Raw genomic sequence first — 56,391 nt, forward strand, 5'->3', positions numbered from 1 at the left:
CAGGCCGGGGGCCTTGGGCGGGCCCGGGGCGAGCAGCCGGGCGGCGTCCGCGTCGAACTCCCCCACCCGTACCCGGTAGTCGAGGTTGCGTACGAGGTCGGCGGCGTGTTCCACGAGGGGCCGGGAGGATTCCTGCAGGTAGGGGTTCCAGTCCCTGGCGTGTGCGCCGTAGCAGTCGGGGCCGCGGTCGCGGGGCAGGTCCGAGCGGGAGCAGGCGAGGACGGAGAGGTCCAGCTCGCGGGCGGGCCCCGGCGGGCCGAACGCGCTCGGCACGGAGAGGTAGTCCTGGTGCGGGTCCCCGTCCTCGATCTCGGTCTCCTCGGCGACGGAGACGATCCGTTTGGCGAGGAGGTAGACGGCCCGTTCGTACTGCTCCCGCAGATATCTGAGCTTGATCAGGCCGTAGAAGCCCTCGTCGGCGTAGTCGCTGCCGAAGCTGGCGTGGTTGAACTGGAGCCTTTCGGCCGGCTGCGGAAGCTGTTTGAGCGGTACGGGTACCCACAGCGCGGGCACGATCTCGCTGACGGACTGGCTGTTGCTGCGCGACTGGTGGTGCACGGCGCGCTTGGAGAAGGCGAACCATTCGCGGCCGCACTGCTCGCTGAGGAAATAGCGCGGCGAGTACAGCGGGACGAACACCCGGCAGTAGGCGAGCGCTTCGGAGAGCCGCTCCTGCCAGCCTTCGCCGGGCTGCATCTCCTGGTCCATGAACCCGGCCGGAACTCCGGCGGGCAGCGAGGTCATCTGCAGTACGTGATCGCAGAGATCCCGGTAGAAACGCTCCACCCAGAGATTCGGGTCCCGGTCCTTGGGGTGGTTCTTGGGCGTATGGGCGTAGCTGAGAAAGAAGTAAGGTTTTGGCGCGGCCTTGCCCGACCCGTTGCTGCCAGACACGAACGACTCCCCCCGTCCATGCAGATGGGAGGTCAGTGTAGGAAACGCCAATTCATTGACGGAATAGCGTGAACGGACTGAATGAACGGGCCAGTTGGCCGGATCAGCTGTATCGGGCGGCGAGTGTGTCGTGCATACGGGCGACGAACCGGGCTCCGAGCACGGTCAGTTCGGGTGCGTCCGTCAGACGCCGTACGGCCGCGGTCGTGCGGGCGTACCAGGTGGCGAACTCGGACTCGGCGACCAGTCCGGCGCCCGCCCGTCGCCGGGCGTGCCAGAAGTCGGTGACGGCGAGGGCGGCGTAGGCGGGGGCGAGGGGGCCGTAGGTGGCGGGGTCGGCGGCCCGGGGGGTGTAGAGGGCGTAGCGGTCGAGCAGGGCGCCGAGGGTGAGGTGGCGGAAGGAGCGCAGAAGGAGCAGGGCGAGCAGATCGGGCGAGGCGGGCAGGGCCGCACCGACGGCGCCGGTGACCTGGCGGGAGGTGGTGGCAATCAGCCCGCCGTCGGGTCCGTCAAGCCCGTCCGGGGCCCGCAGGGGCACCACGGAGCGAACGCTCTCCGCCAACGCCGTTGCGTCGGAGGGCAGTTGGGTGGTGAGGAGGGTCCAGGCGGCGGTGAGGTCCTCGGCCCAGATCTTGATGGCGCGCGCGGTGGTACGGGGGGCTGCGGGCCAGCCGTCGTGGTCGCGCAGCGGGTCGGTGTCCTCCAGCGCCGGTGCCCAGCCGGGCAGTTCGACGACGCGTACCGGGTGCCAGTACGGGGAGCAGCCGTCGACGCCTTCGCTCCAGGCGATACGGAGGGTGTGCCGTCCGGCCCGTACGGTGAATTCCTCGTCGTCAGCGGTGACGTGGGCGTGCGGGGCGTCGGTGGCGGCGTCGGGGAGGATCACGACGCCGAGCCCGGGCAGGCGCAGTCGCCGGTCGCGCAGGGGGACGGTGACGGTGTCGCCGCGCCGGGCGCGCAGGGCGGCGGCCGCGGCGAGTTCGGCCAGTCCGCGGGTGGGGCTGGTGCCGTGCTGGAGGGTCCGGGTGGCCCAGGGGCGGGTCCAGGGGTGGGCGAGGACGGAGTCGAGCGCCTCGGGCGCGTCGGTGTCGAGGGAGGTGAGCAGCTCCCAGGCGGCGGCGGAGGTGCGGTCGTCCGGGGTGGCGGTGTGCCGTACGGCGCCGAGGAGGTCCCAGTTGGCGACGATCTGGGCGTCGCGCAGGGCGGCGACGGTGGCGGCGTCCGCGTGGCCGGCGGCGAGTGCGTCGAAGCCGTCGAGGTCGTCGGCCGTGGCCGGCCAGGCGCGCGGGGCGGGGGCGGCGGCTTCCTCGCGGTCCCTGACGGCGGTGATCAGGGCCAGCAGATCGGGGCAGTAGACGGAGGGGTGGTCGAAGCTGCCGCCGCGGGGGCCGGTGCGGTAGCGGTGGGCGTACAGGCCACCGCCGCAGGAGGTGACGACGGGGCAGCCGCGGCACTGCGCGCAGAGTTCGTCGGCGCTCTGCCGGCGGGCGGCCATGCCGGGGTGGGCGAGGACGTCGTCGAGGGTGTGACTGAAGACGTCCATGCCGGTGGCGGGTGCGCCGTCGTAGGCGGTCTTGAGGCTGTCGGCCTGCTCGAAGGTGCCGTCGGTCTCGATCACGACGAGGTCGGCGGGGGTGAGGCCGAGCGACTCGATGAGGCTGCTCTCACCGCGCAGGGTCCGCCGGATCGATTCGAACATGCGGACAGGGACGGGGCGGCCGGCGGCGTCCCAGCGGTCGAAGACGGCCATGAGCCAGTCGGCGTACGGGGCCGGGGCGGCGCCGGGCCGGGGCGGGGGCTCGTCCCAGGTGGCGTGCGGGAGCAGGAAGTCGATGCGGGGCGGGTCGAGGGCGACGAGGGCGTCGTACACGGCGACGGGGTCGTTCTCGATGTCGATGGTGCACAGGAGCCCGGCGAACAGATGACGATAAGCGGGCCGGTTGAGGAGTTCGACGGCCTTGAGGACCTGGGCATGGCTGCTGCGGCCGTCGCGGAAGCGGCGGTGGCGGTCGTTCGCCTCGCGGTCGCCGTCGAGGGAGACCCCGACCTTGATGCCGTAGGTGTCGAAGAGGTCGAGGAAGCGTTCGTTCAGCAGCACACCGTTGGTGTGGATGCGCAGATCGAGGGTGGTGACGCCGTCGGTGGCGCGGCGGAACTCCTCGGCGGCCATGCGGAGTCCGGCGGGTCCCGCGAGGAGGGGTTCGCCGCCGTGCAGCACGACGTGGACGGCGGTCAGGCCGTGGGCGCGGGCGTGTTCGGCGATCCGGTCGGCGCTGCGGGCCAGGATCGCCCGGGTGATGGCCTTGGGCCGCCCCCGCCAGCTCGTGTCCGCGTGTTCGTAGACGTAGCAGTGGTCGCAGGCGAGATCGCAGCGACTGTGCACCTTGACGACGAACTGGGAGAGAGAGGGCGGGGGGCGGTCCATGGGGTGACGGTGTCCCGGTGACTCAGAGCGATGACTGGAAGGCTGCGTCCACCTGGGGGGCCGGGGCGCCGGTGGCCGGCACAAGATGGCTCAGGGAAGCGGCGGACCGCTCCCCTCCACCCCGGACCGCGGTCCGGTTCGTCAGCTGCGTCCGGGGAGCGGACGTACGGCGGGAGACGGTCCCTGGCCTGCTGGCCGCGGAGACGAGAGTGGTAGCCATGGAGTGCCTTTCGAGTATGAGTGATATATGGCAGGCGCGGGCCTGCCATCACTGTGCTCCCCGCCCACTCCCATAGTGCAGCACTTCGGGCGAATTGGGCGGTTTGCGCACGCGCGGCCGACTCGCGCCCGAGGTAGGGAGCACCCTCGAAGCGGGTCCGCCGCACGCCGTAACTTCCCCCGGTGCCTCCAACGCCGGTGGGGGAAGGTGGTACCGGCCGGCGCCGGCGTGCCACTCGTTCGGGCGTAGAACCCACCATCGTTCAGGCTACTACGCCGGAGCGCAGTCGCACCGGCAGCTCCCGCACGCTGTTACCCACGAAACTCGCGTGCCGCGGAGGCTCCACCTCCTCGGCGGCCAGGTCGAGTTCGGGGAAGCGGGCGTGAAGCCGCGCCAGGGGCCGGGGCACCGGGTCCTGCGGCCAACAGGTACGCGTGGAGGGGGAGTTGTTCAGCTCACCCGGCGCGCCTACGCTCGGCGCCGATCTCGCGGCCGGTCTCGCCGCGGTGTGGCGGATCCGGGAGCTGCGGGCGATCACTGCCGAGACCACGCTCGCCTTCTTCGGTCTGGGTGGGCTCACCACCCTGGCGGTGCTGCTGAGCGCCGAGCGAGGGCGGCCGGGCGACGGCGGGCTCCTGATGACCGCGTTCGCCGTCGGGGCGCTGGTCGGTTCGGTCGCCGTCGCCCGCTGGTGGCCGGACGCCCCGGCCCCACGGCTGGCCGGGGTCGGCCTGCTGGGCACCGGCTGCGCGCTGGGCACGGCGGCGCTCGTACCCGTACCGGCCCTGACGGGGGCGCTGTTCGCGCTGGCGGGGCTGTGCGACGGGCCGCTGCTCGGCGCGACCCTGCGCATCCGGGCGGATCACGCGCCGGCGCGGCTACGGCCTCAGGTGTTCACGCTCGGGGCCGGACTGAAGATCTCGGCCGCGGCGTGCGGGGCGGCGGCGGTGGGGCTGGCGGCCGCGGCGGTGCAGCTCGCCGCGGCGGCACTGCACCGCCTGCTGCGGACGCCGCGCGGCTCAGAGGCGTTCGAGCGGGTTGACGTCAGGGCTGGTTGAGACCTCGACGGTCCCTGCGTGAAAGGCCGCCGGGTCTCTCCCCCCGTCGGGTGCCGACAGTGCGATCACGGCCACCGCCAGGGCTGCCGTCACCCCACCGAATCCCATGACCGCCGACACCGACAGGCTGTCCACGACCATCCCGCCGGCCAGCGCCCCGAGCGAAATCGTCGCCTGGAACGACGCGGTGAACAGGACCGATGCCGCCTCCGGGGTGGCCGGGGCCGCACGGGCGAAAAAGGTCTGCGAGCACACCGGTACGGCGCCGTAGGCGAGCCCCCACACGAGGAGCAACAGGGCGGCCGCAGCCGGCCGGTGACCCGTTACCGGGAGCAGGAGAACCGCTGCGGCGACGAGCGCCGAGGCCGCCGCGAACGCCGCACGCGGTCGCCGGGCAACGAAGGCACCACCCAGGAAGTTGCCCACGACGCCTGCGACGCCGAAGAGCAGGAGCAGGCCGGTGATCAGGGCGGGGCTCGCTCCGGTGACCTGCTCCAGCAGGGGGGTCACATAGGTGTACGTACCGAAGTGGGCCGCCACGACGAGGAACGTCAACAGGAGGGCGACACGGGAGCCCGGGGCACGGACCACCCTGCGCAGGAGCGCCAGCCGAGTCGGCTCTCCGGCGGGAAGTGGGGGAAGCACCAGGGTCATGGCAACCAGCACACCGACCGTCAGAACTCCCATGACGGTGAAAGCCGTACGCCACCCCGCGACCCCGCCCACGAACGTGCCCGCCGGAACACCCAGCACGGAACCGAGCGGAACGGCCGCGAAGATCACCGCGGTGGCCCTGGCCACCGAAGCCGCCGGGACCAGTCGTCCGGCGAGCCCCGCACCGAGTGACCAGAAGCCGCCGATGCATAAGCCGACGAGCACACGGGAAACGAGCACAGCCCAGTAGCCAGGCGCGAGGGCGGCGGCGAAGGACGCCACGGCCAGCACCGCCGTGAACGCGCACAGCATCGTGCGCCTGTCGATCCTGGCGGTGGCGGCGGTGACCAGAGGTGCGCAGACCGCTGCCAGCAGGCCGGGCGTGGTCATCATCAGGCCCGCCATGCCGTTCGAGACGGAGAAGTCGGAGCCGATCGAGGTGAGCAGGCCGATGGGCAGGATTTCGATCGTGACGATGCAGAAGATTCCGGCGGTCAGCGAAAGGACGGCCGGCCAGCCGCCACGCCGGGGAGCCCGGGCCGGCGCGAACCGGCTCGTGGTGGACATGGAGGATCTCATGGTGGACATGGAGGATGCTGAGGACATGGCGCGAAGGGCTCCGTCTCCGGATCGGCGACTGGTCTCCAGCCAGTTCAGCAGCCGGGCAGGCGCGAGTCCGGCAGGTATCCGACACGAACGTGGCCGGTCAGACGGCGTGCGGTGGTTGCCGGAGGGAGCGGTTGCCGACTGCGATACCGACCGCCAGGGCCCAGTAGACGACCAGGGCGGCGGTGAGAGCGGTGTTGCCCCAGCCGACGGCGCTGTAGAAGTCGGCGGCATCCGTCCCGAAGAACAGAGACGGTACAAAGGCGAGGTTGACCGCCGCGACGGCATACGCGAGGCGTCCGGTCCACGAGGGCAGCACACCGCTGCGAAGGATGGCGTATCCGGCCGCCGTGAGCATGACTGCCGTAAGGAGTCTGGCGACCGACCCGTGCAAGAGCATGTTGGCGTGGGCGAGCGTGCCGTCGACAGTCGGGTCGAGCGTACCGCCGGGGTGCTCGAGGACGGTCCCGGCCTCGATCGATGCCGCGACCAGGGTGACGGTGACATAGGCAAGTCCGGAGCCGAACACCAGGCTTGCCACCCACTCGAATGTGGCGCCCGCGCTCCGGATCATGTGTCGCAGCCCCGTCAGAAAGACGAGGAGCGCGCCGCACGTCAGGATGTTCAGCAGGATTCTGCTGAGCACGTTCGCCGCCGGGGGCGGCCCTGAGTACACGAAGTAGAGGGGGACACCGACAGCGGCGAGGAGACCGGCGGCTATTCCGCAGACAGCCGTGAGCCGTCGTACGCGGAGGTCATCCATGGTGAGTTTCCTTCCGTCGTGCGCAGTGGACATGTTCGGTGACTCTCGCCTCCACGCCGTCGAGCAGGCGCTGGATGCCGTGGTGGACGATCGGGGTGACGTCGGCGTCCTCCGCTTCGTCGAGCCCTTCCTCCCCTGCCAGCGAGCACAGGACGGGGAACTGTTCGGGATTCAGGCGCTGCGCCAGGACCTGGCTGTACGCGGCGGCGGCAGCAGGGTCGAGTTCGGTGGCCACTCGCGCGAGGTCGCGTACCGCGCTGGAGACGAAGGCGGCGATCGGAATCAGCTCTGCGCGGGGGAGGCCGGCGCGGTGGAGGGGGCGCAGAAGGGCCTCGAGCCAGGCCAGTTCATTGGGCCCGACCGGAGCGCTCGGGGTGGGCACGCGCAGCATCCAGGGGTGGCCCAGATACAACTGCCACAGCGCCTCCACCCACCTTTCGGCCTCGGTGCGCCACGCGGTGTCCGCGGCGGAGGGTGCAGGCGGTCGGCCGGTGGCGGCATCAACCATGGCTGCGACGAGGTGATCCTTGCTCCGGATGTGCCGATAGAGCGCCATCGCCGTACAGCCCAGTTCCGAAGCGACGCGCTGCATCGAGATCGCGTCCAGCCCTTCCGCGTCGGCGACACGGACCGCGGCGTCGACGATCAGCCTGGTACTGAGCCGCATGCGAGTCCCGTCGGCGGGTTCGGCATCGATGCGCCACAGCAGGTCGGCAACCGTTCTCACGTCCGCTGTGCCACTTGGGTTACCCGTGCGACCTGTGCGAGCCATGCGTCCCTCCACGTATACAGCGTAAGCAAAGTATACGTCATAAACTCGCGGGCGCACCGCGGCCCGAGGTCACCGGCCTACTTGCGGCGCCCCCCGGGCGGCTCAGAGGCGTTCGAGCGGGTTGGCGGCGATACGGTCCGCCACGCCGCCGCGCACCAGCCCGGCGGCGGCGCAGTCGGGCTTGCGGGTGCCCTGGTCGCGGACGAGGTCCAGGAACACGGCGCCGAATCCGGCCCGGGGCAGGGCGCGCATCAGCTCGGTGGTGAACTCAGGGGCGAAGGCGTCGAGTCCGCCGCCCGACACGTCGGCGGTGGTGCCGATCTGGAGAAGGTGGCTCTCCACGTCCTGCTCGGCCGGTACGTCGTCGCGCATGTGCAGCACGATCACCTCGGCCGCCCGGTCGCGGCGCTCCACCGGCCAGCCGAGCCCGGCGGTGAGGAGGCGCGCGGCGTGCCCGCCCGCCTCCTCGAAGGGCAGGGTGTGGCTGTCGAACGGCGCGGTGAGCCCCAGGTCGTGCAGGAGCGCGGAGACGTAGAGCAGTTCCTCGTCGAAGTCGAGGCCGCGGTCCTGGGCGTAGGCGGCGCCGAAGAGGTAGGAGCGCAGGGAGTGGTGGAACAGCGCCTCGTTGGTGTACTCGGCGCACACCAGGCGGGCCGCCTCGACGGCGGCGCCGCCGGGCAGTCGTATGCCGGCGATCTCGGTGCCGCTTGCGGCGCGATGGGCGGCGGTCGTGTTCATGGTCCCTCCCCAGGGCCGCCGGATGCGGTCCTCGGAGTACGGAAGGCGGCCTCGTGATCACCCTAGACCAGCGCGAATGGCAGCCGCCGGGGTGTCCGTCGCGTGGTCGGTGAGCAGGGCTGCCCCGGCGCGCGAGGCGCGAGAGGGCGGCGGGAGTGGTGCGGTGCGCTCCCGGCGGAAAGTCCTAGGCCGGTCGGCTCACTCGGTCCTGCGGGTGACGCCGCTTTCTTCGTACGGTGACTGAATGATCGTCATGTCTGGCGTCCGTCATACCGCCGCGGTCGCGGTGGCGCTGCTGCTCCAGCTCCCCTCCCCCGCCGCCGCTGCCACCGTCGACGAGCCGACTCCGCCGAGCACGGCGCGTTACGACCCGGCACGGCTGTATGGCTCGGGGACACAGGTGAACGTTGTGCCGGACGGGCCGGGTGAGCCGCCGGAGGTGTCGGCGCGGTCCTGGCTGGTGGCGGACGCGCAGAGCGGGGACGTGCTGGCCGCGCACGACGCGCACCGACGGCTGCCGCCCGCGAGCACCCTGAAGGCGCTGTTCGCGGTGACGGCGCTGCCCGGGCTCGACCCGTCGAAGGAGCACCGCGTCAGCGAGGAGGAGCTGGAGGACGTCGGGTCCGGCAGCAGCCTGGTGGGCGTGCAGGCGGGGTACACCTACCGGGTGTCGGACCTGTGGAACGGGGTCTTCCTCAGCTCCGGCAACGACGCCGTGCGCGTCCTGGCCTCGATGAGCGGCGGTTGGAAGGCGACGGCCCGGCGTATGCAGGAGAAGGCGGAGGCGCTGGGCGCCCGTGACACCCGCGTGGTCTCGCCGGACGGGTACGACGCGCCGGGGCAGGTGTCCTCGGCGTACGACCTGGCGCTGTTCGGGCGGGAGGGCCTGCGCAACCCCGACTTCGTGCGGTACGCGGGGACGGCGTACGCGCGGTTCCCGTCGGGGGGCTGGTCGTACGGCATCCGGAACACCAACCGGCTGCTGACCGGCGCCGACGGGGTCCGTCGCTACCCCGGGCTGATCGGGGTCAAGAACGGCTACACAAGCGGGGCGGGCAGCACGTTGATCGCCGCGGCGCGGCGCGAGGGGCGCACGCTGGTGGTGACGGTGATGAATCCGCGCTGGGGCGGCGCCCGCGCGGTGTACGAGGAGGCCCGGGAGCTGCTCGACTGGGGTTTCGAGGTGGCGGGCCGGATCCGGCCGGTCGGCTCCCTCGCCCCGGCCCCGCCACGGTCGGCGAAGACCGTGAAGGTCACGAAGGCGGCGAAGGCCGTGAAGCCCGTGAAGGCCGCGCATGCGACGGCCGCGGCCGCGCCGCCCGCCGCCGCCGGGGTGGGGGCCGGGCGCGCCGAGGCGCCCACGCCCTCACCCGCCACCCTGTCCCCGCTCTCCCAGACGCAGGTCGTCGCCGGGTCGGATTCCTCGCCGGACGCGGGGCCTTCCGTGTCGCTCGTGTCGGCCGCGTGCGCGGGCGGCGCGCTGCTGTGGCTGGCCCGGCGGCGCGGTACGCGGCGCGGGTGGGGCGGCTGAGTCGGCCGCTCTGCCCGGAGGACGGCGGCCCGCAGGACAGGGGTGTGCCCCGAGGCGGGCCTCGGGGCACAGGGGTCAGGAGCTGCCCAGGGAGCGCTTGAGCTCTTCCTTGTTCATGGACGAGCGGCCGTGGATGTTGCGGCGCTGGGCCTCGGCGTACAGCTGGTCGTACGTAGGGCCCTGACTGCCCTTGTGGGAGCGCTGGCCGCCCCGCTTGGAGGAGGACATGTCCTGGGTCGAGCTCTTGCTCGCCGTCTTGGACTCGCCCGAGCGGGCCCGTTCCTTGTTCACCGTCCGCGCGGCGATCTCCTCGGCCCGCTTCTTGCTCTCCCCCCTGTCCAGGGCACTTTCCTTGATGTGCTCGTACTGCCGTTCCCTCTTTGGGCTCGAACCGCGAGGCATGATCCCTCCTGTTGGTGCTCGGGTCTCCCCCCTCGACCGGTCCCCCTCACCGCGCGGGTACCCGGCTCGCTCCCAGGTATGTGGAGGGAGCCGCGAGTAGAATCCAGAACGTGATCGCGTCTGCGTCGGGGCCCGCCGGGGCCGACGCCACGCGGACGGATTCGACGATCGCGGGCCTGAGCGCCGAGATCGGCCGTCTGCGTGGGGAGCTCACCCGGCGGCATCTGCTGGACCTGGCCACCGGGATCCTGGCGGCCCAGTTGGGCGCGTCTCCGGCCGAGGCCGGGCAGCATCTCGAGAGCCTGGCGCGGGTGACCGGGCTGAGCCCCGAGGATCTCGCCGCGGACGTCGTGAACGGTGTCGCCGGCACCTCCGACGCGGCGCCGCCGGTCGGTGGAGGTTCCCAAGGTCCGCTGGACGCGAGGCGGTCGCGGCGGGTGGCGACGGCCGCGGAGGCGCAGTCCACCGTCGACGAGGCGGCGGCGACGCTGCTGGAGGGCGGTCTGACGCCGCTCGGCGTACAGAGCCTGTGGCTGTGGCGGCTCACCGACAACGGATGCCTGCGGCTGGCCGGACGGGCCGGGGTGAGCGCCGCCGAGGCGGCGGTGTGGCAGTGGATTCCCCCGGTGGGGCCGACCCTCTTCCACGCGGTGGTGGCGGACGCCGCGCCGCGCTGGCTGGCGTCGGGTCCGGGCCCGGAGCAGGTGCTGCCGGGGCCGGGACCGCGGGCCGCGCGGGCCCTGCTGCCGCTGCGGGTCAAGGGCGTACCGGTGGGGGTGGCGCTCGCCGTATGGCCGGGGCCGGCCGAGCTGGACGAGGCGGTACGGCGGTCGCTGTCCGGTCTGATCGAGGTGGCGGGCACGGTCCTGGACGCGGACGCGTCCGAGCCGCCCACCGCCCCGGCGCTCATGGACGTGCTGGACGCGCTGGCGCAACCGGCGATGGTGCTGCGCGGGGACCCCGCGGCCACGGCCCTGACGGTGGAGCATCTCAACGAGGCGGCGCTCGGCGCGCTGGGCGGGACGTCCCCGCCGGCCGGGCAGCCCCTCACGCTGGCCCTGCCCTTCGCCCACGCCGAACTGGCCCGGCTGGCGCGCCGGGCCCACGCGGTGCACCGGGTGCAGGACGCGGCCCGGCTGCCGAGGGTGCGGGGGGCCGGGGCGGCCGCGCCGCTGCTCGACGTACGGATCCTGCCGGCCGGGCCGGAGCGCACGGTGGTGCTGTGGCACGTCAGCAGCGACGGCGGGCTGTCCGCGGCGCGGGCCATGGGCCATCTGCAGGGCGTGGCCACCTTCCAAGACAGCCTCTCCGGCGGGGGGACCGTGTGGTCCGCGTCGGCGTACCGCATCTTCGGCATCGATCCGCAGTCGCCTCCGCTGCCGCTGCTCGCGCTGCGGCCGTGGGTCCATCCGGACGACGGCCAGGCCCTGACCGAGCTGCTGGAGTCGCTCACCGAGCGGCAGACCGGTGGCGTTTCGGTGCTGCGGATCGTGCGTGACGACGGCACGACGCGGTACGTCCGGGTCGCCGCGGAGCCGCTGGTCGACAAAGGGGTGGTCACCGGCGTCACGGGCGTCTACCAGGACGTGTCGGAGAACCGCCGTACCGAGGCGGCGCTGACGGCCACGTTCGACCAGCTCACGGCGGTGCAGAAGCAGGCCGCGGTCCGCCATCAGCTGGCGCTGCGGCTGCAGCAGGCGATCGTGCCGGAGACGCCGGACCTGCGGCGGCTGCCCGGGCTGCTGGCGGCGGCCCGGTACCGACCGGCGGTGCAGGAGTACCGGGTGGGCGGCGACTGGTACGACGTCCTGCCCGTCTCCGGCGACCGGGTCCTGATGGCGGTGGGTGACATCGCGGGGCACGGCATCGAGTCGGCCACTGGCATGGTCGCGTTGCGCAACGCGCTGCGCGGCCTCGCGGTCACGGGAAGCACCCCGGGGCGGCTGATGGAGTGGCTCAACGAGGTGACCCTGCACACCAGCGGCCACCCGACGGCGACGGCGGTGTGCGCGCTGTACGACCCGCTCGACCGGAGCCTGACCTGGTCCAGCGCGGGCCATCTGCCGCTGTTGCTGCTACGGGAGGGCCGGGCGCGGCTGCTGGAGACGCCGGGCGACGTCCTGCTGGGGGCCGTGCCGTCGGTGACGTACCGGGAGGTCCGGACGCCACTGCGGCCGGGCGACACGCTGCTGCTGTACACGGACGGTCTGATCGAGCGGCGGCACGACGGCCTGGACGAGGGCCTGGCCCATCTGGTGGAGGTGGCCGAGAAGTTGAGCGGGTGCGCGATGCGTGAGCAGGTGGAGGGCCTGCTCGCGGGCGCGGCCGGCGACACGGACGACGACACGAGCGTGGTCGCGATCCGCGTCCAGGACTGAGCGGCCCGGAGCGGCGGTGGCCGGCCGTTCAGTGGGGGCGGGGTGGGGCGCGGTGGGTGAGCCAGTGGTGGATCAGGCCCAGCAGGTGGTCGGCGTCAACCGGTTTGGCGACGTAGTCGCTGGCTCCGGCGGCGAGGGCCTTGGCGCGGTCGCCCGGCATCGCCTTCGCGGTGACGGTGATGATGGGGAGGTCGGCGAAGCGGGGCATGGCGCGGATCTCGGCGGTGGTGGCGTAGCCGTCCATGCCGGCCATCATCACGTCCATGACGACGAGGTCGACCTCGTCGTGCCGGGCGAGCAGGTCGATGCCGGCGCGGCCGCTGTCGGCGCGCAGGACGCGTAGGCCTTCCCGTTCCAGGACCTGGGTGAGGGCGAAGACGTTGCGGGGGTCGTCGTCGACGACGAGTACGGTCCGTCCCTGCGTCGCGGGGGCGCGGGCGCCGGGTGTGGTCGGGCCGAGCAGGTCGGCGGGGGCGGCGGGGGTGGAGTCCTCGGCTCGTTCGCGCATCGGGAGGTAGAGGGTGAAGCGGCTGCCGTGTCCGACGGTGGACTCGGCGGTGATGACACCGCCGAGGAGCCGGGCCACCTCGCGGCTGATGGAGAGGCCGAGGCCGGTGCCGCCGTACTGCCGGGCGGTGGTGCCGTCGCCCTGCTGGAAGGCGCCGAATACGCTCTCCAGCCGCTCCGGCGGGATGCCGACGCCGGTGTCGGTGACGTGGAAGGCGAGCACCGGCCCGGCATCGCGCAGGGCGGCGGGGAGTTCGTCGTCGGTGGCGCGGTGGACGGCGAGCTCGACCTGTCCCTCCTCGGTGAACTTGAGCGCGTTGGAGAGCAGATTGCGCAGGACCTGGCGGAGCCGGGACTCGTCGGTGGTGAGTTCGCCGGGCAGGTCGGGCGCGGCCACCACCCGGAACTCCAGGTCGCGTTCGCCGGCGACGGGCCGGAACGTCGCCTCCAGGTAGTCCAGGAGCTGGTGCAGCGGGAAGGGTTCGGGCCGGATGTCCATCTTTCCGGCCTCGACCTTCGACAGGTCCAGGATGTCGTTGATCAGCTGGAGCAGGTCGGAGCCGGCGGAGTGGATGACCTCGGCGTAGTCGACCTGTTTGTCGGTCAGGTTGCCGTCGGGGTTCTGGGCGAGGAGCCGGGCGAGGATCAGCAGGCTGTTGAGCGGGGTGCGCAGTTCATGGCTCATGTTGGCCAGGAACTCGGACTTGTACATGGAGGTACGGGAGAGCTGCTGGGCGCGGGCCTCCAGCTCCTGGCGGGCCTGTTCGATCTCCAGGTTCTTGGACTCGATGTCGCGGTTGCGCTCGGCGAGCAGGGCCGCCTTCTCCTTCAGCTCGGCGTTGGAGCGGCGCAGTTCCTGCTGCTGCTCCTGCAACTCCTGGGAGCGGGTGCGCAGTTCGGCGGTGAGGCGCTGGGAGCGGGCGAGGAGTTCGTCGGTGCGGACGTTGGCGATCAGGGAGCTGACGTTGACGCCGACGGTCTCGATGAAGCGGTCGAGGAAGTCGCGGTGGATGTCGGAGAAGGGGTGCAGGGCGGCGAGTTCCACGGCGCCGAGGACCTGGTCCTCGACGACGACGGGCAGCACGATCAGCTGGACCGGTTCGGCGGAGCCGGTGGCGGAGGCGATGGTGGCGTAGCCGGCCGGGACGTTCTGGACGACGATGGTGCGCCGGCTCTGCGCGGCCTGGCCGACGAGGGACTGGCCGAGGCGGAAGCTGCGGGGCGGGGTGGCCGGGTCGTCGGGTGAGCCGTAGGCGGCGGTCATGACGAGGACGGTGCCGTCGTCGTCCTCCTGGGCGAGGAAGAACGCGCCGTACTGGGCCGAGACGAGCGGCGGGACCTCGGTCATGATCAGCTCGGCGAGGGCGGGGAGGTTGCCGGTGCCCTGCATCAGCCCGGACACGCGCGCGAGGTTGGTCTTGAGCCAGTCCTGGGCCTCGTTGGCGCGGATGGTGGCCCGCAGGGACTCCACCATCGCGTTGATGTTGTCCTTGAGGTCGCCGACCTCGCCGGGCGCGTCGACGGTGATGGAGCGGGTGAGGTCGCCCTCGGCGACGGCGCTGGTCACCTCGGCGATCGCCCGGACCTGGCGGGTCAGGTTCCCGGCGAGTTCGTTGACGTTCTCGGTGAGCCGCTTCCACGTACCGGAGACGCCTTCGACCTCGGCCTGTCCCCCGAGCCGTCCTTCGCTGCCGACCTCGCGGGCGACTCTGGTGACCTCGGCGGCGAAGGACGACAACTGATCGACCATGGTGTTGATCGTGGTCTTGAGTTCCAGGATCTCCCCGCGCGCGTCCACGTCGATCTTGCGGGTGAGGTCGCCGCGCGCGACGGAGGTGGTGACCTGGGCGATGTTGCGGACCTGGTTGGTGAGGTTGGTCGCCATCGAGTTGACGTTGTCGGTGAGGTCCTTCCAGGTGCCGGAGACACCGCGTACGGTCGCCTGGCCGCCGAGCTTGCCCTCGGTGCCGACCTCGCGGGCGACGCGGGTGACCTCCTCGGCGAAGGAGGAGAGCCGGTCGACCATGGTGTTGATGGTCTCCTTGAGCTCCTGGATCTCCCCGCGCGCGTCGACCCTGATCTTCTGGGTCAGGTCGCCGCGGGCGACGGCGGTGGCGACCTGGGCGATGGAGCGGACCTGGGAGGTCAGGTTGTCGGCCATGGTGTTGACGCCGGAGGTCAGCTCCAGCCACACGCCCCGGACGCGCGGCTCCCTGGCGTGGCCACCGAGCAGGCCCTGCCCGCCGACCTCGCGGGCGACCCGGGTGACCTCGGAGGTGACCAGGGACAGCTGCTCGACCATGCCGTTGTAGATGGTCGCGATCTCGCCGAGCAGCCCGCCGGCGTCGTCGGGGAGCCGGGCCGAGAGGTCTCCGTCCCGTACGGCGGTCAGACCGGCCAGCAGCTTGCGCAGTCCTTCCTCGCCCAGTTCGGCGGAGGGACCGCGGGCCGGCTGCCCGGGATCGGGCGGACGGGGATGCACGTCCATCGTCGCCTCGCGCTGTCATGACGCACGGTGTCGGTGCCGTGGCGGCGCGCCCGAGGACGTGCTCGTACGGCTCCTCCACTCTGGCACGGCGGGTGCCCGTCGACATCCGGAGCCCCGGCGGGGGTGGGAGCGCCCGCTCAGCGGGGCGCGGGCATCTCGAACCAGACGGCCTTTCCTGTCGTCCGGGGAGCCCATCCCCACCGGGTGGAGAGCCGTTGCAGCAGGTACAGGCCGTGCCCGGAGGGGGTGGCGGCCCGGTGCCGGTGCGGCTGGGGGCGTACGGCGCTGGTGTCGCTGACCTGGATCCACAGCCGGTCGTCGGTGCGGTCGATCCGCAGCTCGTACGGCGAGCCACCGTGCGTACAGGCGTTGGTGACGACCTCCGAGACCAGCAGCAGCACGTCCTCGGCCAGCGCCCGGTCCTCGGGCTCAGGCAGGACGCACCACTCCTCGAGCACCTGGCGGGTCAGGTCCCGGCACGTACCCACCACACCCTGCCCGCCGTCCACCGGGAAGCGCCGGCTGTCGGTTCGCAACCCCTCCAGTTGTCCGCGATTCATACGGTGCCGCTTCCCAGGAACCGAGATTCGAAGCACAAGAAATAGCGTCAAAGCTCATCAAAAGGGCATCCTGGTGACAGGACGCTCGGACGACGGACCCGCCCGCTGCCAGGCGGCGCAGGGCCCCCGACCCGTCGAAGGAGCATGATGTCCACCACCCGCCGCAACGCCGTCCCCGCACGCTCCCCCGCCGCGACCGACGCGCAGGAGGTGCGGCGCATCGCCCTGGACGGTCTGCCGGAGATCTCCCGGCCCCGGGAGGTCGGTACGGACGACGCGCAGACGCTCTCCCTGGCGCTGTTCCGGCGGCTCGCCGAGCTGGAGGAGGGCGGCGCCGAGCACGCGTACGTCCGCAACACGCTGGTCGAGCTCAATCTCAGCCTGGTGAAGTTCGCCGCACGGCGGTTCAAGAGCCGGACCGAGCCGATGGAGGACATCGTCCAGGTCGGCACGATCGGCCTGATCAAGGCGATCAACCGGTTCGACGTGGAGCGCGAGGTGGAGTTCGCGTCGTTCGCGCTGCCGACGATCGTCGGCGAGATGAAGCGCTTCTTCCGTGACACCAGCTGGGCCGTGCAGGTGCCCCGGCGCCTCCAGGAGCTGCGGATCGCCCTGGCCAAGGCGCTGGACGTGCTGGAGCAGGAGCTGGGTCGGCGGCCCACCACCGCCGAGCTCGCCGCGTACCTCCACGTCAGCGAGGAAGAGGTTGCGGAGGGTGAGCAGGCGGCCAACGGCTATGCGGCGCGCTCCCTCGACTCCCCGCTCGACGAGGACGAGCCCGCCACCAACACGGTCGTACGCCGCCTCGGCATGGAGGAGCATGCCTTCGATCTGGTGGAGTCGCTGGAGTCCCTCAAGCCCCTCATCGCCCGACTCGACGAGCGCGAGCGGACGATCCTGCGGCTGCGGTTCGGCGAGGAGCTGACCCAGTCCGAGATCGGGGCCAGGCTCGGGCTCTCCCAGATGCACATCTCACGGCTGCTGGCCGGGATCCTGGAGCGGCTGCGGGCCGGTCTGCTGGAGGATCCGCCGGACGACGGCGCTACCGGCCCGCCGGCCGGTGCCGCGGCGCGCGCGAAGGCAGCGTGATCTCCAGCCATACGACCTTGCCGCGGTCGCGCGCCACCGACCCCCAGTCCTCGGCGAGCCGCTGGAGCACCATCAGGCCGTGACCGCCCGGCAGCGAGGCGTCCCGGGGGGCGCGTGGGAGGGGCGGGTCGGGGTTGGCGTCGGCGACCTCGACGCGAAGCTGCCCTTCCCGGTGGCGCAGGACCAGCTCCTGGGGGCCGCCCGCGTGCAGACAGGCGTTGGTCACCACTTCGGAGACCAGCAGCAGCACGTCCTCGACGCACTCCCGGTCCTCCTCGTCCGCGGGCGGGGTCCACCCCCAGTCCGCGAGCGCCCGCGCGGTGAAGTCACGGCAGCGGGTCACCACTCCCTTGGTGCCGTACAGCGCCAGGCGGCGCGTCTGGCCCGCCTCGGGCTGCCTCTCCGTCATCGCCACCACGGCCTCTCTCACCGCTCAGGGGGCGGCTGAGCCAACGCCTCGTCCAGGTCGGAGTGCACCCGGAAGACCGCGTGCGCGCCGGTGATCTCGAACATCCGCACCACAGGAGGCCGCAGCCCCGCCAGTTCCAGGGAGCCGCCCGCTTCCAGGGCGGCCAGCCGCGCCCGGAGCAGGACGTTCAGCCCGGTGGAGTCGCAGAACTTCAAGGAGGAGCAGTCCACGACAAGCCGGCCGGAGCCCGCGGAGATCTCCTCGTCCAGGGCGGTACGCAGGGGCGCGGCGGTGTCGTGGTCCAGCTCGCCGTCCAGGGCGAGGACGACGGCGCCCTCGGCCTGGCGCACCGCGACGCCGAAGCGTCCCCGCCCCGCCGTGCCTCTGTCCCCCGGCTCCCCGGGTGTGCCCGGGGCGGCTTCTGGTGCGCTCTCCGGTGCCATCGGTCCACCGCCTTCTTCGGATGGTCCTCGCGTAAGGATCCTGCCCCGGATCGGGCTCCCCAGCCCCTCCGTCCTGCCCGACCGAGGCTGCCCGTCCGGCGCGGGGGTCACCGTCCCTTGCGGCCGGTGAGGGGTGTCGGGGGCGTGGGCGGGCCGCCGGTCGTGGCCTGGGGCGCGTTCGGGGCGAGGCGGCCGACGGGGCGGCCCTTGCCGAGGTAGCGCTCGGCGGCGTACACCGCCTCACGCGCGGTGCGTTCTCCCATGAGGACACAGAGGGTGTAGGCCGTGTCCTCGAAGCGCCTGCGTACGGCGAGGTCGTGCGGTTTCGACAGCACCACACGTTCCTGCACCCGGTAGTGGTGCAGGAGCCGCTCGATGGTGGTCTTGTCGGGCAGCAGCATCAATGACCTCCTGACACGGGCCCGGACCTCCCATCCTGCACGCGGGCCTTGGCCCACGCGACCGGCGCGGTGACGCCGTGTGACGGGGAGTCTGGAGCGGGGAGGCGGCCGGGCGGGGGCCGGGGCTACGCCGGGCGGGTGAGCGGGGGCGGGAACACGCCGCGAACGGGGTGCACCGGTGGCCCCCCACGCGCGAGGCGTGGGAGGCCACCGACTTTTGCCTGGTACGGCAGTTGCCGCGAACGGCGACGGCCTGGGCGCTACATGGCCCCGCCGATGTCGCCCTGCTCGCTCTGCTCCTGCAGCTTGCGGGCCTTCTCCTGCAGCCTCTCGCGCTCACGCGGGTCGGTCGCACGCTCGGCCTGCTCGGTCAGCTGCTGAGCCTTCTGGCGCATCTGCTGGGCACGGTTGCGGGACTCGTCTGCAACGCTCATGGTCACTCCTTGTGACTAGGGGGAGCTGGTGCCCCTTCAGGCAACCAGCACCCCCGCGCATGCGCATCTTGAAGGGTTACGCTCCGCTACCGCGCTGCCTTCCAGACGGTCGGTGTGCCGGGCTCACAGCGTCACGACCGTCGTCTCGGTCGCCTTGACGCTGGTCCACACCTCCGTGCCGTCGGCGAGGGCGAGTTCGGCGGCGGCCTGCGGGGTGATCTCGGCGACCAGGTCGGGCACCCGCTCCGAGGTGATCAGGACGCGAAGCCGGCTGCCGCTGGCCGTGATCTCCCGTACGGTGCCGGGCCAGACGTTACGGGGGCTGCCGCCGGGCCGGTCGCGGTGGACGGAGACGGCCTCGGGGGCGATGATCGCGAGGGCGTCGGTGCCGGCGGGCAGCGGGTCGGCGACGACGAGCACTCCCCCGCCCGGGAGGCTGAGGCCGTCGGCGGTGGCGGTACCGGGCCAGGCGTTGCGGCCGAGCATCCGGGCGACCCACGGGGAGCGGGGGTGGCGGGTCACCTCGGCGGGCGGCGCGTCCTGGAGGGCGCGGCCGTCGTCGAGGACGAGGACGCGGTCGGCGAGGGAGACCGCCTCGACCGGGTCGTGGGTGACGATCAGACAGACCCCGCCGAAGCCTTCGAGGTGGGTGCGCAGGGTGTGGCGGACATGGGCGCGGGTGGTCTGGTCGAGGGCGGCGAGGGGTTCGTCGAGCAGCAGCAGCCGGGGCCGGGCGGCGAGCGCTCGGGCGAGGGCGACGCGCTGGGCCTGGCCGCCGGAGAGCTGGCCGGGGCGGCGGTGGGCGAGGTGGCCGACGCCGAGCCTCTCCAGCCACTGCCGCGCGGTCCGCCGGGCCTCGGCGCGGGACACGCCGTGGGCGCGCAGCCCGTACGCGGTGTTGGCGAGGGCGCTCATGTGCGGGAACAGGGCGCCGTCCTGCGGGACCCAGGCGACACCGCGGCGGTGCGGGGGCAGATCGGTGACGTCGGTGCCGCCGAGCCGCAGCGCGGCGTGGGCGCGCGGGGTGAGACCGAGCAGGGCGCGCAGCAGGGTGGTCTTTCCGGCGCCATTGGGGCCGACGACGGCGATGGTGGTGCCTGGTGCGGCGTCGAGCGTGAGCTGGTTGAAGCCGGTGACCTCGGCGTGCAGGGGCCAGGACTCGCGCGGCGCCGGTACGGGGGCGGGGGCCGGGGTCTCGGCGGGGGCCGGTTCGGTGTCGGGCGGCGTGGGCCTGGCGGCGTACGCGCGGGTGGTCGGCGTGGCGGTCCAGCGGCCGCGCAGGGCGATGAGGACCAGCATCGCGATGGCGAGCAGCAGCAGGGAGACGGAGGTCGCCGCCTCGGGCTCCTCCTGGAGCAGCAGATAGACCTGGAGCGGCAAGGTCTGGGTGGTGCCGGGGAGGTTGCCGGCGAAGGTGATGGTGGCGCCGAACTCGCCGAGCGCCCGGGCCCAGGTGAGGGCGGCTCCGGCGACGAGGCCGGGGGCGACCATGGGCAGGGTGACGGTGAAGAAGACCCGTACCGGCGAGGCGCCGAGGGACGCGGCGGTCTCCTCGTAGCCGGGGCGCAGTCCGCCGAGCGCCCCTTCGAGGCTGATGACGAGGAACGGCATGGCGACGAAGGTCGCGGCGACGACGGCGCCGGAGGTGTGGAACGGCAGGGTGAGGCCGAAGGTGTCCTCCAGCCAGGGGCCGAGCAGTCCGCGCCGGCCGAAGGCGAGCAGCAGGGCGACGCCGCCGACGGTGGGCGGCAGGACCATCGGCAGCAGGACCAGGGAGCGTACGAACGCCTTGCCGGGGAAGTCGACGCGGGCCAGCAGCCAGGCCAGCGGCACTCCGAGGATCAGGGAGAGGCCGAGCGCCCAGAGGGAGACGACCAGCGACAGCTTGAGGGCCTCGGTGGTGCCGGGGCTGCTGAGGTGGGCGGCGAGTTCGCTCCAGCGGGTACGGAACAGGATGCCGATCAGCGGCAGCAGCAGGAAGGCGACGGCGAGCGCGGCGGGCACGGCGAGCGTGAGCGGGGTGCGGGGTCCGCGGGCGCGGCGGGCGGGGAGGCGGCTCATCGGAGGGTCCTGGGGTGGGGAGGGGAGGGGCTGCCCGGTCCCCCGGCCGGCGAGTCCCATGACAGCGGGTACGCCGGGGCGTACGGGTGCGGGGTTACGGCTTCTGGAAGCCCGCGTCCTGGAGGATCTTCTGGGCCGCGGGCGTGCTGAGCCAGGCCACGAAGGCGGCCGCGGCGTCGGCGTTCTTGGAGGTCTTCAGGGTGGCCGCCGGGTAGGAGGCGATCTGGTTCTGCGCGTCCGGGATCTCCACCGCGTCGACCTTGTCGGCCGCGCCGGCGGCGTCGGTCTTGTAGACGAGACCGGCGTCGGCCTCGCCGAGCTCGACCTTGCTGAGGACGCCCCGGACGTTCGGCTCCTGGGAAGCCGGCTTGACCGTGACCTTCTGCGCGTCCAGGACCTTCTTGCTGTAGCGCCCGGCGGGGACCTCGGGGGCAGCGAGGACGACCTTGAGCTTCGGGTCGCCGAGGTCCTTCAGCTCGTCGATCTTCTTCGGGTTGCCCTCGACGGTGGCGATGACCAGGCGGTTCTTGGCGATGACGGTCGGCGTGCCGGTCTCGGCCCGCAGGCCGTCCATCGTCTTGGTGTCGGCGGTGACCAGGGCGTCGGCGGGGGCGCCCTGCCTCACCTGGGCGGCGAGCTCCTGGGAGCCGGCGAAGGAGAAGGTGATTCTGGTGCCGGGGTGGGACTTCTCGTAGGCGGCGCCGGCGGTCTTGAAGACGTCGGTGAGCGACGCCGCGGCGAGCACGGTCAGCTTCGTCCCGGGGGCGGTGGACCCCTTGGCGCCCGAGTCCTTCGTGGCGTCGTCGCCGCAGGCGGCGAGGGGGACGAGGAGGGCTGCGGTGAGCACGGCGGCGGCTGCGCGGCGGCGGTTGAGGGTCATGGAGGTGGAGCTCCTGGAGGGCGTGGACGGCGGGCACGAGCCGTCCGAGCGGACGGTGAAGAGCCACGCCGGGGACGGGCGGCGCCGCTGGTGTCACTGGTGTCGCTGGTGTGGCACTGGGGAGCAGGAGATGAACGGGGACGTGGGCGGGGAGGCGGCCGAGGGGTCAGGTGCGGTCGATGTGCACGCTGGTCGACTTCACGCGGGCGGTGGCCTGCATGCCGACCTCGAGACCGAGCTCCTCAACCGCCTCCCGGGTGAGCAGGGAGACCAGGCGGTGGGGGCCGGCCTGGATCTCGATCTGCGCGGCGACGTCGCCGAGTTTGACGGCGGTGACGATGCCGGGGAAGGCGTTACGGGCGGAGGTGTACGGGGCCTCGTCCTCGCCCTGGCCGCTCTGGGCGACCTCGACGGAGAACGCGGCCAGATCCCGGCCGTCGATGAGTCGCCGGCCGGCCTCGTCGCGATGGGTCGCGACCCGCCCGGCGTCCGCCCAGCGGCGGACGGTGTCGGGTGAGACACCGAGGAGACGGGCCGCCTGACCGATCGTGTAGGACTGCATATGCGACACGCTAGGCCGCCTGGCCTCTTATGTGCAATTGATCGCCGCGATTTCTGTAGCAGATGCCAGGCCGCTTAGAGAAAGCGACAAGTTCCACGATCCAGAAACCGAGGCTCGCATCGCGGAATCACTCGCACTCGCCTCGTGAACGGACGGTCTCCGAACTCACGCCCAGCAGCCCCGCCGCCTGCCCAAGGCTGTACGACGGCACATCGGCGCTCCAGGGCAGGGGCGGGGCGTGGGGCAGGCGCGGGGCCGGGTGGTCAGGGCCGTCGGCGGAGGGCTCGGCGGCGGTCCTCCTCTGCGTGGACGAGGTCCGCGAGGCGCTGGGTCTCCGGGCTGAGGACGATGGGCCGTTTCTCGTCCTCGCCGGTGAGGACGCCCTGCTCCCGCAGCTGCCGGTCGTAGACCATCACGGGCGGGTACGGATCGGGGTCGGAGGGGCGCGGGCCCTCCGGGCCTTCGGGCCCGACCCGGACCAGCCGTTCGACCCGTACGATCCTGAACCGGCGTCCCTCGACGGTCAGTTCGTCGGTGCGCCGCTCGTCGAATCGGTCGGCCGCGGCCATGTAGGGGGCGTGCAGGGCGGGATCGGGTCCCAGTTCCCAGGGGATCATCACCCGGAGTTTCATGGCGAGGCCGTCGCGGGCGGCCTGCGGGGTGATGCAGGCGCCGCCGGACTCGGGGCGCCAGCGGCCCCGTACGTGCTCGGCGGTCATGAAGGTGGCGGGCAGCAGCACGCCGCCCGGGTGGGTCCGGGCCGCGCGCACCGAGTCCTCGCGGACGTCGTCGGGGACGGTGCCGGCCTTGCGGACCAGGGAGAGCAGCTCCACCTTGAGGATGCCCTCGGACATGCCGGTGGCCGTCAGCGGGTCGATGACGAACCCTTCGGTCGGGCAGCGCGCGCTGTGCGACCCGCCCGGCGGGGCCGGGTCGGGGTCGGAGGGGCGGGGCGGCTCGGGCCCGTCGGGTCCGGAGCGGACGAAGACCTCGGCCCGCACGACCCGGTGGCGTACGCCGAGGACGGTCAGCTCGTCGAGGGGCTCCCAGTCCATGAGCTCGACCGCCCGCGCGCACGCCTCCTGCGCGGCCCGGTCGCCGTCCTGTTCGGCCTGCTGGAGGAGTCTGCGGAACTGGGACCCCATGGCGTCCCGGCCGTCCTGCGGGGTGTCGCCGGAGACGGAGTCGAGCAGCTCCCACCCGCCGTGCTCGCGCTCCCGCGCGACGCCGAAGACCGCACCGCCGGCGGAGAGGAGATCGGGATACTTCTCGCGTGCCTCCCATGCCTCCACGTCCGCCACCGCGGCGACCGGCTGGTCGAGGGCGGTCATACGGATCGTGCGGTACGCGGGCACGTTGTCACCCAGGTCTGTCATGGGGCCCAGCGTGCCCACGCCGGGCGTCCCGCAGGGGTGAATCGACCCAACAGTCGCAACGGTTGGATCGGGCACGGGCCGGGCGGCCGGACGTGCGGCGGATCAGCGTTCGACCGGCAGGCCGCGCGGTTCCTTGATGCGCTTCATGATGATCTGGGAGTTGACCTCGGTGACTCCGGCGAGGGTGGTGAGGCGTTCGATCCACAGCCGTTCGTACGCGGCGAGGTCGGCGACGGCGATCCGCAGCAGACAGCCGGGGCTGCCGAAGAGGCGGTACGCCTCGATGACGTCGGGGATCGTCTTCAGGGCCTCCTCGAACGCCTCCACGGTCTCCCGGTCGCGGCGCACCTCGATGGAGACGAGCACCTCGAAGCCGCGGCCGACCGCCTCCGGGTCGACGATCGCGCGGTAGCCCTGGATGACGCCGTCCTGCTCCAGCTGGCGCACCCGGCGCATGCAGGGCGAGGGGCTCAGGCCCACGCGGTGGGCGAGCTCCTGGTTGGTGAGCCGCCCGTCGCTCTGGAGCTCGCGCAAGATACTGAGATCGATAGCGTCCATGACGCAATTATCCCCCACGATTCCGGTGGAACCTCGCGGATCTTGGCAAGCACATTGCGCGCCGATCCACCTATCGTTGCGGTTGTCATACAAGCACTGGGAAGGGCATGGCGTGGAGCGGGTAGAGACACCGGAGCAGCAGCGGCGGATCGTCGTGATCAGCACGGGCGGCACCATCGCCAGCCGCTGGCAGGGCACCGGATTCGCCGCCGACGCCAGCGGCCGGGACGTGATGGCCACCGCGGCGCTCCCCGAGGGGATATCCGTCGAGGTCGTCGACCTCTTCAGCGTGAACAGCCCCCGGCTGACCTCCGCCCAGCAGCTCACCCTGCTGCGCACGGTCCACGACGTGCTGGCCGACCCGGGCGTGGCCGGGATCGTCGTCGCCCACGGCACGGACACCCTGGAGGAGTCCGCCTTCCTGCTCGACCTGTACCACCACGACCCGCGCCCGGTGGTCCTCACCGGCGCGCAGCGGCCCATGGGCACGGAGGACGGCGACGGTCCGGGCAATCTCTACGACGCCCTGCTCACCGCCGCCTCGGTACGCGGCCTGGGGGTCCTGGTCGTCTTCGACGGCAAGGTCCATGCGGCCCGCGGCACCGTCAAGGCGCAGACGCTGGCCCTCGACGCGTTCGCCGACCCGTCCGGGCCGCGCCTGGGCAACGTCGGCTTCGGTAAGGTCACCGTCCTGCGCCACCCCGAGCGCCCCGCGCCCCTCGGGCTCCCGGACGCCACGCCTGACACGCTGCCCCGGGTCGACATGGTCATGCACCACGTGGACGCCGACCCGCTGCTGCTGAACGCCGCCGTGCAGGCCGGCGCCCAGGGCATCGTGCTGATCGCCACCGGCGCCGGGAACGCCACCCCCGAGTTCGTCGACGCGGTCGCCGCCGCCGTGGAGCGGGGCGTCCTGGTGGCGCTCACCACGCGGGTGGCGGCCGGGCCGGTCACCGAGATCTACACCCACGGCGGCGCCGTGGACCTGGTCGCGGCGGGCGCCGTGCCGACCGGCACGCTCCGCGCGGGCCAGGCCCGGATCGCCGTCCTCGCGGCGCTGCTCGACGCCGAGGCCGACTCCCGGACCGAGGTGCTGCGCCGACTGCTCGGTCAGCCGGCCGGTGAGCCCGCGGGCGCCGTCCTGGCCGCCCTCTCCGCCTGACCTTCCTTCCAGCCATCTCCTCGTACCACTGAAGGACTCATGACCGCCGTCGCCGCCGTCCGCCGCGAACACGATCTGCTCGGGGACCGTGACGTCCCCGCCGAGGCGTACTGGGGCATCCACTCCCTGCGCGCCACGGAGAACTTCCCCATCACGGGCACCCCGATCTCCGTCTATCCGCAGCTGATCGAGGCGCTCGCCGCGGTCAAGGAGGCCGCGGCGCTGGCCAACGAGGAGCTCGGGCTGCTGCCGGCCGAGAAGGCCGCGGCGATCGTCGCGGCCTGCCGGGAGATCCGCGCGGGCGCCCTGCACGACCAGTTCGTCGTCGACGTCATCCAGGGCGGCGCCGGGACCTCGACCAACATGAACGCCAACGAGGTCGTCGCCAACCGGGCGCTGGAACTCCTCGGCCACGCCAAGGGGCAGTACCAGCATCTGCACCCCAACGAGGACGTCAACCTCAGCCAGTCCACCAACGATGTCTATCCGACCGCCGTGAAGCTGGCGACGATCAGCGCCGTGCACGGGCTGCTGCGCGCGATGGCCGTCCTCCAGGACGCGTTCGCCGGCAAGGCCGTCGAGTTCCGCGACATCCTGAAGATGGGCCGCACCCAGCTCCAGGACGCGGTGCCGATGACCCTGGGCCAGGAATTCTCCGCGTACGCCGTGATGCTGGACGAGGACCGCAGCCGGCTCGCCGAGGCCGTCGAGCTGATCCACGAGATCAATCTGGGCGCCACCGCGATCGGCACCGGTCTCAACGCCCCGCCCGGATACGCCGAGACGGCCCGCCGTCACCTCGCCGCGATCACCGGCCTGCCGCTGGTGACCGCCGCGAACCTGGTCGAGGCCACCCAGGACTGCGGCGCGTTCGTGCACCTGTCCGGGGTGCTCAAGCGGATCGCCGTCAAGCTCTCCAAGAGCTGCAACGACCTGCGGCTGCTCTCCTCCGGCCCGCGCGCGGGCCTGGGCGAGATCAACCTGCCGCCCGTGCAGGCCGGTTCCAGCATCATGCCGGGCAAGGTCAACCCGGTCATCCCCGAGGTCGTCAACCAGGTCGCGTTCACCGTCATCGGCAACGACGTGACCATCACCATGGCCGCCGAGGCCGGACAGCTCCAGCTCAACGCCTTCGAACCGGTCATCCTGCACTCCCTGGCGACCTCCCTCACCTCGCTGCGCGCGGCCTGTGTGACGCTCGCCGAGCGCTGCGTGTCCGGCATCACGGCCAACACCGAGGTGCTGCGCGCCACGGTGGAGAACTCCATCGGCCTGGTCACCGCGCTCAACCCGCACATCGGCTACACGGCCGCCACCTCCATCGCCCAGGAGGCGCTGTCCACGGGCCGCGGGGTGGCCGAACTGGTCCTGGAGAAGGGCCTGTTGCCCCCCGACCGGCTGGCCACGCTGCTCACCCCCGAGCGCCTCGCCGGCGCCCGTCAGGGCTGACCTCGGCGCCGGGCAGGGCGGCCTTCTCGACCCGCAGTAGGGTCGCCTCCATGAGCGAACAGGAGCTGCTGGACAGCGTGCGGGCGTCCTACGACGCGTTGGCCTTGGACCTGCACGAGCAATTCGATGACGAACTCTCGGGCCGGCCGCTGGACCGGGCGCTGATCGCCGCCTTCGCCGAGCAGGCCCGTGCCACGGGCCTGCCGGTCCTCGACGCGGGCTGCGGGACGGGCCGGGTGACGCCCCTGCTGCACGGGCTGGGCGTACCGGTGTCCGGCGTGGACCTCTCCCCGCGGAGTGTGGAGGTGGCGCGCGAGAAGCACCCCGGCATCCGCTTCGACGTGGGCTCGATCCTCGCTCTGGACGTGCCGGACGGTTCGCTCGGCGGTGTCCTCGCCTGGTACTCCACCGTCCATCTGACCGAGGAGCAACTCCCCCAGGCCTTCGCGGAGTTCGCGCGGGTCCTGGCCCCCGGTGGGCAGCTGCTGCTCGCCTTCCAGTGCGACGGGGAGCCGCTGGTGATGACGGAGGCGCTCGGCCATCCGGTCCGCCTCACCTTCCACCGGCGCGACCCGGACCAGGTCGTCGCCCTGCTGGCCGAGGCGGGGCTCGTTCCGCGCGCCCGGACCGTCCGGGAGCGACTGGAGGACGAGCGGACCCGGCAGGCGTTCGTACTGGCCGCCAAGGAGTGACCCTGCCCCCCGGCGGGGCCGGGCCGCGCGTCGTGGGGCGCGCGGTCCGGGGCGGGGCCGGCGGTGCTGAATGACGCGGTGCTGAATAATGCGGGGCATGCGCATCTCAGCCAGGGCCGACTACGCCGTTCGTGCCGCGCTGCAGCTCGCCGCCGCCCAGGACTCGGGGCCGCTCAAGGCCGAGGCGATCGCCGAGTCGCAGGCCATCTCGCACAAGTTCCTCGAAGGCATTCTCACCGACATGCGCCGGGGCAGGCTGGTGCGCAGCCAGCGGGGCGGCAACGGCGGCTACTGGCTGGCGCGGCCCGCGGACGCCATCACCATCGCCGATGTCGTACGGGTCGTGGACGGTCCGCTCGTGTCGGTGCGCGGGGTACGCCCACCTGAGCTGTCGTACACCGGGCCCGCCGAGTCGCTGCTGCCGCTGTGGATCGCGCTGCGGGCGAATGTCCGCCAGATCCTGGAGGGTGTGACGCTGGCCGACGTGGCCGCCGCACGGCTGCCCGCCGAGGTGTCCGCGCTGGCCGACGACCCGGCGGCGTGGACCAACCCCTAACCTCGCGAGAGACCCCAGCGTGTCCATTTTCCGGTCCATCTGGTGAACACCCCCTTGGGGTAAGGGACTCCGGACTGGCACTATCCCTACTAATCCAGTGGGAATACTGGGATTGCCCCGCGCGGGCGCCAGGAGGGGACGGTGAGGGACGGCATGCCGAGGAAACGGGCGGCTGACCGGGAGACGGGGTCCGCATCCGCGGAGGCCGTCCCCCTTGACGGTGCCGGGATCTGGCGCCGTGTCACCCGCGAGGTCGCGGAGGATCTCGCCGCCGACGCGCTCGCCCGTGACCGGGCCGGCAACACTCCGTACGACGAGGTCGCGCGGCTGCGCGAGGCCGGGCTGCCGGGGCTGCTCACCCCGCCGGCCCCCGGCGGCGACGGCAGCGACTGGCGGGCGGCGTGTGCCGTGGTCCGGGAGATCGCGGAGGCGGACAGCTCGATCGGGGAACTCCTCGCCCGCCACCTCGTGCTGGCGTGGAGCGCCCGGCTCTTCGGCACCGCGCGGGACGCCGCCCGCTTCGAGCAGCGGGTCGTGCAGGGGCAGTGGCTGCTCGGCGGCGGCGTGGAGGCGCCCGAGGCCGGTGCCGGGCCCGAGCTCACGCTCGTACCAGCCGAGGAGGGGCATGTCCTGCACGGGCGCCGGGCTTTCGCGGCCGGGGCGACCGTCGCGGACCGGCTGGTCGTCGGCGCCCGCTCGGCCGACACGGGCGACCTGCTGATCGTCCTGGTGGATCCGGCACACCCCGGGGTCCGCGCGGACCCGGCCGGGGAACGCGTCGGGCAGCGGCTCACCGGCGCGGGCAGCGTCTCCTTCGACGAGGTGCCGGTGAGCGCGCGGGACGTGCTCGGCACCGTCCCGCGCGACGAACACGCCCTTTCCCCGTTCAGCGCGCTGGCGCCGCTCGCGCTGCGGCTGGCCCTCGTCCAGGTCGCCCTGGGCATCGCGGAGGGGGCGCTGGCCGAGGCGCGGGACGCCAGCCGCGCCGCGCAGGCCGCGTGGCTGCGGTCGCGGGGCGGCGACTACGGGGAGCGGCGCGGCACGGACCCGTATCTGCTCCTGGCGTACGGGGAGCTGGCCACGGCGGCGCACACCGCGGCGGCCGTGGTGGAGCGGGCCACGGACGCGCTGGCGCGCGGGCTGCTCCGGGGCGCCGGTGTGACCGTCGACGAGCGCGCCGAGACGGCCGTGCTGGTGGCGGCGGCCGAGGCGGTCACCGCGCGGTCCGCCGTCCACATCACGACGCGGGTGCTCGAGCTAAAGGACGGCTCCGGGTCCCTCGCCCCCGCCGCCGGCGAGGGCATCGCCTTCGACCTGTTCTGGCGCAACGCGCGCGTGCTGACCGCGAGGAGTTCACCCGACCACCGGCTGCGCGACATAGGGGACCACTATCTCAACGGCACCCATCCGCGCCTGACCGCACGGGTCTGAGGGCGCGGGATCGGGGGGGCGCGGGCTACTTGGTCTCCTCGGCGGGGCCGACATGTTCGCCGGGGGTGGCCAGTTCCTCCACGGCGTCGACGCCGACGACCGCGCCGGTGGACTTCTTGCCGCGCCGCAGCCGGCCTTCGAGCCATCCCGCGAAGCTCGTGAGGGCGAAGTTGAGCACGACGAAGATGACGGCGACGACGGTGAAGCTGGCGATCGTGTTGGCACCGTAGTTGGCGCTCATCGGGCGGACCGAGGCGAGCAGCTCGGAGAAGCCGAGCATCGCGCCGCCGAGCGCGGTGTCCTTGACGATGACCACGAGCTGGCTGACGAGCGCCGGCAGCATCGCGGTCACCGACTGCGGCAGCAGCACGTACGTCATGGTCTGGCCCTTGCGCATGCCGATCGCCTTGGCCGCGTCGGTCTGCCCCATGGGCAGCGCCAGGATGCCGGCCCGTACCACCTCGGCGAGGACCGAGGCGTTGTAGAGGACGAGGCCGGTGACGACGGCGTACAGCGGCCGGCTGTTCGGGCTGATGTCGGTGAACTCCGAGTAGGCGGCATTGGCGAAGAGCATCAGAATCAGCACGGGGATGGCGCGGAAGAACTCCACGACCGTGCCGGCGGCGCCGCGCACCCACCAGTGGTCGGAGAGCCGGGCGATGCCGAAGAGCGCGCCGAGCGGCAGCGCGATGACCATGGCGAGCGCGGCGGCGATGAGGGTGTTCTCCAGGGCCGGCAGGAGGTACGTGCTCCACGTGCGGGAGTCCGTGAAGAACGGCGCCCACTTGGACCATTCGAGCTGGCCCTTGTCGGCGAGGCTCTGTGCCACCCACCAGATCAGCACGCCGAGGGCGGCGAGGAAGATCACGGTGTAGAGGAGGTTGCGCCGCTTGGCGCGCGGCCCCGGCACGTCGTACAGCACATTGGTCATCGCTTCACCGCCACCTTCTTGGCCACCCAGCCGAGGAAGAGGCCGGTGGGGAGGGTGAGGCAGATGAAGCCGACGGCGAAGATGGCCGAGATGAGGATGAGCTGGGCCTCGTTCTCGATCATCTCGCGCATCAGCAGCGCCGCCTCGGCGACTCCGATCGCGGCGGCTACGGTGGTGTTCTTGGTGAGCGCGATCAGGACGTTGGCGAGCGGGCCCACCACCGAGCGGAAGGCCTGCGGCAGCACGATCAGACGCAGGGTCTGCGGGAAGCTCAGCCCGATGGCGCGGGCCGCCTCCACCTGTCCGACCGGGACCGTGTTGATGCCCGAACGCAGCGCCTCGCAGACGAACGCGGCGGTGTAGGCGATCAGCCCGACGACGGCGAGCCGGAAGTTGATCGTGGTGAAGTCGTCCGCGCCCAGCGAGACGTTGAGCGTCTGGAAGAGGCCCAGCGAGGTGAAGACGATGATCACCGTGAGCGGGATGTTACGGACGATGTTGACGTAGGCGGTGCCGAAGCCCCGCATCAGGGGGACGGGGCTGACGCGCATGGCCGCCAGCAGCGTCCCCCAGATCAGGGAGCCGATCGCGGAGTAGACGGTGAGCTGTACCGTCACCCAGAACGCTCCCAGCAGGTCGTAGCCTTCGAGGAAGTCGAACACGGTGGCCTCTCAGTCGACGACCACGCCGATCTTCGGTGGCGGCTCGTTCTTGTAGTTGGCCGGACCGAAGTTCTTCTGGACGTACGACTCCCAGGAGCCGTCCTGGACCATCTTCTCCAGGGCAGTGTTGATCTTGTTCTTGAGGTCGCTTCCCTTCTGGACGCCGATTCCGTAGTTCTCGTTGCTCAGCTTGAAGCCGCCGAGCTTGAACTTGCCCTTGAACTGCTCCTGCGCGGCGTATCCGGCGAGGATCGAGTCATCGGTGGTGAGCGCGTCGATGACCTTGTTCTCCAGGCCGGTCAGGCACTCCGAGTAGCCGCCGTACTCCTGGAGCTGGGCCCGGGGGGCGATGTCCGCCTTGATGTTCTGCGCGGAGGTGGAGCCGGTGACCGAGCAGAGCCTCTTGTTGTTCAGGTCCTCCGGCTTGGTGATGGTGTTGTCGTCGGAGCGGATCAGGACGTCCTGGTGGGCCAGGAGATACGGCCCGGCGAAGTCGACCTTCTTCGTGCGTTCGTCGTTGATCGAGTAGGAAGCCGCGATGAAGTCGACGTCGCCGCGCTGGAGCAGCGTCTCGCGGTCGGCGCTCTTGGCCTCCTTCCATTCGATGTCGCCGGGTTCGTACCCCAGCTCCTTGGCGATGTATGTCGCCACGTCGACGTCGAAGCCGGTGTACTTGCCGTCCGGCGTCTTCAGGCCGAGGCCGGGCTGGTCGTACTTGATCCCGACGGTGATCTTGTCGCCGTCGCCGCCTGCACCGCCGTCGCCGCCGTCGTCGCCGCAGGCGCTGACGGACAGGGCGAGCGCGAGCGCGGCGGCCGCCGCGACGGAGGCCTTGAGTGTCTTCATGGTCATCACCCTTGGGGAGTGCGTGGTGCGGTGCGGGCTCAGTGGTGGAGGATCTTCGAGAGGAAGTCCTTGGCACGGTCGCTGCGCGGGTTGCTGAAGAACTGATCCGGGGTGGTCTCCTCGACGATCCGGCCGTCCGACATGAAGACCACGCGGTTGGCGGCGGACCGGGCGAAGCCCATCTCGTGGGTGACGACGACCATGGTCATGCCGTCGCGGGCGAGCTGCTGCATGACCTCGAGCACCTCGTTGATCATCTCCGGGTCGAGGGCGGAGGTCGGCTCGTCGAAGAGCATGACCTTCGGGTCCATGGCCAGGGCGCGGGCGATCGCCACCCGCTGCTGCTGGCCGCCGGAGAGCTGAGCGGGGTACTTGTCGGCCTGGGAGGCGACACCGACCCGGTCCAGAAGCGCCCGGGCCCGCGCCTCGGCGGTCTTCTTGTCCTTCTTGCGGACCCGGATCTGACCGAGGGTGACGTTCTCCAGGACGGTCTTGTGGGCAAAGAGGTTGAACGACTGGAAGACCATGCCGACGTCGGCCCGCAGGCTCGCCAGCTCCCGCCCTTCGGCGGGCAGGGGCTTGCCGTCGATGACGATCTCGCCGCTGTCGATGGGCTCCAGGCGGTTGATGGCACGGCACAGCGTCGACTTTCCGGAGCCGGACGGGCCGATGACGACGACGACCTCACCACGGCCGATGGTGAGATCGATGTCCTGGAGGACGTGGAGCGCGCCGAAGTGCTTGTCGACGTTCTTCAGGACGACGAGCGCGTCGCCGTCCCGCGCGCCGAGGGGTGGTGCGCCGTCGGCGTGCGCGGCCGTGTCGTGTGCGTCGTCCTGCCCGGGCATGGCACCCTCCAGGGTCACCGTCTCGCAGCTCTGCCGTCCCTTCTCACGTTCATGCTCCGCCCTCCGGGAACCGGCCGCACGCCGGACCCCGGACGGCGGGCCGGCGCACCCATCCGCTCACCGGCTGCGACCTGGCATGATCGGCCCGTCATCGGATTTTCGGGGAGGATCGGGCGTGCTTTTTCTTGACTCCGTCACGAGCCGGGCGCTCCATCTGCTGCTCTCTCTGGCCGACGCGGACGACGCGCGGCGGGCGCGGCGGCGGATCGGGCTGCCGGAGGCGGCGCGGCCCGCGGGGGCGGGGATACCCGGCACCGCCCGGGAGGCGGCCCGGCTGGTCGGCGCCTATGTCCTGCCGGACTCCGTCTATCTGTGGATGCTCCAGGCCGACCGGCCCGAGCTCAACGAGGTCGTATACCGCGCCGGGGTGAGCGCGCCGATCCGGCGGGAGATCCTGCGTGGTGTGCCGTTCGGCCCCGGCGCCACGGGCCGGATCCCGGTGGTGGAGGCGCTGCGCGGGGAGGGACTGCCCGACGGTCTTGTGGACTTCGGCCCGGGCGGGCCGATCCCCGCGCTGCGCTCGGCGACCACCATGAGCCAGGGCCGCCGCGCGGCAGGCGCGGTCACCCGCGAGGACTGGCCGCGGGTCGCCGACGCCGACGCGGCCCGGCCGCTGCCGGGCTTCGCCCGGTGGGCGCTGGCCCTGCGGATCGACTGTCCGCTGCCGCTGCGCGCACGTTTCTCCGACCACCCGGGCTTCGCCCACCGGATGCGGGCGGGCGGGATCTTCGACGGGCCTGGGGAGTACGCGCGCGAGGGCCGCCACGCGCGCGTGGTGCTGGCCACGCTGGACACCGGCCCCTGGGCGTTCCCCGCTCGTCTGCCGGAGGCCGTGGAGGTACTCCGGCCCCTGGTGCGGGGGACGTTGGGCGGGGACGTGGAGGCCTGGGAGGCAGTGGCCGGGCTGCTGGGGGACTTCCGGGGAACGGTCCCGGAGCTCTTCGAGGCGGCGGCCGGACGACCGGTGACGGTGTAGCGGAAGGGGGGCGGGGCGGCTGGATTCGAACCAGCGTGGTCCGGTTTTGGAGACCGGATGCGCCTGCCTCTGCGCTACGACCCCGCCCTTGGGGCTGATCCTAGATCACGCAGACGGGTGAGCGCCTCACCATGCCGCTTCCTGGTAGTCCTTGAGGAACACGCCCGCCGCGGGCGCGCCCGCCTCGCCCCGCACGATCGGGTCGTAGACGCGTGCCGCTCCGTCCACGACATCCAGGGGGGTACGGAAGCCGGCCGCGGCGATCCGGAGCTTCGCCGGCAGGGGGTTCTCGTCGGTGATCCAGCCGGTGTCGACGCTGCACATATGGACGCCCTGCGCCGCCAGTTCGGGTCCGCTGGTGCGGGTGAGCATGTTGAGCGCGGCCTTGGCCATGTTGGTGTGCGGGTGTCCGGAGGTCTTGCGGCGTACGGTGAACCGGCCCTCGACCGCCGTCACATTGACGATGTAGCGGTGCGGCCGGGGCGAGGCCAGCAGCAGCGGCAGCAGGCGGTCGACGAGCAGGGCCGGGGCGAGCGCGTTGACGAGCTGGGTCTCCAGGAGCTCGGCCGGGTCCAGCTCGCCGATGCGGGCGGACCAGGAGTTGGCGGGCGCGCGGTCGGGCAGCAGCCCTGCCTCGTCGGCCTCGGCCAGGACCAGGGCGAGTGCGCCATGGGCGGAGGGGGCTTCGAGGGCGCGCATGGGCGTGTAGCCGGGGGCCTGCCAGGCGCCCTCGGGGAGCGTGGCGCTCTCCCCCGCGGCGAGCGCCGCGTACGACTCGGGTGGGCGGCGGATGGTCTGGGCGGCGTTGTTGACGAGGATGTCGAGGGGTTCGCCGTCCTCCCGCAGCCGCTCGCACAGGCCGAGGACCTGGCGGGGGTCGCGCAGGTCGACGGCGACGACGGTGAGCCGGTGCAGCCATCGCTCGCTGCCCGGCGCGGCCCGGAAGCGGTTCAGGGTGTCGGCCGGGAAGCGGCTGGTGACCAGGAGTTCCGCGCCGTCGCGGAGCATCATCAGCGCCAGCTGGAAGCCGATTTTGACCCGGCCGCCGGTGAGCAGGGCCCGGCGGCCGGTCAGGTCGGTGCTCAGTGAGCGGCGGGCGGTGTTGTCGGCGGCGCAGTCCGGGCAGAGCAGGTGGTAGAAGGCGTCGGCCTGCTGGTAGAGCCCCTTGCAGACGTAGCAGCGGCGGGGGCGCAGGTAGCGCCCGGCGGTGCCGACGCTCTCCGCCGTGTCGAGGGGGGCGTCCTCGCGGCGGGTGAGCGCGCCGGTGGCGGTGGCGGCCATGACGGCGGAGTCGGCCTCGGCACGGGCGTCGTTGCGGTGCTTGCGGCGGCGCTGCCGTCCTTCGCGGGCGAAGGAGGCGGCGACCTGTTCGGCGCGCAGGCGTACCGGGTCGTCGGCGGGGAGGTCGCGCAGCTTGCGCACCGTACGGTCGAAGGCGGCGAGTTCCTCGTCGCTGATGTGTTCGGCCACCGCCCCTGCCCCCCGTTCGAATGGTCCGCGGCCCCGACCGGATTCGAACCGGTGTGTCCGTCCTGGAGGGGACGGCGCGCCTGCCCCTGCGCTACGGAGGCCACGGTGTGCACTGCCCGGACGGCCGGATTCGAACCGGCGTGCCCGACCTGCGAGACCGGTGCGCCTGCCTCTGCGCTACGTCCGGACAGCGCCGGAAATCCTACCGTTCGATTTCGTGGGTGATCACCCGAGGCGGGGGCGGGCCGGTTCAGTCCGCGGAACCGCGGGGGGTGATCGTGAAGTCGAAGGCGACCGTGCCGGGGTCGACGACGCTGACTCCGCCGTCGACGGTGAGGACGGCGCCGTTGACGAACGACGCGGCGGGCGAGAGCAGCCAGCCGATGGCCTCGGCGACCTCACGGGGCTCTCCGGAGCGGCGCTGCGGAACGAGCCGGGTCGCCTCCTCGTAGGCGGCGTCGAGCGCGTCGACCCCTTCGCCGCCGAGCCCGGCCTCGTCGGCGAAGCGTGCCATGCGCCGGTCGGCCATGTCGGTACGGACCCAGCTGGGGCAGACGGTGTTGGCGCGGACGCCCTGGGGGCCGTAGTCGACGGCGACGGAGCGACAGAGCTGGAGCAGCGCGGCCTTGGAGGTGGCGTACGCGGCGTTGGCGACGCCGCTGCGCAGCGCGGAGACGGAGGCGACGGCGACCACGGAGCCCCGGGTCTCCAGCAGATGCGGGACGGCGGCGCGCAGCAGGAGGAAGGGGCCGGTGAGGTTGGTGGTGAGGACGAGGGCCCAGTCCTCGTCCGAGAGCGTCCCCACCGCACCGCCGCGCCCGACGCCCGCGTTGAGCACGACTCCGTCGAGCCGTCCGTAGGCGGACACGGCCGCGGCGACCAGTTCTTCGACGGCGGCCCGGTCGCCGATGTCGCAGGGGTGGGCGAGGGCTCCGGTCTCGGCCGCGATCCGCCGCAGGGGTTCCTCCCGGCGCCCGGAGACGACGACATGGTGCCCGGCCGCGCGCAGGAGGCGGGCGGTCGCGGCCCCGATTCCGGTGCCTCCGCCGGTGACGATGTACACGCGCTGATCGGTCATGGCGGGGGGGCCTCCGGGTGGGTGGAGCGTCAGGAGTCGACCGGTTCGAGCTGGGACTCGAAGGCCGCGACGACCTTCTCGCACAGCTCGACGAACATGGCGCGCTCGCCGGCGCTGAGGGCGGCGGTCGCGATGCGGGCGTTGTCCCGGCGCTGCTGGGCCACCCGGGCGAGGAACGCCCAGCCGGTCGGGGTGAGGGAGGTCGTCAGCTCGCGGCGGTCCTCGCCGATGGCCTCCTGGACGACCAGGTCGAGGTCTTTGAGGACGCGCAGCGCCTTGGAGGTCGTCTGCCGGGACACCCCGAGGGAGGCGCTCAGGACCGAGGGGGTCATCGCCCCCCGGATGCGGAGCAGTTCGAGCACGTCGTACTGCTGCCAGGTGACGCCCTCCGGGTTCGAGCGGGTCCGGCGGGCGACCAGGACGCACTGCAGGTGCGACAGCGCGTTCTCCAGCTCACTGGGCTCGCCCGGCAGGTCCGGCGAGGCATCGGATCTCGTCATGAGGGCACTTTCGCTGGTCGGAGGGCGGCTGGGTGTCTCGATCAGACCCACATCCTAAGTGTGCGCGGGCCCGTCCCGGCAGGAGATCACCACGACCGAACAGTTGCCCAGAAGAAACAACGCTTCCCACTCACCCCAGGCCGCCACAAACCACACGTGTCACCCAAACCGAACATGCGCACGGTCGAACTTGAGGAATCGTTTCCGATCGGAAACCAATGCTATCGTGAGCCGCCCTTGAAAGCGTTTGTCGCTCGGCAACCACACCCCTCCTTCCCGCTGGTGGAGCATCATGCCCTTAGCCATCGCCGTCCTCGCCGTCGGCGTCTTCTGCGTCAACACCACCGAGATCATGGTCGCCGGACTGCTGCCCAGCATCTCCGAGGCCTTCAGCGTCTCCGTGTCGTCCGTCGGATATCTGGTCTCCGTCTTCGCCCTCACGATGGTCGTCGGCGGACCACTGCTCACGGTCGCGCTGCTGCGCGCGTCCCGCAAGAAGGCCCTCATCGGGCTGCTTCTGGTGTTCGTGGCCGGCCAGTTGCTGGGCGCCGTCGCCCAGGACTACTGGGTGCTGGTCGTCTCCCGTGTCGTCACCGCGCTCGCCGCGTCCGCCTTCTACGGCATCGCCGTCGCCGTCAGCGCCCGCCTGGTGGGCCCGGACATGCGGGCCCGCGCCCTGTCCGTGCTAATGAGCGGCATGATGGTGGCGCAGGTCGTCGGGCTTCCCGTCGCGGCCTTCGTCGACCAGCACTTCGGCTGGCGCGCCAGTTTCCACGGACTCGCCGCGCTCGCGGCGCTCTGCGCCCTGCTGGTGTGGGCGCGCGTGCCCGACTCCCCCGTACCGCAGAAGGTGAACCTGCGCGGCGAGCTCGACTCGTTCCGCAACCGCGCCCTGTGGGCCGCGTACGGCACCAACGCCCTGGTCATCGGCTCGGTGGTGGCGGCCTTCAGCTATTTCGCCCCGATCTTCGAGGAGCTGACCGGCTTCCCGTCCGGGGTGACGCCGCTGCTGTTCGCGCTGTTCGGCATCGGCACCATCGCCGGCAACATGGTCACCGGCCGGCTCGCCGACCGGTTCATGATGCCCGTGCTGCTGTACGGGCTGGCCGGACTGACCGCCGTGCTCGCCGTCTTCGCGCTGGTGGCGGAGAACAAGCCCGCCACCGTCGCGGCTGTGGCGGTCCTCGGGGTCATCGGCCTCCCCCTCAACCCCGCACTCGGCGTACGGGTCATGCGGCTGGCCGACGACGGGCCGCTGGTGTCGACGGTGAACGCCTCGGCGGTCAACGTCGGTGTGGCACTGGGGCCTTGGGTGGCCGGGCTGGCGATCAGCGCCGAGATGGGGCTGCGCGCACCGCTGTGGGTGGGCGCGGCGATGGCGCTGGCCGGACTGCTGTCCCTGCTGCCCGCGCTGGGCCAGGGCGGCCGGCCGGCCGCGGGCGACCGGCGTGAGGCGGCCGGGCAGGCGACCGCCGCCGACCGTGAGCCGGTGCGCTAGCCCCGGCCCCACCGCACAGGCCCGTTCGCTCCCGCGGTCGCGGGAGCGAACGGGCCTCGCCATCCGTGCGTCAACTGCGGGTCATCCGCGCGACGTTCGCGCGTCGGCCATGTGCGTCAGCCGCTCACGTCGGACGATCCCACAGCGCCTCCGCGGGCGGCCGTTCGGGCAAGTGACCGCAGCGCCACGGGCAGCCCGGCTTCGATGGAGGGGGCGAGCACGGGGACGAGTCCGGCGGCGCCGGGGCCCTCGATCGCCGCCTGATGGGTGATGCGGGTGCCGCCGCCGGGCAGGTCCGCCAGCCGGTGGGTGAAGCGCAGCTCCGCACCGGGGACCGGGGTCCAGGTGGTGAAGCACACCCCCTCCTCGACATCGGTGAGCCGGAAGGGCACCGGCTCCTGCCCCTTCAGCGTGAGCCGTCCCGTCACCCCTTCGGCGAACGGGCCGTCGAGCTCCACCTCCCGCACCTCGTCGTCCCATTGCGCCCAGAGCCCGACCTGGCTGTACCACGGCCAGACCGCCGCCCTGGAGACCTCCGCATCCTCGGTGCGCTCGTACTCCCACATACCGGCTCCTCTCTCTAATGATTGCCGAGTGGCAACCATATGAGGGAAGCTAGCCCGTGATCAAGTCCAACTAATTTCCGTCCGGCAACCACCTCGTTTGAATTGACACACCGTCACCGACTCATTCCAAACAGGGTTGACACTCCAACTACCTCACACCTAGGGTAATTTCTGTACGACAACCATCCTGATCTGAACCGCTTCTGACGTCGCAGAATCCGCGCTGAATCGACCCAGAGGGACCTTTGCGCATGGAGAAGGATTCAAGTCCGTTAGCCGTTGACGATTCCTTGACATTAACCACTCTGTTCGAGCGGATCGTCCGCACCCATGGAGAGAGAACGGCCCTCGCCTTCGGCGACGAGGCTCTCACCTACGCCCAGCTGAATCGACGGGCGAACCGCATGGCCCGCCGGCTGCGCGCGACCGGAGTGGGCGACGGCACCCCCGTCGGGGTCCACCTGGCCCGGTCCCTGGAGCTGTACGCCGTCACCCTCGCCGTTCTGAAGGCCGGTGGCTGTGTCGTACCGCTCAACCCCGAGCATCCGGCGCCGTTCCTCGCCCGTATCGCCGAAGAATCGTCTCTGCACACGGTGGTCCACGACGACACGGACCAGCTGCCCGAGACCGTCCGCGGCTCACGCCTCGCCGTGGGCGCGCTCGCCGAGGCGAGCGCGGACCTCGACGACACCGACCCGCGCGCGGCGCCGGGGCCGCTGAGCACGGCGTTCCTCCTCTTCACCTCCGGCTCGACCGGCGAGCCGAAGGGCGTACGGATCGCGCACCGGGGACTCGCCCGGCTCGGGCCGCACAGCGGAGTGCTCGACATCCGCCCCGACGACTGCCTCGTGCAGTCCGCCGCGTTCTCCTTCGCCGCCTCCACCATCGAGATCTGGCTGGCGCTGCTGCACGGCGCGAAGCTGGTCGTCATGCCGCCCGGGCTGCCGTCCCTGGCGGTGCTGCGCGACGCCGTCGTACGGCACGGCGTAAGCGTGCTGTGCCTGCCCTGCGGGCTCTTCAACGTCCTCGTGGACAACGAACCCGACAGCCTCGCCGGACTCAGGATCGTCCTGCTCAGCGGGGACTTCCCCTCCCCCGAGCATCTGGAGAGGGCCGCGGCGCTCACCCCCGCCACGATCTACAACGGCTACGGCTGCACCGAGAACTCCTCGATCACGGCCGTGTACCCGATCCGCTCCGCCGACGACGTACGCGAGGCGGACCGGGTGCCCATCGGCCGGCCGCTGCCCACCGTCACGCTGGACGTGCTCGACGACGACCTGCGGCCGTGCGGACCCGGCACGACCGGCCAGCTGGCGGTCGGCGGCACCGGACTCGCCCTCGGCTACCTGGGCCGGCCGGAGCTGACGGCGGAGAAGTTCGTCACCGCGCCGGACGGCCTGCCGCGCTATCTCACCGGTGACCTGGCCCGCGCCACACCCGACGGTGACATCGTCATCGTCGGCAGGTCCGACAGCATGGTCAAGATCCGCGGCTACCGCGTGGAGACCACCGCCGTGGCCCTCGCCCTGCGCTCCCTCGACGGTGTCCGGGACGTGGTCGTCAAGGCCTTCCCCGACGGCCTGGGCGGCAAGGCCCTCACCGCCTTCTACACGACGGCGGACGGCCGGGCCGCCGACCCGGAGGACCTCGCCGCCCGTCTGGGCGCGCAGCTCCCCTCGTACATGGTGCCCTCGACCTTCCGGCACCTCGACGCCATGCCGACCAATGTGAACGGCAAGGTCGACCGCACCGCTCTCACCGACCCGGCCGCCCCGGCCGGCCCCTCGGCGAAAGCCGACCCCTCAGCGAAAGGTGACACCGTCATGCAGAATCCGCTCGAGTCGGTGGTCCTCCAGGCGTGGAAGGACATCTCCGGAGTCGACGAATTCAGCACCACCGACTCCTTCCTGGGACACGGCGGAAACTCGCTGCACTTCGTCCAGCTCGCCTCCCGGCTGCAGAAGATATTCGGGGTCGACGTGGCCACCGAGGATGTCTTCCGGCACGGCACCGTGGAGAAGCTGACCCGTTTCGTCGAGGAGTCGCGCAGCGCGGGTCGGGATTCCACCGCACAGGCGCAGTAAATCGCCTTCCGCGGCTGGTGAAACCCTTCGGAGGACAGAGGAACCGGTGAACAATCCACTGGAAACCGCCCTGCTCGATCTGACCCGCCAGACCATGGGAATCGTCGGACTGCGCCCCGACGAATCCTTTGTCGAGAAATGCCCCGAGCCCGACCCGACGGACCGGCTCGACCGGCTCGCCACGGTGCTCGAAGCCGTTTTCGCAGTGGACGTCACCGGTGCGCGGCTGCGCACGTCGGACACGGTCGCCAAGGTCATGGAGCACATCGACCGCCGCCGGACCGGCACCGGAGCGCCGGAGCTGAGGGCCGGATCCGCGCCGCGCGTCGAGGGAGCCGCCGAGGCGTCGTACGGACAGCACGGCATCTGGCTCATCGACCAATATCTGCCCAACCCCGCCGCGTACAACGGCCCTTTTTCCGTCCGGCTGCCTTTCGCGGTGGATCCGGAGCGATTACGTGGAGCGGTTTCCGGGACGCTGCGGCGCCAGGAGGCGCTGCGGACCCGGTATTCGTTGATGGAAGGAAAGCTTCTCGCGGTCGTCTCGGAGGACGACTCCCTCTTCCACTTCGCGGTCGAGCACTACGCCGACGACAAGGAACGCGACGCGCTGCTGCACCAGGTGGCCAACCTCCGCCTGGACCTGGAGCACGGACCGCTGACCGCCGTGGTCTGCGCACTGGGCCCGGACGGCGAGTCCACCCTCATCTGCAACATCCACCACATCGCCTCCGACGCCGCGTCGGCAGGTGTCTTCGTGCGGGAACTCCTCGACGCCTACGAGCGGATCGGTCAGGGCCTGCCTGTGGTGGCCGCCCCGGAGCGGCCCACGTACGCGGACTTCGCGTACTGGTACCGCGAGCGGCTGCCCGAGCCCGCCCTCGCGAAGCTGCTCGACCACTGGGCCGACAAGCTCTCCGGTGAGCTGCCCGTCCTCGACCTGCCGACGGACCGGCCCCGGCCCGCCGTCCAACGGCACGAGGGCGGCACGGTCACCTTCAGCCTCCCGGCCGGTCTCGCCGACGCGTTCGAGGAGCTCGCCGCCGAGGAGGACGTCACCCTCTTCATGGCGCTGTTCGCCGCGTACGCCGTCTTCCTCGCCCGCCACACCGGACGGCGCCGCGTCCTGATCGGCAGCCCGGTCTCCCTGCGGGACGATCCCCAAACACAGGACCTGGTGGGCTACTTCGTCAATCTGGTCGTCCTCCAGCAGGAGATCGACGACCGGATGACGGTCCGGGACGTGCTGCGCCTGGCGCGCGAGGAGGTCACCGACGCCCTGCGCCACAAGTGGGCGCCCTTCGACAAGGTCGTCGAGCGCCTCCAGCCCCGGCGCAGCAGCAGCTACACCCCGCTCGTGCAGACCATGCTGGTGCTGACACAGACCGGTTCGGGCCGGCTGCGGCACGCCGGAACGGAGCTGCGGATCGAGCGCGGCGGAGGCCATGGCGCGAAGTACGACCTGTCGCTGGTCTTCGACCGGGACCCGGACGGGCTGCACGGCATGCTGGAGTACGACTCCCATCTCTTCGACGAGTCGACCGTACGGGCCATGGGCGCGCGGTTCCGGCACGTCGTGGAGGGGTTCGTCGCCCGGCCCGACGCGCCGCTGCGGGAGCTGAGCATGCTCGGCCCCGACGAGGAGCGCGCGCTGCTGGCCCGGGGCGACCGGGTGGCCCGGGCCGCCGAGGCGGTGCCGGTGACGGAGCTGTTCGAGGCACGGGCGGCCGCCGCCCCCGACGCGATCGCCCTCACCCACGGCGGCGAGAGCCTGACCTACCGCGAGCTCGACGAGCGCGCCAACCAACTCGCGCACATCCTGCGGGAGTCGGGAATCGGGGCGGGCAGCCGGGTGGGCGTCTTCCTGCCCCGGTCGCTCGGCATGGTCACCGCGCTGCTCGGGATCCTGAAGTCCGGCGCCGCGTACGTCCCGGTCGACCCGTCCTATCCGCGCGACCGGGTGGCGTACATCCTCGCCGACGCCGGAGTCTCCCTCGTCGTCACCGACAGCTCGGTCGCCGGTCAACTCCCCGACGGGCTCGACCTGTTCGCGCTGGACCGGCACGTGGAGCGGATCGCCCGCGCCGCGCGGACCACACCGGGACGGGTCAAGACGCCGGACGACGAGATCTACGTCGTCCACACCTCGGGCTCGACCGGCGCGCCCAAGGGCGTGGTGATCGACGACCGTACGGTCTCCAACCTGGTCGCCGCGCAGCACCGCTGCTCCCCGGAAGGCGCCCAGGGCATCACCTTGCAGTACATGACGCTGTCGTTCGACGTGTCGGTGATGGAGATCCTCGGCACCCTCTGCGTCGGCGGGCAGCTCGCGCTGATCCCGGAGGAGCTCCAGAAGGACCTGCACGCCCTGGCCGGGTTCGTCGCCGAGCGGCGGATCACCCGGATGTATCTGCCGTACATCGCGCTCCAGCAGTTCGCGTCCCTCGCGGTCGCCTCCGGCCTGCGGTTCGACGCCCTGCGCGAGATCACCTCGGTGGGCGAGGCGCTGGTGGTGTCGCCGCAGATACGGGAGTTCTTCACCCGTCATCCCCGGGCCCGGCTGGTGAACATGTACGGTCCGTCGGAGACCCATCTCGCCAGCTGGCACCCGCTGTCGGGGCCGCCGTCGTCCTGGCCGGAGGCGCCCGCCATCGGACGGCCGGTCGACGGGGTGCGGCTGGTCGTGCTCGGACCGCACCGGGAGCTGGTGCCCTCGGGCGTGCCCGGAGAGCTGTACATCGGCGGTCCGGTCCTCTCCCCCGGCTACCACGGACGACCCGAAGAGACGGAACGGCGTTTCGTCCCGGACCCGTTCGGCGAACCGGGCGACCTGATGTACCGCACCGGCGACCTGGTGCGGTGGAACGCCGCCGGGGACCTGGAGTACCTCGGGCGCATCGACCACCAGATCAAGATCCGCGGGTACCGCGTGGAGCCCACCGAGATCGAGGCGGCGCTCGACAGGCTGGGCGGGATCGAGGCCTCGGCGGTCGCGGCCGTCGACTTCGGGCCCGGCGACCGGCGGCTGGTCGCCGTCGTCGAAGGCGCGCGCGGCGAGGACGACCCCGGTGCCCTGCGGCGGGAGCTCTCGGCGTTCCTGCCGGACTACATGGTGCCCGCGCTGCTCGTCCCGGTCGACAGGATCCCGACCGCCCCCAGCGGCAAGATCGACCGTAAGGCGCTGCCCGGTCTCATCGAGGCCCGGATCGGCGAGGCGCGGACCCGGACGCCGGTGGTGGCGCAGCCGCCCCGGCCCGGGGTGGAGGAGCGGATCGCCGCCGAGTGGGCCGATGTCCTCAAGGCTGCGGCCGTCGGGCGGAACGACGACTTCTTCGCCCTCGGCGGCAATTCGATCATCGCCACCGAGCTGGTGTACCGGCTGCGCCGGGTCTTCGACACCGACATTCCGCTGCGGGTGCTGTTCGACAACCCGACCGTGGCCGGCATGGCCGCCCGGCTCCAGGACGGCGGTAGTCCAGGTCCGGTCCTGCGGCCGGATCTGCGGGCCGACGTACGGCTGCCCGAGGAGTTGAGGGCCGCCGCCGGGGCACCGGTCCCCGCCGCCGAGGCGCGCGAGATCCTGCTCACCGGCGCGACCGGATTCCTCGGGGTGTACCTGCTGCGGGAACTGGCGGCGCTGCCGGGGCGTACGGTCCACTGCCTGGTGCGTGCCGGGGACGAGGCCGCCGCGCTGGAGCGGCTGCGGTCCACGGCCGCGCGGTACGGCCTCGTGGAGTCGGTGGCGTGGGAGCGGGTCCGGGCGGTGGCGGGCGATCTGTCCCGTGAGCGCTGGGGTCTGGCCGAGGCGGTGTACACCGGTCTTACGGCCACGGTCGAGGTGGTTTACCACGCCGCCGCGCACATCAACTTCGTGCTGCCATACGCCTCGGTGAAGCCGACGAACGTCGACGGGATGCTGCGGGTGGTGGAGTTCGCGGCCACGACCCGGCCGAAACAGCTGCACTACATGTCGACGATCGCCGTCTTCGCCCCCGGCGAGGCCCGCGACGGCGCGGTGCTCACCGAGGACGTGGTGCCGGACGCGCCGGAGAAGCTGGGGATCGGTTACACACAGAGCAAGTGGGTGGCCGAGCGGATCGCCGGGGAGGCGAGGAGCCGAGGCGTACCGGTCACGGTGTACCGCATCGGGCGTATCTCCGGTGACAGCGTCACCGGCGCCTGCCAGGCCGACGACTTCCTGTGGCGGCAGATCAAGAGCTTCGTCGAGCTGGGCTCGGCGCCTCCGGCGGCGGAGCTGACGACGGATCTGCTGCCAGTGGACTTCGTCGGCCGGGCTGTCGTCGCGCTCTCCCTCGATCCCGCCGCCGAGAACCGCACCCTGCATCTCTTCCACCCCGAAGGCTCCGACTTCACCCCCGTCCACGACGCGATCCGCGCCGAGGGCTATCCCCTGACCGTCGAGCCGGCCGAGGAGTGGCTGACCCGGCTGGAGGAGTCGGCGCGCCGGCCCGGCGGCAACGCTCTGGCCGCGGCCGTCCCGCTGTTCCGGGAGGGCGCGCTCGAACTCGGCGACGACCGGTACGGCAACGACACCACCACGCGTCTGCTGGCGGGCCTCGGACTGACGTACCCGGCCATCGACGAACAGGCGATCTCCCGGATGATCCGCTACTTCCGCTCCACGGGTGAGCTCCACCGGTGAGCCACACCGGTGAGCTCCACGAGTGAGTACGACGGCTGAGCTCGACGGCTGAGCTCGACGGCAACGACGCCGCGGACGGCCCGGCCTGACCGGGCCCGCACCCCCCACCTCCATCGCCAGGCATCCGCCGGCGGGCCAGCCGGCCCGCCGCGGGACAGTGAAGGCTCCCACATGCCCAGAAGCTCTTTCCCCCGCACGGAACACGACACCCTGATCGCCTCCGCCGTGGCCGGTCTGCCGGCCCGGCAGCAACCCGAGTGGCCGGACGCGAGCCGTCTTGCCGCCGTCCAGACCGAGCTGGCCTCGGCTCCCCCGCTGGTGAGCTACGAGAGTGTGCGCGCCCTGCGCGGGCTGCTCGCGCGGGCCGCCGCCGGCGAGTTCTGCGTCCTGCAGGCCGGCGACTGCGCCGAGGACCCGGCGGAGTGCGTGCCGGAGGCCGTCGCCAAGAAGGCCGAGATGCTCGACGTCCTCAGCGACATCGTGCGCACCGGCGCGGGCCGGCCGGTGATCCGGGTCGGCCGGATCGCCGGGCAGTTCGTCAAACCCCGCTCGCAGGACGAGGAGATGTACGAGGGCACCGCGCTGCCCGTCTTCCGGGGCCCGATGGTCAACGGCCCCGAGCCGACGCCGGAGGCGAGGCGGCCCGACCCGTCCCGGGTCCTCGCCGGCTACCGCGCCGCCCGCCGGGCGGTGCGGGCGATCGACACCCTGGGGCGCGGCGAGGGCGCGGCCGACGCGACCCGGGTGTGGACCAGCCATGAGGCACTGCTGCTGGACTACGAGGTGCCGATGGTGCGCCGGCATCCGGGCGGTGGCAGCTATCTCGCCACCACTCACTGGCCGTGGATCGGTGAGCGGACCCGGCAGGTCGACGGCGCGCACGTACGGCTCCTCGCGGAGCTGGAGAACCCGGTGGCGTGCAAGGTCGGTCCGGCCACCACCGTCGAGGAGATACGGGCGCTGTGCGCGACGCTGGACCCGCTGCGCACTCCGGGCCGGCTCACGCTCGTCGCACGGTTCGGGGCAGGGCGGGTCGGTGCTCTCGCGCCGCTGGTGCGGGAGGTGCGGCGGGCCGGGTATCCGGTGCTGTGGCTGTGCGACCCGATGCACGGCAACGGCGAGCGGACGGCGGACGGGCTCAAGACCCGCAGGCTGGACGCGATCATGTCGGAGATCCGGCAGTTCGTGGAGATCGTGTCGGAGGGCGGCGGGGTGTGCGCGGGGCTCCATCTGGAGTCCTCGCCGTACGACATCGCCGAGTGCGACGGCGCGGGCTACACCCCCGTACGGGGTCCTGGCTACACGACGCTGTGCGATCCGCGGCTCAACCTGCTCCAGGCGGTGGCCGCCACGGCCTACTGGCGGCTGCCGGCGCTGGAGGCCGCGGCGTGAGCGCCTGGGCGGCCGGAGCTCCGCTGCCCCCGGAGGGGGAGCCGTTCGCGGTGCTGCACCGGCCGGGCGCGGGCCACCCGGACGTGGTGGAGGTCCTGTCAGGTCCGGTACGCGGGGCGGAGACCCTGGCGGGTCTTGACCTGGACGGGACGGACAGGACGGACGGGCAGGACACCCGTGCCACGCTGCTGCTCGCTCCGTACCGGCAGATCCGCGAGAGGGGCTTCGACGCCCCGGACGACGGCGAACGGCTGCTGGCCATGGATGTCCGCGAGCGGCGCAGAATGCCGCTCACGGACTTCCTCGGTCTGCTGCCGGAGCGCGCGGTGAACGTCGAGGGCGCCCGCTTCGACATGGACGACGAGGCGTACGCCGCGGCGGCCGGCGCTCTGGTGCGGCGGGAGATCCACGGCGGCGAGGGCTCCAACTTCGTGCTCGCCCGCAGCCTGCGCGGCCGGATCCGGGGCTTCGACCGGACGGCGGCGCTGGCGGTGCTGCGGAGGCTGCTGACCGCGGAGAGCGGGGCGTACTGGACGTTCCTGGTGTACACCGGCGAGCGGTATCTGATCGGCAGCCCGCCCGAGCAGCATGTGCGGGTCCGGGGCGCCGAGGTGTCGATGAACCCGATCAGCGGGACCTACCGCTATCCCGTCCAGGGCGCCGAACTCCCCGGTCTGCTGCGCTTCCTGCGGGACGCGAAGGAGACCCACGAGCTGTACATGGTCGTCGACGAAGAACTGAAGATGATGACGGCGCTGTGCGGTCCTGGGGTCACGGTGTCGGGGCCGTCGCTGAAGTGGATGTCGCGCCTCGCGCACACCGAGTACTTCCTGCACGGCCGCTCGGACCGGCCGATGACCGAGATCCTGCGCACGACCATGCCCGCGCCGACGGTGACGGGCAGCCCGCTGGAGAACGCCTGCCGGGTGATCGCCCGCTACGAGCCGGGCGGCCGGGGCTACTACAGCGGCGTGATCGCCCTGGTGGAGCGGGCGCGGGGCGAGCGGGCCCTGGACTCGGCGATCGTCCTGCGGACGGCCGACATCGCCGAGGACGGGTCGCTGCGGCTGGCGGCGGGCGCGACGATCGTGCGCGACTCGGTGCCCCGCGCCGAGGCGATGGAGACGTCCGCGAAGGTGGCGGGTTTCCTCGGCGCCCTGTCACGGCCGGGCGGTGCGGCGGCCGGGGCACCGGCCGATCCGCCGCTCGCCTCGGCGCCCGCGGTGCGGGCCGCCCTCGATGCCCGTAACGCGGGCGTCGCGGCCTTCTGGCTGGAGGGCCCGGTGGCGGTACGGGACCGGGACGGCGGACCGGTCCCGCCGGGCGTCCCGGTCACGATCGTGGACGCCGAGGACCGGTTCACGTGGATGCTCACCCATCAGCTGAGGTCGCTCGGGTGCGGGGTGGAGGTGGTGCCCTGGCGGGAGGCGGCCTGTGTGGCCGGGGCGGACGGTGTGGTGCTGCTCGGACCGGGTCCGGGCGATCCGCGCGACCGGGCAGATGCACGGGTGGCCGCGCTGCGCTCGCTGGCCGAGCACCGCCTCGCGCACCGGCTGCCGCTGGCGGCGGTCTGCCTGGGGCATCAGGTGGTCTGCGGGGTGCTCGGGCTGCCCCTGGTCCGGTTGGCCGAGCCACGCCAGGGGCGCCGGATGCGGGTGCCGCTGTGGGGCGAGGAGCGGCTGGTGGGTTTCTACAACAGCTTCACCGCGCGGGCCGACGACGACTGGACCGGGCGGCTGGGCCACGGCCGCGACGTCCAGGTGCAGCGGGGTGGCGGCGGTGAGGTGATCGCGCTGCGCGGGCCGGGGCTCTCCACGATCCAGTTCCATGCCGAGTCGTTCCTCACCGAGGAGGGCCCGCGGATCCTCCAGGGCCTGGTCAACGAAGCGCTGTGGACGGCCAGTTGGGGCCGTGCGCTGGCGCATGGACGGGGAGGGGACACCTATGAGCACGCCTGAGACCGTGGCGGAGGTACCCGCGCGGGCGGTGGATCCGGCCGCGCTGCGCGGTCTGATGGGCCTCTTCGGCACCGGCGTCACCGTCATCACCTTCCGCCGGGGTTCGGTCGTGCACGGCGCGACGGTGAACGCCTTCACGTCGGTGTCGCTCGATCCGCCGCTGGTGCTGGTCGCCCTCGACCGGCGCAGCCGGACGGCCGCCCTGCTGGACGACGGCGGCTATGTCATCAACATCCTGGGCGAGCGGCAGCGGGAGGTGGCCCTGCACTTCGCGGGGCGGCCGATGGCCCGCGAGGTGCCGTGGCGGGACGAGGCCGGTGCGTACCCGCGTCTGGAGGGCACGGTGGGGCATCTGGTCTGCCGGCCGTGGCGCACCTACGACGGCGGCGACCACACGCTGCATGTCGCCCGGGTCGAGGACGTCGCGGCGCCGGGCGGCCGGCCGCTGCTGTTCTTCCGCGGTGCGTTCCCCCGCCTGGCCGCCGACCATTTCGCCTCCGCGTGGTCCCTGAGCCTGGACGGTCCGGGCCCCGCCGAGCAGTTCGTCATGCGTCATGAGACACGGAAGTAGGGACATGACCCGTCATATCGAGGAGCCCGGCCCGGCCGGCGCCGCCGGCGAGGCGAAGGCCCCGCGCGTCACGCGTCCGCTGACCGGGGACGAGTACATCGAGAGCATCCGCGACGGCCGGGAGATCTGGGCGTACGGCGAGAAGGTCGACGACGTCACCAAGCATCCGGCGTTCCGCAACACCGTGCGGATGACGGCCCGGCTGTACGACGCCCTGCACGACCCCGAGCACCAGGCCACGCTGACCGCGCCGACCGACACCGGCAGCGACGGCTTCACGCACAAGTTCTACCGCGCGCCGCGCAGCGTCGAGGATCTGGTCGGGGACCGGGACGCGATCGCCGCCTGGGCGCGGCTGACGTACGGCTGGATGGGCCGCAGCCCCGACTACAAGGCGAGCTTCCTGGTGACGCTGGGGGTGAACCCGGGCTACTACGGCGAGTTCGCGGACAACGCCCGCCGCTGGTACGCGGAGGCGCAGGAGAAGGTGCTGTTCTGGAACCACGCGGTGATCAATCCGCCGGTGGACCGGCACCGGCCGCCGGACGAGGTCGACGACGTCTTCGTCCATGTGGACAAGGAGACCGACGACGGTCTGATCGTCAGCGGCGCCAAGGTGGTGGCAACGGGATCGGCGTTGACCCACTTCAACTTCGTGGCGCACTACGGACTGCCGGTGAAGAAGAAGGAGTTCGCCCTGGTGGCGACCTTGCCGATGGGCGCGCCGGGGGTGAAGCTGATCTGCCGTCAGTCCTACGAGCTGGCGGCGAGCCGGATGGGCAGCCCGTTCGACTACCCGCTGTCGAGCCGGCTGGACGAGAACGACACCATCTTCATCCTCGACAAGGTGAAGATCCCCTGGGAGAACGTCTTCATCTACGGCGACACGGCGAAGGCGGGCACGTTCCTCACCTCGTCCGGCTTCACCCACCGTCTGACCTTCCACGGTGTGACCCGGCTTGCGGTGAAGCTGGACTTCCTGGCGGGTCTGCTCCTGAAGGGTCTGGACGTCACCGGCACGAAGGACTTCCGGGGAATTCAGACCCGGGTCGGCGAGGTGCTCGCCTGGCGGAACATGTTCTGGGCGCTGAGCGACGCCATGGCGCACAACCCGAACGAATGGCACGACGGCGCGCTGCTGCCGAACCTCGACTACGGGATGGCGTACCGCTGGTTCATGACGATCGGCTACCCGCGAATCCGCGAGATCATCCTGCAGGACCTCAGCAGCGGTCTCATCTATCTCAATTCCCATGCCAAGGACTTCGCGGAGCCGGAACTGCGGCCGTATCTGGACCGGTTCATGCGGGGTTCGAACGGCTACGACTCGGTGGAGCGGGTCAAGCTGATGAAGCTGATCTGGGACTCGGTCGGCACCGAATTCGCGGGGCGCCACGAGCTGTACGAGCGCAACTACTCGGGCAACCACGAGAGCGTGCGGATCGAGCTGCTGCTCGCGCAGACCGCCTCGGGTCTGGTCGACCAGTACCGCGGCTTCGCCGAGGAGTGCATGGCGGAGTACGACCTCGACGGGTGGACCGCGCCCGATCTGATCCGCCCGGACCTGGACTGACCCCGTGGGGTGGCGTCCGGCGGCCGCCACCCCGTCCCGCTCAGGAGGAGATCAGTGCCAGCGTGAAGCCGTCGTACCCCTTGGCCCCCACAGTCTGGATCGAGGTGGCGGTCACCCTCGGCTCCTCGGCGAGCATGTCGTGGAAGCGGCGCACGCCCTGGACGCCCTGGTCCTGGTGGTCCGGGTCGGCGACCGCCCCGCCGAGGACGACGTTGTCGACGACGACGACCCCGCCGGGCCGTGAGAGCTTCAGCGCCCAGCTGAAGTACTCGGGGATGTCGGGCTTGTTGGCGTCGATGAAGACGAGGTCGAAGGGGTCGGCGCCGCTGTCGGCGAGGGTGGGCAGGATGTCCAGGGCCTTGCCGACGTGCTGCTCGACGACCCCGGAGACCCCGGCCCGTTCGATGTGGGCGGCGGCGGCCTCGGCGAAGGAGGCCTCCCACTCTATCGTCACCAGCCGGCCGCCTTCGGGCAGCGCACGGGCGAGCCAGATGGTGCTGTACCCGCCGAACGTGCCGATCTCCAGGACGCGCCGGGCGCCGTGGATCCGGGCGAGCAGATGCAGCAGCTTCCCCTGGTTCCTGGCGACGGCCAGATCAGGGAGTTCGAAGTCGATGTGCGCCTGGGCGGCGGCTGCGAGCGCGTCGTCCTCCTCGATGAGAAGGGAGTTGAAGTATCCGTCGACAGCATTCCACTGCTCTTGTGTCATGAGATTCATGTTTCATGACACAACCGGTAATGGCAAGAAGGGAATCGAGACTTCATCAGAATTCCCGCCGAGCCAATTCAGAATCAATTCTCATGGCCCGTTGACCGAACTTCTCGCGGCTGACTAGTCTGTCGATCGCGGAGGTATTGCAACTCCCCGTCGGATTGGAGCACACAGCCAATGTCCGGAAACTTACTCATACCCAAACTCCACCACATGGGCGTCCAGACCCGTGATCTGGACAACTGCCTCGCCTGGTACAAGGAATTCTTCGGCTGCACGCAGACCTGGTCCCTGGACACGTTCTCCGACCTCACCCTCAGCCGGCTGCCGGGGATCACCCGGCTCACCGAGATCGCCGTCGGCGACGTCCGCTTCCATCTCTTCGAGCGGGACGGCCACACCCCGGAGCTGCCCGGCGGCAACAAGGCCCAGTTCCAGCATCTGTGCCTGTCCACCGGCTCACCGGCCGAGCTGCGGGCCTGGCGGGAGCGCTGGCTGCGACTGTACGAGTCCGGGCGCTACGCGTTCGCCACCGACGAACCCCCGACCGACATCGTGGTCGACGCCGACGGGGTGCAGAGCTGTTACCTCTTCGACGTCAACGGCCTGGAGTTCGAGTTCACCTACGTTCCGGAGGCGGCGGCATGAGCGTCGGTGCGGCACGCACGGTCAGCGAACTGCCCGCCCCCGAGGGCTGGGACTTCGGTGACTTCCCCTACGGCCTGGAACCCCTCACCCTCCCCGAGCCTCCCATGCCGGGCACGGACGACGGAGTGCCGGACGTCCTGCCCGCCGGCGCCGCGGCGGCGTCGCCGGCGTGCGCCCGCACCGGGCCGGCGCCCGCCTCCGCCGAACTGGCGCACCAGCTCTTCTGGTTCCGCTGGATCACCGGCCATCAGGTGACCTTCGCCGTCTGGCAGCTCCTCGCGCACGCACTGCACCAGGCACGCTCCCGCCCGGACCCGTCCGACTCGCTGACCGCGATGGCCGAGCTCACCCGGTCGTACACGGCGATGCTGCTCTACACCAGCTCCTGCCCCAAGGACGTGTACGCGGCGGTGATCCGGCCGAGCATGTACCTCCAGCACCGCGGCTTCAGCGGCACCTGGGCGCCCGACTTCGCGCCGGTGCGCGGCCTGCTGCGCGGCAAGAAGTTCGCCTGGAACGACACCCCCGAGGGCCAGGCGCTCGGCCGTGAGGTCCGGATGTACCACGCGGTGCACTCCGGCGTCGCCGCCAAGCTCGTGCCCGACGGCCGCTCGCTGCTCCAGGAGACGGCGGCCCACCCCTCACGGCCGCAGCACCCGGGGATGCAGGCGCTCGTCTACGACAACTACTTCCTCACCCTGCGCGCGCCCGTCACCACCGCGGACCTCGTCGACCAGCTCCGGCGCAGGCTGCGGGCCGTACGGCTGGACGTGGCGGCGAACGGCCTGTACCCGGGCCTGACGCCCGAGGAGGACGCGGCGCTGCCCGAGGAGCTGCGCACCGAGGACGTGCGGGCCTGCGAGCGGGAGTTCCACTCCATCCTCCTGCGGACCGACGTCTCGGCCGCCGGCCTGACCCCCCGCCTGCTGGACGGCACCGCGCGCTGAGGCGCGCGGCAGCCCCCGACGAACGAGTGGAGAGACAGTGCGGCATGGAGTCGTGATTCTGCCGGAGCGCCGCTGGCGCGAGGCCCGTCAACAGTGGGTCCGCGCCGAGGAGTTCGGCTTCGATCACGCCTGGACCTACGACCAGCTGATGTGGCGGTGGCTGCGGAACGATCCGTGGTTCGGCGCGGTGCCCACGCTGGCCGCCGCGGCGGCCGTCACCTCACGGATCACCCTCGGCACGATGGTCGCCACCCCGACCTACCGGCACCCCGTCACGCTCGCCAAGGAGCTGATGACCCTGGAGGACGTGGCGGAGGGCCGGTTCGTGTGCGGTCTCGGCGCCGGCGCGGGCGGCCTCGACGACCGGGTCGTCGACCCCACCGAGCGCACGCCCCGCCAACGCGCGGAGCGTTTCGACGAGTTCGTCGACGTGCTCGACGCGCTGCTGCGTGAGCGCGTCACCACGTACACGGGCACGCACTACGCGGTCGAGGACGTGCCCATGCACCCTGGCTGTCTGACCGCCCCCCGGGTGCCGTTCGCCGTCGCGGCGACCGGCCCCCGGGGCATGCGGCTGGCGGCCCGGCACGCCGCCACATGGATCACGGCCGGGACCCCGGGCCGGTTCGACGCCCTGCCGTACGAGGAGACCCTGGCCACCGTCAAGGAGCAACTGGCCCGGCTGGACGAGGCGTGCGAGCGGACGGGACGCGATCCGGCGACCCTCGGCCGGCTGCTGCTGACCGGCGCCATGGTCGGCGGGACCCTCGACTCGGTGGAGGCGTACCGCGACGCGGCCGGGCGCTTCGGCGACCTCGGCATCACGGACTTCGTGGTGCACTGGCCGCGTGAGTCGTTCCCGTACCAGGGCAGCCTCAAGGTGCTGGAGCGGATCGCGGCGGAGGTACTGACGGCGGGTGGAGGAACCCGGTGATCGACTACGAGATCGTGGACATGTTCACCGACACCCCGTTCGCGGGCTGCGCCCTCGGCGTCGTCCCGGACGCGTCGGGTCTCAGCGACGGCGACATGCGGGCCGTGGCCGGGGAGATCGCCCTCACCGAGACGGCGTTCGTGCTGCCGCCCCTGTCCCCGGAAGCCACCTACCGCGTGCGGGTCTTCACGCCCGACGGTGAGTCGCCGTTCGGCGGGCACTCGTCGGTGGGCACGGCCGCGACGCTCGTACGGACCGGGCGGGTACCGGCCGGTGCGGTGGTGCAGGAGTGCGGCGGGAAGCTGCTCAGCCTCGACGCGTCGCCGCAGGGGGCGGTCCTCGGCGTCCGCGGTGAGCCGCCGGCGCCGCGGACCTGGGACCACGCCGCACTGCTCGCCGCCTGCGGGCTGACCGACGACGACCTCGTCGGCCGGCCGTGCGAGGCCGGGTTCGGGCCCGCCTTCCACATCCTGCCCGTACGGGCCGAGGCGGTGGCCCGCGCCGCGCGCGACGCGTCCGCGCCGGTCTGGGACACCTGCCCGGACGCGGTCGTCGTCGCCTACGACCGGGCCACCCGCTGCGCGCGGGTCCGGGTCTTCGCCCCCGGATACGGGATGCCGGAGGACCCGGCCTGCGCGTCCGCCGCGCTCGGCCTCGGCGCCTGGCTCGCCCATGCCGGACTGCTGCCCGGCGCCGACGGCACGTACGACTACCGCGTCCTGCAGGGCGCCGAGATGGGCCGGCCCGCCACGCTCCGGTCCACGGTGACCGTGCGCGGCGCCCGGGCCGTGGCGGCCGGGGTCTTCGGGCAGGTCGCCGCGGTCGCGCAGGGCCGGATGCGGGTGCCGTCCGGCGCGACGGCCGCGCGCGTGTGACGGACGGGCGGTCCGGCGCGCCGCCCGCGCACCGGACTGTGTCGTCGAACGAACCGAGAGAAGAGGAACTGGCTGTGTTATTCCGTCCGGAGCTGCACGGGACCCGGGGCGCCGTCGCGTCGACCCACTGGCTGGCCTCCGCCGCCGGCATGCGTATGTACGACAAGGGCGGCAACGCCTTCGACGCGGCGGTCGCCGCCGCCTTCGTCATCCAGGTCGTCGAGCCCCACCTCAACGGCCCCGGCGGTGACGTCCCGATCCTCGCGCACCGCGCCGGTTCGGGCGCGGTCGACGTGGTCTGCGGGCAGGGGCCGATGCCGCGGGCCGCGACCGTCGAGGCGTTCCAGGACCGGGGACTGAGCACCGTCCCGGGCTCGGGGCTGCTCCCGGCCGTCGTACCGGGCGCGTTCGGCGCCTGGCTGCGGCTGCTGAAGGAGTTCGGCACGCTGCGCCTCGAAGAGGTCCTCGAACCGGCGATCGGCTACGCGGAGCGCGGCTATCCCCTGCTGCCGAAGGCGGCCGCGATGATCGACGCGCTCGCCGAGGTCTTCCGCGACCACTGGCAGGAGTCGGGGCGCACCTATCTGCGCGGCGGGGCCGCGCCCAAGCCCGGTGAGCGGGTGACCAACCCGGTCCTCGCGGGGACGTACAAGCGGCTGCTCGCCGAGGCGAAGGCGGCCGGAGCCGACCGCGAGCGGCAGATCGACGCGGCCGTGAAGGCCTTCTACGAAGGCTTCGTGGCCGAGGCCGTGGACCGGTATCTGGCGACGGCCGAGGAGATCGACTCGACCGGGCGGCGCCATGGCGGGCTGCTCACGGGCGCGGACATGGCCGCCTGGCGGCCGGGCCTTGAGCAGCCGCTCACTCTCGAACACCGGGGTCTGACCGTGCACAAGGCCGGGCCGTGGTCGCAGGGCCCGGTCTTCCTCCAGCAGTTGTCGCTGCTCCAGGGGTTCGACCTGGCCGGGATGGGACCGGGCAGCGAGGCGTACGTCCACACCGTCGTCGAGGCCGCGAAGCTCGCCTTCGCGGACCGGGAGGCGTGGTACGGGGACCCGGCGCACGCGGACGTCCCGATGAAGGAGCTCCTCGACCCC

The 56,391-nt window shown here is 72.0% G+C and carries 49 protein-coding genes, 3 tRNA genes and 1 pseudogene (2 of these 53 only partly in view); 22 read left to right on the forward strand and 31 right to left on the reverse strand.

From position 1 onward, the window contains the following. The 3 genes and pseudogenes from ACZ7LT_RS27035 to ACZ7LT_RS27045 form a co-directional block, all read right to left on the reverse strand. Positions 1-894: the 5' portion of a TIR-like protein FxsC gene (locus ACZ7LT_RS27035; RefSeq protein WP_471238708.1), read on the reverse strand. The gene continues 438 nt to the left of window position 1, outside the view; only the first 894 of its 1,332 coding nucleotides appear in the window; the start codon lies at positions 892-894; its stop codon lies off the left edge, out of view. 103 nt (positions 895-997) lie between these two features. Beyond that, a complete protein-coding gene (locus ACZ7LT_RS27040) occupies positions 998-3,319 on the reverse strand; it encodes an FxsB family cyclophane-forming radical SAM/SPASM peptide maturase (protein WP_471238709.1) in 2,322 nt (773 codons plus the stop codon). A gap of 482 nt (positions 3,320-3,801) precedes the next feature. Next, a pseudogene (locus ACZ7LT_RS27045) lies at positions 3,802-3,936 on the reverse strand (cytochrome P450); the annotation flags it as partial. Between the two features lie 49 nt (positions 3,937-3,985). On the opposite strand from ACZ7LT_RS27045, the gene ACZ7LT_RS27050 reads away from it, so the two are divergent. After that, complete coding sequence (locus ACZ7LT_RS27050) at positions 3,986-4,597, forward strand: hypothetical protein (RefSeq protein WP_471238710.1); 612 nt, start codon at positions 3,986-3,988, stop codon at positions 4,595-4,597. On the opposite strand, the gene ACZ7LT_RS27055 is transcribed toward ACZ7LT_RS27050, so the two are convergent. The 4 genes from ACZ7LT_RS27055 to ACZ7LT_RS27070 form a co-directional block, all read right to left on the reverse strand. After that, on the reverse strand, positions 4,559-5,818 hold the full coding sequence (locus ACZ7LT_RS27055; RefSeq protein ID WP_471238711.1) for an MFS transporter: 1,260 nt from the start codon (positions 5,816-5,818) through the stop codon (positions 4,559-4,561). The two genes, ACZ7LT_RS27050 and ACZ7LT_RS27055, sit on opposite strands and share 39 nt — an antisense overlap. Positions 5,819-5,957: 139 nt before the next feature. Further along, positions 5,958-6,620 carry a hypothetical protein gene (locus ACZ7LT_RS27060; protein ID WP_471238712.1) on the reverse strand — a complete coding sequence of 221 codons (663 nt, stop codon included), beginning with the start codon at positions 6,618-6,620 and terminating at the stop codon, positions 5,958-5,960. Continuing rightward, positions 6,613-7,347, reverse strand: coding sequence for a TetR/AcrR family transcriptional regulator (locus ACZ7LT_RS27065; protein WP_471238713.1), 735 nt, complete (start codon positions 7,345-7,347; stop codon positions 6,613-6,615). Before ACZ7LT_RS27065 ends, ACZ7LT_RS27060 begins: the two co-directional genes overlap by 8 nt. Positions 7,348-7,494: 147 nt before the next feature. After that, entirely contained in the window at positions 7,495-8,130 is a 636-nt protein-coding gene (locus ACZ7LT_RS27070) for an HD domain-containing protein (RefSeq protein ID WP_471238714.1), read from the reverse strand. 244 nt (positions 8,131-8,374) lie between these two features. Here ACZ7LT_RS27070 and ACZ7LT_RS27075 point away from each other — a divergent pair, with 244 nt between their 5' ends. Then, positions 8,375-9,661 (forward strand): D-alanyl-D-alanine carboxypeptidase family protein, encoded by a 1,287-nt coding sequence (locus tag ACZ7LT_RS27075; protein WP_471238715.1) that lies wholly within the window; start codon positions 8,375-8,377, stop codon positions 9,659-9,661. Between the two features lie 75 nt (positions 9,662-9,736). On the opposite strand, the gene ACZ7LT_RS27080 is transcribed toward ACZ7LT_RS27075, so the two are convergent. Then, positions 9,737-10,063, reverse strand: coding sequence for a plasmid stabilization protein (locus tag ACZ7LT_RS27080; protein WP_471238716.1), 327 nt, complete (start codon positions 10,061-10,063; stop codon positions 9,737-9,739). 110 nt (positions 10,064-10,173) lie between these two features. Here ACZ7LT_RS27080 and ACZ7LT_RS27085 point away from each other — a divergent pair, with 110 nt between their 5' ends. Beyond that, positions 10,174-12,441, forward strand: a complete 2,268-nt coding sequence (locus ACZ7LT_RS27085) for a SpoIIE family protein phosphatase (protein WP_471238717.1) — start codon at positions 10,174-10,176, stop codon at positions 12,439-12,441. Positions 12,442-12,469: 28 nt separating this feature from the next. Here ACZ7LT_RS27085 and ACZ7LT_RS27090 read toward each other — a convergent pair whose 3' ends face one another. Then, positions 12,470-15,436 carry a hybrid sensor histidine kinase/response regulator gene (locus tag ACZ7LT_RS27090; protein ID WP_471238718.1) on the reverse strand — a complete coding sequence of 989 codons (2,967 nt, stop codon included), beginning with the start codon at positions 15,434-15,436 and terminating at the stop codon, positions 12,470-12,472. A gap of 137 nt (positions 15,437-15,573) precedes the next feature. After that, complete coding sequence (locus ACZ7LT_RS27095; RefSeq protein WP_471238719.1) at positions 15,574-15,996, reverse strand: ATP-binding protein; 423 nt, start codon at positions 15,994-15,996, stop codon at positions 15,574-15,576. A 147-nt stretch (positions 15,997-16,143) separates the two neighbouring features. Between ACZ7LT_RS27095 and ACZ7LT_RS27100 the strand changes: the two genes are divergently transcribed. Further along, positions 16,144-17,085 carry a SigB/SigF/SigG family RNA polymerase sigma factor gene (locus ACZ7LT_RS27100; RefSeq protein WP_471238865.1) on the forward strand — a complete coding sequence of 314 codons (942 nt, stop codon included), beginning with the start codon at positions 16,144-16,146 and terminating at the stop codon, positions 17,083-17,085. Here ACZ7LT_RS27100 and ACZ7LT_RS27105 read toward each other — a convergent pair. From ACZ7LT_RS27105 to ACZ7LT_RS27145, 9 genes are all read right to left on the reverse strand, one after another. Continuing rightward, positions 17,039-17,494, reverse strand: coding sequence for an ATP-binding protein (locus tag ACZ7LT_RS27105; RefSeq protein WP_471238720.1), 456 nt, complete (start codon positions 17,492-17,494; stop codon positions 17,039-17,041). The genes ACZ7LT_RS27100 and ACZ7LT_RS27105 overlap by 47 nt on opposite strands. Before the next feature lie 17 nt (positions 17,495-17,511). Continuing rightward, the gene (locus tag ACZ7LT_RS27110; protein ID WP_471238721.1) at positions 17,512-17,937 is read right to left on the reverse strand and encodes an STAS domain-containing protein; all 426 of its coding nucleotides are present in this window, start codon (positions 17,935-17,937) and stop codon (positions 17,512-17,514) included. 107 nt (positions 17,938-18,044) lie between these two features. Next, on the reverse strand, positions 18,045-18,338 hold the full coding sequence (locus ACZ7LT_RS27115; RefSeq protein ID WP_471238722.1) for a DUF5133 domain-containing protein: 294 nt from the start codon (positions 18,336-18,338) through the stop codon (positions 18,045-18,047). Positions 18,339-18,598: 260 nt separating this feature from the next. Beyond that, a complete protein-coding gene (locus tag ACZ7LT_RS27120; protein ID WP_471238723.1) occupies positions 18,599-18,772 on the reverse strand; it encodes a DUF6381 family protein in 174 nt (57 codons plus the stop codon). 123 nt (positions 18,773-18,895) lie between these two features. Next, positions 18,896-20,833 carry an ABC transporter permease gene (locus ACZ7LT_RS27125; protein ID WP_471238724.1) on the reverse strand — a complete coding sequence of 646 codons (1,938 nt, stop codon included), beginning with the start codon at positions 20,831-20,833 and terminating at the stop codon, positions 18,896-18,898. Between the two features lie 94 nt (positions 20,834-20,927). Next, positions 20,928-21,713 carry a molybdate ABC transporter substrate-binding protein gene (modA, locus tag ACZ7LT_RS27130; protein WP_471238725.1) on the reverse strand — a complete coding sequence of 262 codons (786 nt, stop codon included), beginning with the start codon at positions 21,711-21,713 and terminating at the stop codon, positions 20,928-20,930. A 166-nt stretch (positions 21,714-21,879) separates the two neighbouring features. After that, on the reverse strand, positions 21,880-22,275 hold the full coding sequence (locus tag ACZ7LT_RS27135) for a TOBE domain-containing protein (RefSeq protein WP_471238726.1): 396 nt from the start codon (positions 22,273-22,275) through the stop codon (positions 21,880-21,882). A 263-nt stretch (positions 22,276-22,538) separates the two neighbouring features. Further along, entirely contained in the window at positions 22,539-23,651 is a 1,113-nt protein-coding gene (locus ACZ7LT_RS27140) for a DUF5954 family protein (protein WP_471238727.1), read from the reverse strand. Between the two features lie 102 nt (positions 23,652-23,753). Next, on the reverse strand, positions 23,754-24,209 hold the full coding sequence (locus ACZ7LT_RS27145) for an Lrp/AsnC family transcriptional regulator (protein ID WP_471238728.1): 456 nt from the start codon (positions 24,207-24,209) through the stop codon (positions 23,754-23,756). Positions 24,210-24,321: 112 nt separating this feature from the next. Between ACZ7LT_RS27145 and ACZ7LT_RS27150 the strand changes: the two genes are divergently transcribed. The 5 genes from ACZ7LT_RS27150 (at position 24,322) to ACZ7LT_RS27170 (ending at position 29,499) form a co-directional block, all read left to right on the forward strand. Beyond that, entirely contained in the window at positions 24,322-25,371 is a 1,050-nt protein-coding gene (locus ACZ7LT_RS27150; protein ID WP_471238729.1) for an asparaginase, read from the forward strand. 39 nt (positions 25,372-25,410) lie between these two features. Then, positions 25,411-26,820: an aspartate ammonia-lyase gene (gene aspA / locus ACZ7LT_RS27155; RefSeq protein WP_471238730.1), complete on the forward strand. Its 1,410-nt coding sequence runs from the start codon at positions 25,411-25,413 to the stop codon at positions 26,818-26,820. Positions 26,821-26,870: 50 nt separating this feature from the next. Then, positions 26,871-27,512: a class I SAM-dependent methyltransferase gene (locus tag ACZ7LT_RS27160; protein ID WP_471238731.1), complete on the forward strand. Its 642-nt coding sequence runs from the start codon at positions 26,871-26,873 to the stop codon at positions 27,510-27,512. Between the two features lie 97 nt (positions 27,513-27,609). Continuing rightward, positions 27,610-28,068, forward strand: coding sequence for an RrF2 family transcriptional regulator (locus tag ACZ7LT_RS27165; protein ID WP_471238732.1), 459 nt, complete (start codon positions 27,610-27,612; stop codon positions 28,066-28,068). Between the two features lie 153 nt (positions 28,069-28,221). Further along, positions 28,222-29,499: an acyl-CoA dehydrogenase family protein gene (locus ACZ7LT_RS27170; RefSeq protein WP_471238733.1), complete on the forward strand. Its 1,278-nt coding sequence runs from the start codon at positions 28,222-28,224 to the stop codon at positions 29,497-29,499. A 25-nt stretch (positions 29,500-29,524) separates the two neighbouring features. Here ACZ7LT_RS27170 and ACZ7LT_RS27175 read toward each other — a convergent pair whose 3' ends face one another. From ACZ7LT_RS27175 to ACZ7LT_RS27190, 4 genes are read right to left on the reverse strand one after another with little or no spacing between them, the layout of a single operon-like run. After that, on the reverse strand, positions 29,525-30,430 hold the full coding sequence (locus ACZ7LT_RS27175) for an amino acid ABC transporter permease (RefSeq protein WP_471238734.1): 906 nt from the start codon (positions 30,428-30,430) through the stop codon (positions 29,525-29,527). Further along, complete coding sequence (locus tag ACZ7LT_RS27180; protein WP_471238735.1) at positions 30,427-31,092, reverse strand: amino acid ABC transporter permease; 666 nt, start codon at positions 31,090-31,092, stop codon at positions 30,427-30,429. The genes ACZ7LT_RS27175 and ACZ7LT_RS27180 overlap by 4 nt, the downstream gene beginning before the upstream one ends. A 9-nt stretch (positions 31,093-31,101) precedes the next feature. After that, a complete protein-coding gene (locus tag ACZ7LT_RS27185; RefSeq protein ID WP_471238736.1) occupies positions 31,102-31,938 on the reverse strand; it encodes a glutamate ABC transporter substrate-binding protein in 837 nt (278 codons plus the stop codon). A 38-nt stretch (positions 31,939-31,976) separates the two neighbouring features. Continuing rightward, positions 31,977-32,786, reverse strand: coding sequence for an amino acid ABC transporter ATP-binding protein (locus ACZ7LT_RS27190; RefSeq protein WP_471238737.1), 810 nt, complete (start codon positions 32,784-32,786; stop codon positions 31,977-31,979). Between the two features lie 175 nt (positions 32,787-32,961). On the opposite strand from ACZ7LT_RS27190, the gene ACZ7LT_RS27195 reads away from it, so the two are divergent. After that, the gene (locus ACZ7LT_RS27195) at positions 32,962-33,822 is read left to right on the forward strand and encodes a hypothetical protein (RefSeq protein WP_471238738.1); all 861 of its coding nucleotides are present in this window, start codon (positions 32,962-32,964) and stop codon (positions 33,820-33,822) included. Between the two features lie 9 nt (positions 33,823-33,831). Here the strand turns inward: ACZ7LT_RS27195 and ACZ7LT_RS27200 are convergent. The 6 genes from ACZ7LT_RS27200 to ACZ7LT_RS27225 all read right to left on the reverse strand — a co-directional run bounded on the left by ACZ7LT_RS27200 (position 33,832) and on the right by ACZ7LT_RS27225 (position 36,870). Further along, positions 33,832-33,908, reverse strand: a tRNA-Trp gene (locus tag ACZ7LT_RS27200). Between the two features lie 40 nt (positions 33,909-33,948). Further along, a complete protein-coding gene (locus ACZ7LT_RS27205; RefSeq protein ID WP_471238739.1) occupies positions 33,949-35,292 on the reverse strand; it encodes an SDR family NAD(P)-dependent oxidoreductase in 1,344 nt (447 codons plus the stop codon). 28 nt (positions 35,293-35,320) lie between these two features. Further along, a tRNA-Gly gene (locus ACZ7LT_RS27210) sits at positions 35,321-35,394 on the reverse strand. A 13-nt stretch (positions 35,395-35,407) separates the two neighbouring features. Then, a tRNA-Ala gene (locus tag ACZ7LT_RS27215) sits at positions 35,408-35,479 on the reverse strand. Positions 35,480-35,542: 63 nt separating this feature from the next. Continuing rightward, complete coding sequence (locus ACZ7LT_RS27220) at positions 35,543-36,370, reverse strand: SDR family NAD(P)-dependent oxidoreductase (protein WP_471238740.1); 828 nt, start codon at positions 36,368-36,370, stop codon at positions 35,543-35,545. 29 nt (positions 36,371-36,399) lie between these two features. Next, positions 36,400-36,870, reverse strand: coding sequence for a MarR family winged helix-turn-helix transcriptional regulator (locus tag ACZ7LT_RS27225; protein WP_471238741.1), 471 nt, complete (start codon positions 36,868-36,870; stop codon positions 36,400-36,402). A 292-nt stretch (positions 36,871-37,162) separates the two neighbouring features. On the opposite strand from ACZ7LT_RS27225, the gene ACZ7LT_RS27230 reads away from it, so the two are divergent. Continuing rightward, positions 37,163-38,368, forward strand: a complete 1,206-nt coding sequence (locus ACZ7LT_RS27230; RefSeq protein ID WP_471238742.1) for an MFS transporter — start codon at positions 37,163-37,165, stop codon at positions 38,366-38,368. Positions 38,369-38,484: 116 nt separating this feature from the next. Here ACZ7LT_RS27230 and ACZ7LT_RS27235 read toward each other — a convergent pair whose 3' ends face one another. Then, positions 38,485-38,934: an SRPBCC family protein gene (locus ACZ7LT_RS27235; protein ID WP_471238743.1), complete on the reverse strand. Its 450-nt coding sequence runs from the start codon at positions 38,932-38,934 to the stop codon at positions 38,485-38,487. A 290-nt stretch (positions 38,935-39,224) separates the two neighbouring features. On the opposite strand from ACZ7LT_RS27235, the gene ACZ7LT_RS27240 reads away from it, so the two are divergent. The 6 genes from ACZ7LT_RS27240 to ACZ7LT_RS27265 all read left to right on the forward strand — a co-directional run bounded on the left by ACZ7LT_RS27240 (position 39,225) and on the right by ACZ7LT_RS27265 (position 51,178). After that, positions 39,225-41,021: a non-ribosomal peptide synthetase gene (locus ACZ7LT_RS27240; RefSeq protein WP_471238744.1), complete on the forward strand. Its 1,797-nt coding sequence runs from the start codon at positions 39,225-39,227 to the stop codon at positions 41,019-41,021. A gap of 46 nt (positions 41,022-41,067) precedes the next feature. After that, entirely contained in the window at positions 41,068-45,684 is a 4,617-nt protein-coding gene (locus tag ACZ7LT_RS27245; protein WP_471238745.1) for a non-ribosomal peptide synthetase family protein, read from the forward strand. Between the two features lie 171 nt (positions 45,685-45,855). Then, on the forward strand, positions 45,856-47,076 hold the full coding sequence (locus tag ACZ7LT_RS27250) for a 3-deoxy-7-phosphoheptulonate synthase (protein ID WP_471238746.1): 1,221 nt from the start codon (positions 45,856-45,858) through the stop codon (positions 47,074-47,076). Further along, positions 47,073-49,034, forward strand: coding sequence for an anthranilate synthase family protein (locus ACZ7LT_RS27255; RefSeq protein ID WP_471238747.1), 1,962 nt, complete (start codon positions 47,073-47,075; stop codon positions 49,032-49,034). The genes ACZ7LT_RS27250 and ACZ7LT_RS27255 overlap by 4 nt, the downstream gene beginning before the upstream one ends. After that, entirely contained in the window at positions 49,021-49,605 is a 585-nt protein-coding gene (locus ACZ7LT_RS27260; protein ID WP_471238748.1) for a flavin reductase family protein, read from the forward strand. The genes ACZ7LT_RS27255 and ACZ7LT_RS27260 overlap by 14 nt, the downstream gene beginning before the upstream one ends. 4 nt (positions 49,606-49,609) lie before the next feature. Then, entirely contained in the window at positions 49,610-51,178 is a 1,569-nt protein-coding gene (locus ACZ7LT_RS27265) for a 4-hydroxyphenylacetate 3-hydroxylase family protein (protein WP_019884145.1), read from the forward strand. A 40-nt stretch (positions 51,179-51,218) separates the two neighbouring features. Here the strand turns inward: ACZ7LT_RS27265 and ACZ7LT_RS27270 are convergent, their stop codons facing one another. After that, a complete protein-coding gene (locus ACZ7LT_RS27270) occupies positions 51,219-51,887 on the reverse strand; it encodes an O-methyltransferase (protein WP_471238749.1) in 669 nt (222 codons plus the stop codon). 216 nt (positions 51,888-52,103) lie between these two features. On the opposite strand from ACZ7LT_RS27270, the gene ACZ7LT_RS27275 reads away from it, so the two are divergent. The 5 genes from ACZ7LT_RS27275 to ACZ7LT_RS27295 form a co-directional block, all read left to right on the forward strand. Further along, positions 52,104-52,538 (forward strand): VOC family protein, encoded by a 435-nt coding sequence (locus tag ACZ7LT_RS27275; RefSeq protein ID WP_471238750.1) that lies wholly within the window; start codon positions 52,104-52,106, stop codon positions 52,536-52,538. Next, positions 52,535-53,485: a hypothetical protein gene (locus tag ACZ7LT_RS27280; RefSeq protein WP_471238751.1), complete on the forward strand. Its 951-nt coding sequence runs from the start codon at positions 52,535-52,537 to the stop codon at positions 53,483-53,485. The genes ACZ7LT_RS27275 and ACZ7LT_RS27280 overlap by 4 nt, the downstream gene beginning before the upstream one ends. 52 nt (positions 53,486-53,537) lie before the next feature. Next, complete coding sequence (locus tag ACZ7LT_RS27285) at positions 53,538-54,419, forward strand: LLM class flavin-dependent oxidoreductase (protein ID WP_471238752.1); 882 nt, start codon at positions 53,538-53,540, stop codon at positions 54,417-54,419. Then, positions 54,416-55,294 carry a PhzF family phenazine biosynthesis protein gene (locus tag ACZ7LT_RS27290; RefSeq protein WP_471238753.1) on the forward strand — a complete coding sequence of 293 codons (879 nt, stop codon included), beginning with the start codon at positions 54,416-54,418 and terminating at the stop codon, positions 55,292-55,294. The genes ACZ7LT_RS27285 and ACZ7LT_RS27290 overlap by 4 nt, the downstream gene beginning before the upstream one ends. 74 nt (positions 55,295-55,368) lie before the next feature. Further along, on the forward strand, positions 55,369-56,391 hold the 5' portion of the coding sequence (locus ACZ7LT_RS27295) for a gamma-glutamyltransferase family protein (protein WP_471238754.1). The gene runs 771 nt beyond the window's last position; only the first 1,023 of its 1,794 coding nucleotides appear in the window; its start codon is at positions 55,369-55,371; the stop codon falls past the right edge of the window.

It is taken from the genome of Streptomyces sp. NPDC039465 (genome assembly GCF_055639315.1).

Excerpts from the sequence above, each read along its gene's own strand:
- ACZ7LT_RS27040 (WP_471238709.1), bottom strand. The coding sequence starts at position 3,319 with ATGGACCGCCCCCCGCCCTCTCTCTCCCAGTTCGTCGTCAAGGTGCAC.
- ACZ7LT_RS27055 (WP_471238711.1), bottom strand. The coding sequence starts at position 5,818 with ATGTCCACCACGAGCCGGTTCGCGCCGGCCCGGGCTCCCCGGCGTGGC.
- ACZ7LT_RS27060 (WP_471238712.1), bottom strand. The coding sequence starts at position 6,620 with ATGGATGACCTCCGCGTACGACGGCTCACGGCTGTCTGCGGAATAGCC.
- ACZ7LT_RS27070 (WP_471238714.1), bottom strand. The coding sequence starts at position 8,130 with ATGAACACGACCGCCGCCCATCGCGCCGCAAGCGGCACCGAGATCGCC.
- ACZ7LT_RS27075 (WP_471238715.1), top strand. The coding sequence starts at position 8,375 with ATGATCGTCATGTCTGGCGTCCGTCATACCGCCGCGGTCGCGGTGGCG.
- ACZ7LT_RS27080 (WP_471238716.1), bottom strand. The coding sequence starts at position 10,063 with ATGCCTCGCGGTTCGAGCCCAAAGAGGGAACGGCAGTACGAGCACATC.
- ACZ7LT_RS27090 (WP_471238718.1), bottom strand. The coding sequence starts at position 15,436 with ATGGACGTGCATCCCCGTCCGCCCGATCCCGGGCAGCCGGCCCGCGGT.
- ACZ7LT_RS27095 (WP_471238719.1), bottom strand. The coding sequence starts at position 15,996 with ATGAATCGCGGACAACTGGAGGGGTTGCGAACCGACAGCCGGCGCTTC.
- ACZ7LT_RS27100 (WP_471238865.1), top strand. The coding sequence starts at position 16,144 with ATGTCCACCACCCGCCGCAACGCCGTCCCCGCACGCTCCCCCGCCGCG.
- ACZ7LT_RS27105 (WP_471238720.1), bottom strand. The coding sequence starts at position 17,494 with ATGACGGAGAGGCAGCCCGAGGCGGGCCAGACGCGCCGCCTGGCGCTG.
- ACZ7LT_RS27110 (WP_471238721.1), bottom strand. The coding sequence starts at position 17,937 with ATGGCACCGGAGAGCGCACCAGAAGCCGCCCCGGGCACACCCGGGGAG.
- ACZ7LT_RS27115 (WP_471238722.1), bottom strand. The coding sequence starts at position 18,338 with ATGCTGCTGCCCGACAAGACCACCATCGAGCGGCTCCTGCACCACTAC.
- ACZ7LT_RS27120 (WP_471238723.1), bottom strand. The coding sequence starts at position 18,772 with ATGAGCGTTGCAGACGAGTCCCGCAACCGTGCCCAGCAGATGCGCCAG.
- ACZ7LT_RS27125 (WP_471238724.1), bottom strand. The coding sequence starts at position 20,833 with ATGAGCCGCCTCCCCGCCCGCCGCGCCCGCGGACCCCGCACCCCGCTC.
- modA (WP_471238725.1), bottom strand. The coding sequence starts at position 21,713 with ATGACCCTCAACCGCCGCCGCGCAGCCGCCGCCGTGCTCACCGCAGCC.
- ACZ7LT_RS27135 (WP_471238726.1), bottom strand. The coding sequence starts at position 22,275 with ATGCAGTCCTACACGATCGGTCAGGCGGCCCGTCTCCTCGGTGTCTCA.
- ACZ7LT_RS27140 (WP_471238727.1), bottom strand. The coding sequence starts at position 23,651 with ATGACAGACCTGGGTGACAACGTGCCCGCGTACCGCACGATCCGTATG.
- ACZ7LT_RS27145 (WP_471238728.1), bottom strand. The coding sequence starts at position 24,209 with ATGGACGCTATCGATCTCAGTATCTTGCGCGAGCTCCAGAGCGACGGG.
- aspA (WP_471238730.1), top strand. The coding sequence starts at position 25,411 with ATGACCGCCGTCGCCGCCGTCCGCCGCGAACACGATCTGCTCGGGGAC.
- ACZ7LT_RS27160 (WP_471238731.1), top strand. The coding sequence starts at position 26,871 with ATGAGCGAACAGGAGCTGCTGGACAGCGTGCGGGCGTCCTACGACGCG.
- ACZ7LT_RS27165 (WP_471238732.1), top strand. The coding sequence starts at position 27,610 with ATGCGCATCTCAGCCAGGGCCGACTACGCCGTTCGTGCCGCGCTGCAG.
- ACZ7LT_RS27170 (WP_471238733.1), top strand. The coding sequence starts at position 28,222 with ATGCCGAGGAAACGGGCGGCTGACCGGGAGACGGGGTCCGCATCCGCG.
- ACZ7LT_RS27175 (WP_471238734.1), bottom strand. The coding sequence starts at position 30,430 with ATGACCAATGTGCTGTACGACGTGCCGGGGCCGCGCGCCAAGCGGCGC.
- ACZ7LT_RS27185 (WP_471238736.1), bottom strand. The coding sequence starts at position 31,938 with ATGAAGACACTCAAGGCCTCCGTCGCGGCGGCCGCCGCGCTCGCGCTC.
- ACZ7LT_RS27190 (WP_471238737.1), bottom strand. The coding sequence starts at position 32,786 with ATGCCCGGGCAGGACGACGCACACGACACGGCCGCGCACGCCGACGGC.
- ACZ7LT_RS27220 (WP_471238740.1), bottom strand. The coding sequence starts at position 36,370 with ATGACCGATCAGCGCGTGTACATCGTCACCGGCGGAGGCACCGGAATC.
- ACZ7LT_RS27225 (WP_471238741.1), bottom strand. The coding sequence starts at position 36,870 with ATGACGAGATCCGATGCCTCGCCGGACCTGCCGGGCGAGCCCAGTGAG.
- ACZ7LT_RS27230 (WP_471238742.1), top strand. The coding sequence starts at position 37,163 with ATGCCCTTAGCCATCGCCGTCCTCGCCGTCGGCGTCTTCTGCGTCAAC.
- ACZ7LT_RS27235 (WP_471238743.1), bottom strand. The coding sequence starts at position 38,934 with ATGTGGGAGTACGAGCGCACCGAGGATGCGGAGGTCTCCAGGGCGGCG.
- ACZ7LT_RS27250 (WP_471238746.1), top strand. The coding sequence starts at position 45,856 with ATGCCCAGAAGCTCTTTCCCCCGCACGGAACACGACACCCTGATCGCC.
- ACZ7LT_RS27260 (WP_471238748.1), top strand. The coding sequence starts at position 49,021 with ATGAGCACGCCTGAGACCGTGGCGGAGGTACCCGCGCGGGCGGTGGAT.
- ACZ7LT_RS27265 (WP_019884145.1), top strand. The coding sequence starts at position 49,610 with ATGACCCGTCATATCGAGGAGCCCGGCCCGGCCGGCGCCGCCGGCGAG.
- ACZ7LT_RS27270 (WP_471238749.1), bottom strand. The coding sequence starts at position 51,887 with ATGACACAAGAGCAGTGGAATGCTGTCGACGGATACTTCAACTCCCTT.
- ACZ7LT_RS27275 (WP_471238750.1), top strand. The coding sequence starts at position 52,104 with ATGGGCGTCCAGACCCGTGATCTGGACAACTGCCTCGCCTGGTACAAG.
- ACZ7LT_RS27280 (WP_471238751.1), top strand. The coding sequence starts at position 52,535 with ATGAGCGTCGGTGCGGCACGCACGGTCAGCGAACTGCCCGCCCCCGAG.